Genomic DNA, 56983 nt, shown 5'->3' with positions numbered 1-56983 from the left:
AGCGATCAAGCTGATCATGCAGGCGATCGAGGACGCGGGCTACCAGGCGGGCAGCGACATCGCCATCGGCCTGGACTGCGCCGCCAGCGAGTTCTACAAGGACGGCAAGTACGTGCTGGAAGGCGAGGGCCTGACCTTGTCCAGCACCGACTTCACCAACATGCTGGCCACCTGGTGCGACAAGTACCCGATCATCTCGATCGAGGACGCCATGCATGAGGGCGACTGGGAAGGCTGGGCGACCCTGACCCAAGCCCTGGGCAAGAAGGTGCAGCTGGTGGGCGACGACCTGTTCGTCACCAACACCAAGATCCTGAAAGAAGGCATCCAGAAGGGCATCGCCAACTCGATCCTCATCAAGATCAACCAGATCGGCACCCTGACCGAGACCTTCGCCGCCATCGAGATGGCCAAGCGCGCCGGCTACACCGCCGTGATCTCGCACCGTTCGGGCGAGACCGAGGACTCGACCATCGCCGACATCGCCGTCGGCCTGAACGCCCTGCAGATCAAGACCGGCTCGATGTCGCGTTCGGACCGCATGGCCAAGTACAACCAGCTCCTGCGTATCGAGGAAGACCTGGGCGACGTGGCCAGCTACCCGGGCCGTGACGCCTTCTATAATTTGAAGTAAGCCTGAAGTAAATCAACATCGTTCCACCACCGCCGGCCGATTGCAATGATCGGCCGGCGTATCATTTTCCGCCATGCGCCTGATTTCGCTCGCCCTCGCCGCCTTGCTGTTGCTGATCCAGTACCCGCTGTGGTTGGGAAAGGGCGGCATGCTCGCCGTCGCCGACCTGCGCGACCAGGTCGCGCTGGCCCAGGCGCATACCGATGGGCTGAAGGCGCGCAACGCCAAGCTCGACTCCGAAGTGCGCGACCTGCGCGAAGGCCTGGGCGCCGTCGAGGAACGCGCGCGCCTGGAGCTGGGCATGATCAAGCAGAACGAAATCTTCGTGCAGGTGCTGCGCAAGGACGAGCAGCCGGTCGAATCGATGACCGTGCCGCCGCCTCCGCCGCCGCCGAAAGAGGCCAAGAGCACCGTCCCCGGCCCGACACACTGAATACCATGACTTCCCCGACCATTCCCGGTGGCGCATCGGGCGACGCCGCGTCCCTGGCCACGCTCGAAGCGCTGGCCGCCTGGCTTGCCGCCGCTTTCGAATCCGGCGACACCGCCGTGCTGGTCGAGGCGCTGGCCGTCGCCGCGCGCGCCGAGGGCACGACCCATCTCGCCGCCGCCGCCGGCCTGCCGCAAGCCGCATTGCGCGCCGCCTTCGCCAGCGGCGAGCTGAGCCTGGATGCGACGCTGGCGATCATGAAGGTGATCGACTTGCATCTGCCGGGCGAGGCGCACTAGGCGATCCCATGTCGATCCGATGGTGTGCCGCGATGTTTCAACCGTGCGTTGAACGCGTGGGCGGCGGATACGCCATCGATGTGCACGACGACGGGTATAGCCGCCCACCCTACGGGCGCTATCGTCCGACCCGTAGGGTGGGCGGCTGCACCCGGCACTATGGTTTCCCGCAGCGGTGACGCCGCCCACGCGTTCACCCAGCCCCGTAGGGTGGGCACTCCGTGCCCACGCGTGAACGATGAGCAGACGCAGTCCCGTAGGGTGGGCGCCCCGTGCCCACGCGTGAACGATGAGCAGACGCAGCGTGTTGTAGACGCCAACACGACGCCGGCTTCACGCGTGGGCACGGGGGCGCCCACCCTACGCTTGACGCACGCAAGGCGCCCGCTTTGCCCTAGAATGCTCGCTATCTCTTCACTGGAAAGCGAGCGCATCATGAGCCAGCAACATGCCGCAGGACCGTTCGACGTGACCGTCACCCCGCAAGGCCAGCCCGAGGTCGGCGACGGCGTGACGACCGGACGCATGACGATCGACAAGCGCTATCACGGCGCGCTGGAAGGCAGCGGGGTGGGCGAGATGCTGTCGGCGATGACGGCGACCGAAGGCTCGGCCGGCTACGTGGCGATCGAGCGCGTGAGCGGCAAGCTCGATGGCAGGAGCGGCAGCTTCGTGGTCCAGCACAGCGGCACCATGGCGCGCGGGGCGCAGGCGCTGTCGATCACGGTCGTGCCCGATTCGGGCACCGGGGAGCTGGCGGGGATTGCCGGCACGATGCGCATCCGCATCGAGGAGCGCCAGCATTTCTACGAATTCGACTACGTCCTGCCCGAGGCCTGAGCCGGCAGGAAAGCAGGAAGGGACAGGCGGGCATGTGCTGCCCGCCGCATCATCTTAATCCGACGAGGCTTCGCCCTGCGTCGCGCCGGCGCCTTGCTCCAGGAAGGAGCGCAGCATCCAGGCATTCTTCTCGTGTACGTCCATGCGTGCGGTCAGCATGTCGGCGGTCGGGAAGTCGTCCAGCTCGTCGGCGACCTTCACGCCTTCGCGCATGGTGCGGACGATGATTTCGTTGCCGTCGACCAGTTGGCGGATCATTTCCTTGGCCGAGAGTACTTCCGGTTCTTCCTTGATGCTCGACAGTTCGGCATAGCGTTTCGACGTGGCCGGGGCGAAATGGCCCAGCGAACGAATGCGCTCGGCGATTTCATCGAGCGCATTCCACTGCTCGGTGTACTGCTCCTCGAACATCACGTGCAGGGTCGAGAACATCGGCCCGGTGACGTTCCAGTGGAAGTTATGGGTCTTCAGGTAGAGCATGTAGGCGTCCGCCAGGACGGTCGAGAGCGACTCGACGATCTTCGCGCGGTCCTCGGTGTTGATGCCGGTATCCATGTGCATTGCGATTCTCCTGTGGTCAAGTATCAGTGCTTGGGAAGTTGTAGCACTGTTAACAAATCACAGCTTAGCACCGGCGCGAAAACCATGCGGTACGATAACCCGGTTCAATGCCGGGACATGGCCAGCACATCAGGCCGGGAGCAGCGTTTGCAGGATCGCACGGACGGCATCCGGAATCGGCACCGGCTTGTTGCTGCGCCGGTCGACGTAGACGTGCACGAAATGCCCGGCGGCGGCCGGCAAGGGGTCGTCGTTGCGGTACAGGGCGATCTCGTAGCGCACGCTGGAATTGCCGAGCTTGGCCACGCGCACGCCGACGTGGATGAGGTCGGGGAAGGAAATGGAGCTGAAGTAGGAACAGCCGGTCTCGACGACGAATCCGACGATGTCGTCCTTGTGGATGTCGAGCACGCCGCGGTCGATCAGGTAACGATTGACCGCGGTGTCGAAGAAACTGTAGTAGTTGACGTTGTTGACATGCCCGTAGCTGTCGTTGTCCATCCAGCGGGTCGGCAGGGCGACCATGTGGGGAAAGGCGGAGCGGGGCGTGTCGCGCATCGTCGGGGGTTCCTTCGCTTGGTGCTTCGCTTAGTGCTTCGTGTCTTCGGCCGGCGTCATCGCATCCGCCGCGAGCGGGGCCGCGAACAGCTGGGCGCAGTCGACCTTGTCGAAGGCGTAGTGCTTGCCGCAGAAGTCGCAGTTGATGCCCAGTTCGCCCAGGTCGGCCAGCGCCGACTCGACTTCCTCCTGGCCCAGCATCTTGAGCATGTTGCCGACCTTTTCGCGGGTGCAGCTGCAGTGGAACTGCGGGTGCTGCGGGTCGAACACGCGGATCGTCTCTTCCCAGAACAGGCGGGTCAGCAGGGTCTGGATGTCGGTCGTGAGCAGCTCTTCCTGCTTCAGGGTGCTGCCCAGCATCACGGCGCGGTTCCAGGTTTCCAGGTCTTCCTCTTCGGTCGCCTGCTTCACCTGGTCGTCCTTGCCGGTGTGACGCGGGAGCTTTTGCAGCAGCAGGCCGCGCGAGACCTGGTCGTCGGCCGCCAGCCACAGCTTGGTGTCCATCTGTTCCGAGCGCAGCATGTAGTTCTCGATGACGGTCGCCATGTTCTCGCCGTGCAGCGGCACGATGCCCTGGTAGGGCTGCTGGCCCGGCACCTTGTCGGCCGGATCGAGGGTGATCACGAAACGCCCCTTGCCATTCGCGTTGAGCAGGTCGGTCAGGCTGGCGTCGTCCGCCACTTCGGCGTCCGGCGCCAGTTTTGCCGTGGCGCGGATGCGCAGGCTGGCGTCGCACTCGACCACCAGCAGGCGCACCGGGCCGTCGCCGTGGATCTGCATCACGATCGCGCCGTCGAACTTCAGGTTGGCCGACAGCAGCGCGCTTGCCGCCACCATTTCGCCCAGCATGGCGCGCACGGCCTTGGGGTAGCCGTGACGTGCCTGGATCTCGCGCCAGGTGTCGGAAATCTCGACCAGCTCGCCGCGCACGGCGGCGTTGTCGAAGATAAATTTCTGCAGGGTGTCCTTGGTGTCTACTGTCGTCATTGTCTATCCGATTTGCTTGAGCTGCGCCTTGAACAGCTGGCCGCGCGCGACATAACTGTCGGCATTGGCCTGCAGGCGCAGCAGGTCTTCTTCCGTGAGGGTACGCACCGCTTTCGCCGGCGTACCGATGATGAGCGAGTTGTCGGGAAATTCCTTGCCCTCGGTAACCAGTGCTCCGGCACCGACCAGGCAACCCTTGCCGATCTTTGCGCCGTTCAGGATCACGGCCTGGATGCCGATCAGCGAGCCGTCGCCCACCGTGCACCCGTGCAGCATCGCCTGGTGGCCGACGGTGACGCCTTTGCCGAGCGTGAGCGGGTAGCCCATGTCGGTATGCATCACCGTGCCTTCCTGCACGTTGCTGTTCTCGCCGATCGTGATCCGCTCGTTGTCGCCGCGGATCGTGACGCCGAACCACACCGAGGCATTCGCCTCGATCGTCACTTTGCCGATCAGGTTGGCCGAATCGGCCACGTAGGCCGACGCATCGATCTCGGGCGCATGCTCGCCCAGCTGGTAAATCGCCATGGATTGCCTCGCGGAAGCTTGAAGTACTGCTATTTTACGCCCTCGCGACCGCTTTTCGCCCGATTGGCCCCATATGAAGATGACCGGCAAAAATTCAACGGCTTGCGTATAATTGAACGATCGTTCTTTTTTTAACCGTCGACCCAGCCACCATGAAACCTTCCCGTTCTGAATTCCTCACCGTGCGCGGCCTGCGCACCCACGTGCGCCACTGGGGCCGCGAAGGCGCGCCGAAGATCTTCATGGCCCATGGCTGGATGGACGTGTCGGCCTCGTTCCAGTTCATTGTCGACTGCCTGGAAGGCGACTGGCACGTCATCGCCCACGACTGGCGCGGCTTCGGCCTCTCGGAGCGCAGCCACTCGGACACCTACTGGTTCCCCGACTACGTGGCCGACCTCGACTTCCTGCTCGACCATTACTCGCCAAGCGAACCGGTGAACCTGCTCGGCCACAGCATGGGCGGCAACGTCGTCAGCCTGTACGCGGGCGTGCGGCCGCACCGGGTCAAGAAACTGATCAACCTGGAAGGCATCGGCCTGATGGGCAGCGTGCCCCAGCAGGCGCCCAAGCGCATGGCGAAGTGGCTGGACGAGCTGAAGAATCCGCCTGTCATGAAAGGCTACGCCAGCCTGGAAGAGGTGGCGGCGCGGCTGCAGAAGACCAACCCGCGCCTGCTTGATGAGCGCGCGGCCTTCCTGGCCGGGCACTGGTCGGCGCGCAACGAGGCGGGCGAGTACGAGATCCTGGGCGACCCGGCGCACAAGATGAACGGGCCGCTGCTGTATCACCTGGACGAGATGATCGCGGTCTGGAAGAAGATCGCCGCGCCGGTGCTGTGGATCGAGGCGGCGGAGACGGAGATGTGGCGCTGGATGGGGCCGCAGGAAGAGATGCGGGCGGAAGTGGACCGGCGGCTGGCGCACATGGCGTCGGTCGAAGCCCATATCGTGCCGGAGGCGGGGCATATGGTGCACCATGATCAGCCGGCGGTGCTGGCGACGTTGATCGAGGCGTTTTTGGCGCGTTGATTTGGCGGTGTGCGGCGTTCGGCGTTCGTGGGGCTGTTGCCTGTGCCGTTCGTGGCGTTCCTGATCCGCGTGGGCACGAGTGCCCACCCTACGGGACAGGTCGCGGGTGGACAACCCCACGGCGGCGCCAACGGGACGTAGGGTGGACGGCTCTGCCGTCCACGCGTTCAAGCGGCCTCCAATGACTGCAAACGAAATTTGCATGGAACGGCTGACATGCAAATATTCTTTGCACGCAGCTTATAAATGCCGCACCTCCGCCGGCGGCGTCGTCCAGTTATCGTTGCGCCCATCGAAGTAGCGCACCGGCGCCGCGATTAATTCCTCGACGGGCGCATCGTCCAGGCTCGCCACCGTCACCGCCACGAACGGTCCCATGGCCGGCGATTCGCCGGTCGAGAACACGTTGATGCCGCAGTTGCGGCAAAAATAATGGCCGTCGCGCCGCGTGTGGAAGCGGTATTCGCCCAGCGCCTGCGCGCCTTCCAGCAGGCGAAATTGCGATGGCGGCACCACCGCTGCCCAGAAGCGCATCTTGGTGCAGATCGTGCAGTTGCATTTGATGGTGCCCGCGGCCAGGTCGATGTCCGCTTCGTAGCGCAGCGCGCCGCAGTGGCAGCTGCCGTGGTAGGTCTTCATCTCGGTCGTCATGGATGTGAAAACGGCAACTCTAGCATTGTCGGAGCACCTAAGAAAGAGCGCCTCACAACACCTCCAGGGCAAGGCGCAGCGTCGACGACAGTACGCGGGTACGACGAGACGATGCAACGCAGCAGCCATGGAGGTGTTGTCAGGCGCTCGAAAGGAAGAGGCCGCCCGGCCGCGCCGCACCGCGGGACGATTGCGGCGTACAATGTCCGCTCCGTCCAGTATCCGCAAGCGCGCCGCACCATGCTGAAAGTCGACCTGCACTGCCATTCCAACGTTTCCGACGGCGTCCTCGCGCCCGCCGCCGTGGCGGTCTATGCGCGCAAGGGCGGCGTCGACGCCTGGGCGCTGACCGACCACGACGAGGTCGGCGGCATCAAGGCGGCGCGCGCGGCGGCGAAGGAAGTGGGCATGCGCTTCGTTTCGGGTGTCGAGATTTCCGTCACCTGGGCCAACCAGACCGTACACCTGGTCGGCCTGCACGTGGACGAGGACAACCCCGAACTGCTGGCGGGCCTGGCCGCAACGCGCCAGGGCCGCGACGCGCGCGGGCGCGAGATCGCCGCGCAACTGGAAGCGGCCGGCATCCCCGGCGCCTACGAGGGCGCGCTGAAATACGTCGGCAACCCGGACCTGCTGTCGCGCACGCACTTCGCGCGCTACATCGTCGAGACCGGCCTGTGCGGCACCACCCCCGAGGTGTTCCGCAAATTCCTGACCGAAGGCAAGCCCGGCTATGTGCCGCACCGCTGGGCCACCCTGGAGCATGCGATGGGCTGGATCCGCAGCGCCGGCGGCATTCCCGTGATCGCGCACCCGGGCCGCTACAAGTTCGACGCCACCGCGGAAGGGGCGCTGTTCGACGAATTCCGCCAGCGTGGCGGGAATGCGATCGAAGTCGTGACCGGCAGCCACACGCCGGATCAATACGCAACCTATGCCGAGGTGGCGCGCCGCTACGGCTTCCTGGCTTCGCGCGGGACGGATTTCCATGCGCCGGGCGAGGCGCGGGTCGAGTTCGATGCCTTGCCGCCGCTGCCTGCCAGCGTGACGCCGGTCTGGCACGATTGGTTCTGAGGCCAAGGCCGGGCGAGACGTAGGGTGGGCGGCTCCCACCCGGTGGTGGAAACATGCGCGGCCATTGCGCCGCCCACGCGTTCAACATATGTCGGAACCGACGCGAGGTTTTTCACGACCGGTTGAACGCGTGGGCGGCGTTAGCGTCAACCGGTATTCAACCAACCGGTGCAGCCGCCCACCCTACGGTCTTCCGTTTAAGCCCGCCATAAGCCAGTACCCTTGAATTTTCCCGGGCCCAGCCTTATCTTGGCAGCCTGTTAATGACATTCCGTCGAGGGTTTTTCCATGAAGCGCATCGTCTTGTTCCTCGCCACCAACCTCGCGGTTGTGCTGGTGCTCACCGTTGTCCTGAACCTGCTGGGTGTCGGGCGCGCGGTGTCGGCCGAGGGCATCAACGTCGGCGCCCTGGCGGTCTTCTCCCTCGTGGTCGGCTTCACCGGCTCGATCATTTCGCTCCTGATGAGCAAGCCGATGGCCAAGTGGTCGACCGGCGCGCGCGTCATCGAGCAGCCGCAGAACTCGACCGAACTGTGGCTCGTCAACACGGTCCGTAAACTGGCCGACCGTGCCGGCATCGGCATGCCGGAAGTGGCCGTCTACGATGGCGAACCGAACGCCTTCGCGACCGGCGCCTTCAAGAATTCCGCGCTGGTGGCCGTGTCCACCGGCCTGCTGCAGGGCATGACCGAAGACGAGGTCGAGGCCGTGCTCGGCCACGAGGTCGCCCACATCGCCAACGGCGACATGGTCACGCTGACCCTGATCCAGGGCGTGGTCAACACCTTCGTCGTGTTCCTGGCGCGCGTGGTCGGCTTCTTCGTCGACAAGGTGCTCCTGCGCGGCAACGACGACCGCGGCCCCGGCATCGGCTACATGGTCACCGTCTTCGTCTGCGAAATCCTGTTCGGCCTGGTGGCCTCGATCATCGTGGCCTGGTTCTCGCGCCAGCGCGAATTCCGCGCCGACGCCGGCTCGGCCAAGCTGCTGGGCAGCACCGTGCCGATGCAGCATGCGCTGGCCCGCCTGGGCGGCCTGCAGCCGGGCGCCTTGCCTTCGTCGATGAGCGCGTCGGGCATTTCCGGCAGCGGCGGCGGCTGGGGCGCGCTGTTCTCGACCCACCCGCCGATGGAAGAGCGCATCGCTGCCCTGCAGGCGCTGCGCTGACCCGAAAGGAACCCGATGACCCAATTCTTCCAGATTCATCCAGAAAATCCCCAAGCGCGCCTCATCAAGCAGGCGGCGCAGATCCTCCGCTCCGGCGGGGTGGTCGCGTTGCCGACCGATTCGGCCTATGCGCTGGTGTGCCAGTTGGACGACAAGAACGCGGTCGAAAAGCTGCGCCGGGTGCGCGGCATCGACGACAAGCACCACCTGACGCTGCTGTGCCGCGACCTGTCGGAAATCGCCCAGTACGCGCGCGTCGACAATGCCCAGTACCGGCTGTTGAAGGCGACCACGCCCGGCCCCTACACCGTGATCCTGGAAGCGACCAAGGAGGTGCCGCGCCGCCTGTCCCACCCCTCGCGCAAGACCATCGGCCTGCGCGTACCGGAAAACAAGATCACGCTGGCCCTGCTCGAGGAACTGGGCGAACCGCTGATCGGCACCACGCTGCAATTGCCGGGCGACGACCACATGCTGTCCGACCCGATCGAAGTGCGCGAGCGCCTCGAGAAGCAGATCGAGCTGGTCGTCGACGGCGGCGCCGGCACCCTGGAAGCGACCACCATCGTCGACCTCACCGGCCCCGAACCCGTGCTGCTGCGCGAGGGCAGGGGCGATCCGGCTGCCTTCGGCCTCTGACCGATCGCCGTCCCGGCCACGGGAATCCATCGGCAAGCGGCCCGGCCGGCCGCTTGCCGCCTGCCACGCCAGGCTCTGCTAAAATCGCCCCCCATGGTTGAAAATTTCCGAAACATCCTGGTGTTCGCGCTGCCCGTGCTGTTTGCGATCACCCTCCACGAGGCGGCCCACGCCTACGCCGCCCGCCGCCTGGGCGACAACACGGCCTATGCCCAGGGCCGCATGACCCTCAATCCGCTGGTGCACATCGACCTGTTCGGCACCATCATCATTCCGATCGTGCTGTACCTGACGAGCGGCTTCGTGTTCGGCTATGCGAAGCCGGTGCCGGTGCAGTTCGGTAACCTGCGCAACCCGAAGCGCGACATGGCCTGGGTGGCCCTGGCCGGCCCCGGTGCGAATTTGCTGATGGCGCTGCTGTGGCTGGTGTTCGGGGTACTGCTGACCGCGTTCGGGGTCGACGAGGAGTTCCCGAACAAGATGGCCCAGGCCGGCCTGGTGACGAACCTGCTGATCTTTGCTTTCAACCTGTTCCCGCTGCCGCCGCTGGACGGCGGGCGCGTGCTGACCAGCATGCTGCCGCACCGGCTCGCCTTCAAGTTCGCGCGCATCGAGCCCTACGGCTTCTTCATCCTGCTGGCGCTGCTGTACTTCAACCTGCTCGCGTTCTGGGTGCAGCCGGTGATGTGGCTGGGCGCGCAGGCGGTCAAGCTGATCGCTTCGCCGCTGACTTTCCTGCTGATGTGATGCACGCGCCGACCCTTCCTCCATCGCCCTGGGTACGCCGCTTTGCGCCATTGGTGCCGCACGGGGAGGTCCTGGACCTGGCCTGCGGCAGCGGCCGCCACGCGCGCCTGTTCGCGCAGCTCGGCCACCCGGTGCTGGCGGTCGACCGCGACCCGGCGGCACTGGAGGCCGCCGCCGGCCCCGGCATCGTCACGCTGGCGCATGACCTGGAAGCGGATGGCGCCCGCTGGCCTTTCGCGGCGGGCCGCTTCGCCGTCATCGTCGTCACCAACTACCTGCATCGCCCGCTGATGGCGGACCTGGCCGCGAGCCTGGCGCCGGACGGCGTGCTGATCTACGAAACTTTCGCGCTGGGCAACGAAGCCTACGGCAAGCCCTCGAACCCGGCCTTCCTGCTGCGTCCGGGCGAGCTGCTGGAGCTGGCCGCCGGCGCCGGCTTGCGCGTGCTGGCCTACGAGGACGGTGTAGTGCGGGAGCCCAAGCCGGCGCGGGTGCAGCGCCTGTGCGCGGCCGGCGCCGGCTTCCTCCAAACCGAGGCCCGGCTCGACCATTTATCTGCGGTTAATGAACCATAGCACCGGGCTATCCGCTACAATCAGATTTTTATTTCCCGACACGTACCAGAGATTATGATTAAGGGCAGCATAGTAGCAATCGTCACGCCGATGTTTGAGGATGGCAGTCTCGACAAGGACAGCCTGCGCAAACTGATCGACTGGCACGTGGCCGAAGGCACCGACGGCATCGTCATCGTCGGCACCACCGGCGAGTCGGCGACCGTCAGCCCGGAAGAGCACTGCGAGCTGGTCAAGCTGGCCGTCGACCATGTGGCCGGCCGCATTCCCGTCATCGCCGGCACCGGCGGCAACTCGACCGCCGAAGCGATCGCGCTGACGCGCCATGCCCGGGAAGTCGGCGCCGACGCCTCCCTGCAGGTCGTTCCTTACTACAATCGTCCGACCCAGGAAGGCATGTACCGCCACTTCAAGGCCATCGCCGAAGCGGTGGACCTGCCGGTGATCCTGTACAACGTGCCGGGCCGCACCGTTGCCGACATGAGCAACGAGACCATCGCGCGCCTGGCGCCGATCGACAACATCGTCGGCGTGAAAGATGCAACCGGCAATATCGGCCGCGGCATCGAGCTGCTGAAGATGGTCGACAAGTCCTTCGCCGTCTACTCGGGCGACGATCCGACCGCCATGGCGCTGATGTTCTGCGGCGGCGCCGGCAACATCTCGGTGACCGCCAACGTGGCGCCGCGCGCCATGCACGAACTGTGCGAGGCGGCGATCGCGGGCAATATTGCGCGCGCCATCGAGATCAACAACAGCGTGCTGCAACTGCATGCCAAGTTGTTCGTCGAGCCCAACCCGGTGCCGGTCAAGTGGGCGCTGGCGGAAATGGGCAAGATGCCGGCGGGCCTGCGCCTGCCGCTGGCGCCGCTGTCGGCGCCGTTCCACGACACCGTGCGCGTTGCGCTGCGCGAGGCGGGCCTCCTGCCGCAATCCTGAGTCCCGCAAGGGTGTTGGTTTACAGATCTGAACTCGTAACGATATGACTACTCGCAACAAGAAGACCCTCGCGACCCGCGTTTCCGCCCCGACCGCCGCACGCGTGCTGGTGCTTTCCGCACTGGCCCTGAACATGGCGGCGTGCACCACCGTATTCGAGTCGGACAAGGTGGACTACAAGTCGTCGAAGAAGGCGCCGCCGCTGGACGTGCCGCCCGACCTGACCCAGCTCCAGAAGGACAATCGTTACGCAACGCCGGACAAGAGCGGCGTCGCCACCGCCTCCGGCTTCCAGCAGGCGCAGGCGAATGGAAACCAAGGCGCCCCTGTCGCCGCCGGCGGGCCGGCGGTAAGCGGCTCCATCGGCCCGGTCTCGACCGAGGCCGTGCGCGTCGAACGCGCCGGCGACCAGCGCTGGCTGGTGGTCAAGCAGACGCCCGAGCAACTGTGGCCGCAGGTGCGCCAGTTCTGGGAAGACGCCGGCTTCGGCCTGGCCAGCGAATCGCCGGCAACCGGCGTGATGGAAACCGAGTGGGCCGAGAACCGCTCGAAGATCCCGCAGGACTTCCTGCGCAACACGCTCGGCAAGGTGTTCGACCGCGCCTATTCGACCGGCGAGCGCGACAAGTACCGCACCCGCCTCGAGCGCCTGCCGGACGGCTCGACCGAGATCTACATCAGCCACCGCGGCGCGGAAGAGGTGCTGACCGGCGCCCAGAAGGAAACCACGGTCTGGACCGTGCGTCCGAACGACCCGGCGCTGGAAGCCCAGTTCCTGGGCCGCCTGGTGGCGCGCCTGACCGGCGCCACCGCGCCCGAGCAGGTGCAGGCCGCGCAGGCCAAGGTCGAGAACGCCGCACCGGCGCCGCAGCGCGCCAAGCTGGTGGGCGACCACGTCGAAGTCGACGAAGGTTTCGACCGCGCATGGCGCCGCGTCGGCCTGGCGCTCGACCGCGTCGGCTTCACCGTCGAAGACCGCGACCGCGTGCAGGGCGTGTACTTCGTGCGCTACGTCGACCTCGACGCCAAGAGCAAGGACGGCTTCTTCAAGCGCCTGTTCACCTTCGGCGAAGACGAGAAGGCCAAGGAAGCCCAGCGCTACCGCGTGCTGGTCAAGGGTCTCGAGAGCGGCAACGCCAGCGTCGTCACCGTCCAGGACAACGAGGGCAAGGCGGATGCGTCGCCGACCGCGGCCAAGATCCTGTCGCTGCTGAATGACGAGCTGAAGTAATAGCGCTGCTAGTTCCAGCCAGAGAGCCGGCCCGTGTGGCCGGCTTTTTTATTGGCGTGCACCCGGCGGTTGGCGTGGTCGGTTGTGCGGCATGCATGGGTGCGGCGTCACCGAATCCACAGTATCGTAGGGTGGGTACTCGTACCCACCGATTGCGGCTTTACCGAAGTCGGACACAAACCTTTGGACGAAAAAAAACCGGCCCGCAGGCCGGTCTTGAATCAGAAAAAATCTGATTACTTGGTAGCAGCAGCGTCAGCAGCAGCGTCAGCAGCGGTCGAAGCAGCCGAAGCGGCTTCCGAAGCAGCAGCCGAAGCGGTAGCGGCAGCAGCGGCAGCGTCAGCAGCCGGGGTTGCAGCAGCGTCGGTGGTTGCCGGAGCAGCAGCGTCGGTGGTGGTGGTGGTGGTGGTGTCAGCAGCAGGAGCTTCGACAGCAGCCGGGGTTGCCGGTGCTTCTTCTTTCTTCGAGCAGGCAGCCAGGGCAACAGCCATCAGGGAAACGATCAGCAGGGACTTTTTCATGATTTTCCTTTTAATTCAAAAGTGGAGTACTTCTTGTTGTTACGATGAATAATTACCGGTAATTATCGCTCGCTGGAATTCTCGTGTACTTGCACAAATGTAACAGTGACGCATATACAACGGAACCTTCCTAACCCGATATTATAGCCAAATTTACTCATTCGCAATAGAAAACACATGCCAAAATGTAAGTATTTTGTTACTTGTTAAGGTTCATTTTGTTACAAGATGCAACAGGCGCGAAGACGGCCCTGAACAAGTAAAAATGCGGGACAAAAACTACAGGCCGGTGACCGTGGGCGCGAGGACGGGACGCGATTCTTCCCAGATCGCGGCGAAGCGGTGCGCCGGCAGCTCGACCGCCTCGGGCGCCTCGAAAGCGGCCTCGCCGCGCATGTGGTCGCTGTGAAAACGGCGCAGCAGATGCAGGCCATCGGCGATGCAGAAGGAATCGGTGAGCTGGCGCAGCGAACGCGGGGTCTGGCGGCATTCGACCAGGTGGCCGTAGTCGCGCAGCAGGCGCAGGAAGCGCGGATAGTGGCGCTCGACGTGCGTGCTGTCGTGCATGGCGAGGCGCAGCTGTCCGCCGTCGCCCAGGAAGGCGCGCAGCCGGGCGTCGACATCGAGCGAGCCGAGCGGGAAGACGGCGAAATCCGGGTCGAACATGTCGAGCCGCCGGCGCGCGCGTTCCAGCACCGCGCGCCACTGCGTCTCGCAGTCGCGCCGGGTGTCGAAGCGGATCGCCGGCTCGCTCATCGTCAGCTGGCTTGGCCGAGCTCGATCCAGCCGTCCTGGTACCAGGTGTACAGCGCCTCGAGCACGTCATCCGATGCCTGCTCCAGCGCCGCACCGTCGAGCCGGCGCTCGTTGGCCAGCACGTCCAGCACCACCTTGTCGGCACGGCTCACGGCGAACGACTCGCCGTTGATGAAGACGTGCTTGCCGCGGTAGAGCATCAGGGTCTTGGCGGATAGCTTCAGGCCCTTCTTCGCGGCGGTTTCCATGAAACGGCCGACGGTGAGCGGCTTGGCCGGACCGGTGAAGAACACGTTGTGCTTCGGCTCGGACATGTATTCGCCGAAGAAGATCGTCACGTCCTCCTCGTCCCAGCGCACCTTGTTGAGTTCCTCGGTGATGGTCGAGAGCATCTCGCGCGGGATCTCGGCCGGATTCTTCGCCGGCTGCTGGTCCGGGTCGGCGTAGCGGCCGGGCAGGTCGATCGAGTCGGCCATGAATTGCAGGAAGGCTTCGCCCAGTTCCTGGAACGAAGGCGAGCGGAAACCGATCGAATAAGTCATGCACTCGCCCTCGGCAATGCCGTCGTGGGCATAGTGCGGAGGCAGGTACAGCATGTCGCCCGGCTCGAGCACGAATTCCTCTTCCGGGGTAAAGTTCGACAGGATCTTCAGCGGCAGGCCGTCGACCAGCGACAGGTCCTGCTGCGCGCTGATCTTCCAGCGGCGTTTGCCGTGGGCTTGCAGCAGGAACACGTCGTACGAATCGAAGTGGGGGCCGACGCCGGCGCCGTCGGTGGCGTAGCTGATCATCAGGTCGTCCAGGCGGGCGTCCGGCAGGAAGCGGAACTGGCGCAGCAAATCGTCGGCCTTTTCGTCGTAGAGGTTGACGCCCTGCACCAGCATGGTCCAGTTCGGCTGGGTACGGGGCGGCAGCTCGGTCAGCGGGCCATGCTGCATGTTCCATTCGCCGTCGATCTGCGTGACGAGGCGCGATTCGACGAAGTTCTTGGTGGCCAGGTCGGCCAGGCGCTCGAACTTGAGCAGGGGCTTGAAGCCGGGGATGGCGCCGCGGATCAGGAGCGGTTTCTTGTGCCAGTAATCACGGAGAAACTGGGCGGGAGTAATATTCCCAAGGAGCTGTAATTTTTTCATGCGTCATTATAACCAGCCGCACAAGGGGCGGCAGCGGTCAGCGGGGTATAATCCGCACCTTACACAGAAAGGATGTGCGATGAAGATTGCCAAGAATACGGTCGTGTCGGTCAACTATAAACTGTCGGATGCGCAGAACAACCTGATCGAGGAAGGTGTGCAGCCGATGGTCTACCTGCACGGCGGCTACGAGAACACCCTGCCGAAGATCGAAGAGCATCTCGACGGCAAGGAAGTCGGCTATTCGTCGACCCTGCAGATCGAGCCGGAAGACGCATTCGGTGACTACGACGCCGAGCTGGTCAAGGTCGAAGACCGTTCGCGCCTGCCGGAGCCGCTCGAAGTCGGCATGCAGTTCGAAGGCATGGCCGATGGCGCGCCGGACGACGAGCCGACCATCTTCACCGTCACCGAAATCGCCGACGACAAGGTTGTGCTGGACGGTAACCACCCGCTGGCCGGCATGGCCCTGCGTTTCGAGCTGTCGGTGATCGACGTGCGCGCCGCCACCGAAGAAGAAGTCGCCCACGGCCACGTGCACGGCGCCCACGGTCACCACCACGGTGAAGACGAAGGCGACGACGACAGCGAGCCGGGCGACCAGTTCCGCAGCCAGCCGCTGCACTGATCGTTGCATGTAGACCGGGACGCAATGTCCCGGTTTTTATTTGTGGGTGTCGGGCGATGTGCGCTGCGGGCTCGTCCGGTCGGCGTTTCGGCATGCCGTTGGCGCCCGCCAGCGCAGTCACGGTGCGCGCGTTCGCGTGGGCACAGTGTGCCCACCCTACGGTCACCGCCACCATGCTGCAAATGTCACAGGTACTCAGCGATTGTCGATCGTAGGGTGGGCACCCCGTGCCCACGCGGAACGCGCGGCCGTGTCAGCTCCGTTTCGTTCACGCTGAAGCCGCCGGCTGCCAGCGCGTCCAACCGATCAGCCTGCGGCCTGACTCAATCCGCCGCATCCTTCACCACGAACAGCGACTTCGTCCCTGGCTTCACCTCGACCTCCACCGCCTGCGCATCGACCGACAGGTGCCCCAGGTTGCCATGCCATTCGATCTCCGGCTGTTTGCCCTTGGCCAGGGTCCCGCTGTCGACCAGCAGCACCTTGCCGTCGAACTTTTTCGCCAGGGCCTGCACCTGCCTGCGTGTGAAGCCGAAGCCGTCGAACACGCCGGTATTGCGACGCAGCAGGGTGCGCGCTTCCGGTTCCGCGAAAGGCTTCAGGTCGCCTTCGGAGAACAGGACGATCGCATCGACCTTGTCGCCCTTCGCCAGGGTAAATAGACGGTTCAGCCAGAAGCGATTGGCGACCAGCCGGTCCTCGTATTCGCTGTTGCGGCCGGCCGCGGCCAGGTAGTGGTTGTTATTCGCCGGCAGGTTGACGCTGGCGTAGAGCACCTTGCCCACCGTCCAGTGGGCGTTCTCGGCATAGCTGCGAAAGCGCGGGCTCATCGACAACCGCGTGAGGGGCAGCGTGGCTTTGCCGAGCGAGTGCGGCTCGCCATGGAACAGTTCGCGCAGGCGGTTCAGGCGCTCGATGGCGTTGGTGCGGCCCGCCGAGTTGCGGCAGCCGGTCCAGTCGCTGCCGGCTGGCAGCACGATGATCGGCCGCTTGAAGCGTTCGACCAGGTCGCGCCGCTCCTGGTAGAGGCGGTCGCCGCAAGGCTCGGCCGCGTGCTTGATGCCGGTGACGACGACAAAGGCGTTGGCCTTTTCCGTGGTGTCGGCCAGCGCCTGCCTGAAGCGCTTGTCGTTCTTGGCATCGAAGCTGTGGCCGATGACGCCGAAGCGGTGGGCGTCGCCATCGTCCTTGCGTCCGGCCGCCGCGGCCGGCAGGCACAGGGCCGCGCACAGGGCGGCGGCCAGCAGGGCGGTGGGACGCAGGCGGCGCATCAGGCGGCGAGACGCTTGAGCTCGTACAGACGCTCGAGGGCTTCACGCGGGGTGAGCGCATCCGGGTCGAGCGCATCGAGGGCGTCGAGGAGGGCGGAGGATACGGCAGGAACAGCCATCTCCGGTGCCTGTTCCGCCTGCTCCGGCTCGTCGCAGGGCAGGGCGAACAGGTCGAGCTGGGGCGTGGTGTCGAGGGCCTGCGATTCCAGGCGCGCCAGGTGCTTGCGCGCGGCCTTGATCACGGCCGGCGGCACGCCCGCCAGTTGCGCCACCTGCAAGCCGTAGCTCTGGGAGGCCGGACCGTCCTGCACCGCGTGCAGGAATACGATGCTGTCCTTGTGCTCGACCGCCGACAGGTGCACGTTGGCCGCGCTCGGGTGGGCTTCCGGCAGCTGGGTCAGCTCGAAATAGTGGGTCGCGAACAGGGTGAAGCTGCGGCTGGAGTCGATCAGGTGGCGCGCGATCGCCCAGGCCAGCGCCAGGCCGTCGAATGTGGAAGTGCCGCGCCCGACCTCGTCCATCAGCACCAGCGAGTGCTCGGTCGCGCCGTTCAGGATCGCGGCCGATTCGGTCATCTCGACCATGAAGGTCGAGCGTCCGCCGGCAAGATCGTCGTTGGCGCCGATGCGGGTGAAGATGCGGTCGATCGGGCCGATCGTCGCGCTGGTGGCAGGCACGTAGCTGCCGATGTACGCCAGCAGCACGATCAGCGCGGTCTGGCGCATGAAGGTCGATTTACCGCCCATGTTCGGGCCGGTGATGAGCAACAGGCGCCGTTCGTTGGACAGCTTGCAGTCGTTGGCGATGAAGCGCTCGATCTGCTGCTCGACCACCGGATGGCGGCCCTCGACGATGGTCAGGCAAGGCTCGGCCACCAGTTGCGGTGCGCACCAGTTGTTCTGCAGCGCGTGGCGGGTCAGCGCCACCAGGGTGTCGATCTGGGCCAGGCCTTGCGCCACCGTCTGCAGCTGGCCGATGTGCGGCGCCAGGCAGGCCAGCAGCTCGTCGTACAGCACTTTTTCGCGCGACAGGGCGCGGTCCTGGGCGGACAAGGCCTTGTCTTCGAAGGCCTTCAGTTCCGGCGTGATGTAGCGCTCGCAGTTCTTCAGCGTCTGGCGGCGCCGGTAATCGTCGGGCACCTTGTCGGCCTGACCGTTGGTGACCTCGATGTAGAAGCCGTGCACCCGGTTGTACTCGACGCGCAGGTTGGCGATCCCGGTGCGCTCGCGCTCGCGCGTCTCGAGGTCGACCAGGAACTGGCCGGCGTTCTCGGACAGGGCGCGCAGCTCGTCCAGCTCGGCGTCGAAGCCGCGCGCGAACACGCCGCCGTCGCGCACCATTGCCGCCGGCTCCTCGGCCACCGCCCGCACCAGCAAATCCAGGCAGGCTTCGGGCGGCGCCAGGGCGTCGTGGACCTCGCGCAGCAGGCAGGAGTCGCCCGGGATTAAGCAGCGCGCCACCTGCGCACGCAGGGCCGGGAGTTGTTTCAGGCCGTCGCGCAGGCTGGCCAGGTCGCGCGGACGCGCCGACAGCAGCGCGATGCGCGTGGTGATGCGCTCGATGTCGGGCACCTGGGCCAGGGTCGACGACAGGTCACCGCTCGCGTCGGCCTGGGCCAGCGCCTCGATCGCTTCATGGCGCGAGCGCGCCACCGACTGGTCGCGGCGCGCGTGGTGCAGCCAGTGGCGCAGCAGGCGCGAACCCATCGCGGTGCGGCAGCCGTCGAGCAGCGAAAATAACGTAGGCGACTCCTGGCCGCGGATGGTCTCGGTCAGCTCCAGGTTGCGGCGGGTGGCAGCGTCCAGGCCGATGAATTCGTTTTCGCTCTCGACCGTCAGGCTGTTCACGTGCTGCAGGCCGCGGCCCTGGGTCGAGTGCGCGTAGCGCAGCAGCGCGCCGGCCGCGCCGAAGGCGGCGCCCAGGCCGTCGGCGCCGAAGCCGGTCAGCGTCGCCACCGCCAGCTGGTCGACCAGCGCCTTGTGACCCTTGACCACGTCGAAATGCCACTCGGGCACGCGCTGGGTGTGGGCGACCGGGCTGTCCTCGAACAGGTCGCCGTCGTCGGCGCGCAGGATCTCGGCCGGCGCGATGCGTTCCAGTTCCTGGGCCAGGCGGGTGTTGACGGTGCGCTCGTCGCCGGAGAATTCCATCAGGCGCAGCGCGCCGCTGGCCAGCGACATCCAGGCCAGGCCGACGGTCACATTTTTACGTTGCGCCAGCGTGCAGACCGCCAGCAGCGGCCGCTCGGCCTTTTCGGGCAGCAAGTCGGAATCGGTCAGGGTGCCGGGCGTGACCACGCGCACCACCTTGCGCTCGACCGGGCCTTTCGAGAGGGCCGGGTCGCCGATCTGCTCGCAGATCGCGCAGGATTCGCCGAGTTTCACCAGCTTGGCCAGGTAGGGATCGAGCGAATGGAAGGGCACGCCCGCCATCTTGATCGGATTGCCGCCCGAGGAACCGCGCGCGGTCAGCGTGATGCCGAGGATACGCGCGGCCTTTTCGGCGTCTTCGAAGAAGAGTTCGTAGAAGTCGCCCATGCGGTAGAACACCAGCATGGTGGGGTAGTCGGCCTTGATGCGCAGGTATTGCTGCATCATGGGTGTGACTTTTTCTGCCGGACTGCTCTTGACTGCGGCGGCGTTGATGTCGGATGAAACGGTGGTCATGTCGGTCGTATTCGGTGAGGCAGGGGCATTGACTTGCCAAGACCGTCATTTTAACCGCATCGGCTGGGCTGCGAGGTGTTGGAATGCCGAGCCGGACAGGTGAGTCTACCGACAGATGAGACGTACGTCCGACTCCTTTGGGAATTTTCTTTCTTTATGCGTCAGCTCGCATGCTGTGGTGGTGTCGGCGATGCGGCGGGCAAGCTGCACGTGCCCGTAATGGCAAACAAACCACTTCTCTGGCGGGTCCTGATCGCGGTTGAATCCGAAATTGGTGATGTAGCCGCCTCTGATGCGCCGCTCGCTGCCGCGCAGTTCAGCCCGCCGTACAAGCGGGCCGGTAAACATTCCTCCACCTTCCAGCGGAATGTCCGCCGGTACAAGGCCGGTATCCCAGTCTCCTGTTTCGCGTAGCGGGATGTCTTCCGCGGGATACCGAGCCGGGCACTCGATGCGCTGCTCGGCGGCTTGAGCCGAGAGTACGAGGGAAAAGACTGAGACTGCAAGTGATAGCAGCTTCATTGCTGATGTCATTGGACGTATGACGAAAGCTACCTCATGGCAGCGGCCAGAACCAGACCTCGACAGCATGCGGGTAGCACGACCTCGGGGTGGCGTTGATGCAGGCCATCGTCGTCGGTCTGGTGATGGTCACTGCCCGCATACCGTTTGCCGGCGTGCTCGCCTTGCTGGTCCTGGTGCTGGGCATCGCCCAGGTCCCGGCAGCGCTGGTGACCCTGCCGGTCATCGTCTACCTCTGGGCGAGCGGCGACTACGCCACCACGCCGGCCATCGCCTACACCGTGCTGCTGCTCGTCGCCGGCATGCTCGACAACGTGCTCAAGCCGCTCCTGCTGGGGCGGGGCGTCCATGCGCCCATGCCGGTCATCCTGATCGGCGCGCTGGGCGGCCTGGCGAGCGCCGGCATCATGGGGATGTTCGTGGGCGCGGTCCTGCTCACCGTGGGCTACCAGTTGTTCATGGCATGGGTGGCCGCGAATCCGGACGTGCCGGCGCCGTCGTCCGGATTGCCCGTGCGCGGCTGAGCAGCGTGTCGTGCCCATGCATCGGCCAGGCTAGGGGCATGCGCCCGCGCCGGTTCGTCAACCGGCGCTGTCCGCCTTGTTCATCGCCACCGTCTCCGCATCCAGCAGCAGGTTGTTCACCAGTTCCACCAGCATGCCCGGATCGACCGGCTTGGACAGCACCGGCACGCCCGGAATCCGGATCGACAGTTCGTGGCCATAGGCGGACACGATCAGCGCCGGCAGGGTGGGGCGCCGGGCGCGCAGTTCGAGCAGCAGTTCCTCGCCGTTCATGCCCGGCATGCGGAAATCGGTGACGACGAGGTCGATGGACGCGGATGCGAACAGGCCGAGCGCCTCCTTGCCGCCGCCGGCCGCCAGCACGGCAAAGCCGGCGGCCTCGAGGTAGCGCTGGAGGATGTAGCTGACGGCCGGGTCGTCCTCGACCAGCAGGATGCGTTTCAAGACTTATCCTTCGTGCTGGAAGCCGGATGCCGAGCCCTTGCGGGCATCGACCTTCAGCGAGATGCGGATGCGCTCGGCGAGGTCGGCAAGGCGGTAGGGCTTGGCCATGGTCGTCCAGGTCGGGCCGGCGTTGGCCGTGACCGGCAGTTCGCTCATGTAGCCGGTGGCGAGGATCACCGGCACGTCGGGCTGGCGCTCGCGCACGAGTTCGGCCAGGCGGATGCCGTTCATCCCGCCGGGCATGATGATGTCGCTGAACAGCAGGTCGATGTCGCCGTAGCGTTCGACCAGTTCCATCGCTTCCTCGCCGCTCTGGGCCGCCAGCACCCGGTAGCCGAGGTCGCGCAAGTGGTTTTCCGCCAGTTCGCGCACGTCGTGGCTGTCGTCGACCACCAGGATGGTGCGCCGGCCGAGGATCGCTTCCGGGCTCCAGTTCATGCCCTTGTTCCCCACCCGGTCGGCCATGATCTCCATGCCCGACTGCTGGGCCAGCGGGAAGATCATGCGGATCGTGGTGCCCTGGTGCGGCACGCTGTCGATCTCGAGCCGGCCGTGCGACTGCTGGACGAAGCCGTGCACCATCGCCAGTCCGAGGCCGGTGCCCGGGCCCTTGGTGGTGAAGAAGGGTTCGGTCGCGCGCTGGGCGACTTCCGGCGGCATGCCTTCGCCCTGGTCGATGACGCAGATGACGACGTAGGTGCCCGGCGCCAGCCCGTGGCGTTCCAGCCGTTCGCTGTCGGCCATGGTCGAGGTGGCGATGGTGACGCGCCCGCCTTTCGGCATGGCGTCGCGCGCGTTGATCAGGACGTTCAGCAGCGCCATCTCCATGTGGGTGGCGTCCAGCGTGCACGAGGGCAGGCCGGGCTTCAGGTCCAGGTGCAGGTCGACCTTGTCGCCGAGCGTACGCACCAGCATTTCGCTGAACTCGACCACCAGCGAATTCAGGTTCAGGCGCTTCGGCTCCAGGCGCTGCTTGCGCGCGAAGGTGAGCAGTTGCTGGGTCAGCTTGCTGGCCTTGTCGCTGGCCAGGCGCGCGCGTTCGATCGACTGCAGCGTCGCCACCGGGTCGTGCACCGAGCTGCCGGCCACCTCCAGGTTGCCGGCCACCACCTGCAGCAGGTTGTTGAAGTCGTGCGCGAGGCCGGCGGTGAGCTGGCCGATCGCTTCCATCTTCTGCGCCTGCAGGTAAGACTGCTCGGAAACGCGGCGCCGGGTGATGTCCATCTGCGAGGCGAACCAGTACAGCAGCTTGCCGTCGGCGTCGAACACCGGGCCGCAGAACAGGCCGTTCCAGAACGGCCGGCCGTCGGCCTTGTAGTTCAGGATGTCGACAGCCACCGCGCGCTGCTCCTCCATCGCGGCGCGCAGCTCGGCCACGGTGGCGGGGTCGGTCTGCTCGCCCTGCAGCAGGCGGCAGTTGCGCCCCAGGACCTCTTCTTCCCGGTACAGGGTCAGGTCGAGGAAGGCGCGGTTCACGAAAACGATCGGGTTGTCCGGCTGGTTCGGGTCGGTCAGGACCATCGGCATGCGGGTCATCTCGATGGCGGCGAAGAAGACATTGCCGCGGTCTTCCAGGCCCGGGCGCGACACCTGGCTGGCCTGCCAGTGGCGGATGCCCACGTCGCCCAGCGGATGGTAGCTGTTGCCCTCCAACTGCCCGAGCGCGGGCACGCCCTGGCTCTGGCCGCCGCCTTCCTGCTCGGTGGGCATGTGTTCGCGTTCTTCCTTCGTGCCGCCGGTGGTCATCTGCCTGTCTCCCTTGTCGTCTGATCGATTCAAGGTCAATGACGGTCCGACCCCATCGGAAATTATAACAATTCGACCATGGCGGCGGCGTCCGCCGTGCGGCGCCGGTGCGGAAGTGTTATTGTGCCAACGCTCAAACATTTTTCACACCTCGGAATTCCGTCCAGCTCCCTTGATGAACCACCTGCCAGCCCATTTATCCGACCCGCACGCCGGCGACCTTGCCTTTGCTTCCGACGGCGGCGAGATGGGCGCGGTGCTGCGCGGCCTGGACTGGCGCGCCAGCCCGCTCGGACCGCTCGCCGGCTGGCCGCAGCCGCTGCGCACGGCGGTGGGCATCATGCTGGGATCGAGCCAGCCGATGTACGTCGCCTGGGGACCGCAGCTGTGCCTGCTCTACAACGACGCCTACCGTCAGATCCTCGGCGCGCGCGCCCTGCACCCGGAACGCATCCTCGGCCAGCCCTTCCGCGCGGTCTGGGCCGACATCTGGGAAACCATCGAGCCGATGCTGGCGGCGGCGCGGCGCGGCGAGCCCTTCCAGGTCGAGGACCATCCTTTCGTCCTGATGCGCAACGGCTACCCCGAGCAGATGTACGCCAGCCTGTCCCTGAGCGCGGTGCGCGACGAGCGCGGCGCCATCGCCGGGGTGTTCTGCGCCTGCACCGAGACGACGGCCAAGGTCGCGTCCCAGGCCGAACGCGACGCCGCGCTGGCGGAGCTGGCGGCGAGCAAGGAAAAGCTGGAGATCGCCGCCGATGCCGCCCAGTTGGGCATGTTCGAATTCGGCATGCAGACCGGCGAGGTGGTCTGGAGCCCACGCACCCGCGAGCACTACGGCTTGCCGCCCGACGCCATGCCGACGGTCTACACCCTGAACGAGGCGCTGCATCCGAAGGACCGCGAGCGCGTCGGTACGCGTTTCCGGGCGCTCCTGGCGCCGCCCGGCGCAGCGCTGGAGGGCGTGTATGCCGACGAGTTCCGCACCATCGGCCGGCTCGACGGCCGCGAGCGCTGGATCAGCGTGCGCGGCCGCATGATCCGCGACGCGGCCGGGCGGGCCTTGCGCCTGATCGGCACCACGCTCGACATCACCGAGCGCCGCCGCGTCGAGGAGCGGCTGCGCCTGCTCGACGAGATCGGCGAGGCCACCCGCATCGCCGCCGAACCGGCCGCGATCATGGAGGAGGCCACGCGCCTGCTTGGCGAGCACCTGGGCGTCACCCGCGTCGCCTATGCCGACGTCGAGCCGGACAACGACCGCTTCACCATCCGCCACGACTGGCGCGAAGCAGGCGCGGCGAGCAGCGCCGGCGTGTATTCGCTCGACCTGTTCGGCTCGCGCGCCACCTCCAACCTGCGTGTCGGGCGCACGCTCCTGATCGACGACGTCGATAGCGAGCTGTCCGCCGGCGACGGCTTCGAGATGTTCAACCGGATCGGCATCAAGGCCATCATCTGCTGCCCGCTGGTCAAGCAGGGCCGGCTGGTGGCGATGATGGCGGTGCACCAGCGCCATCCGCGCGCCTGGACCGAGGGCGAAGTGGCGCTGGTCGAGGCCGTGGTCGAGCGCTGCTGGGCCCACATTGAGCGGGTACGCTCGACCGAGGCGCTGCGCGAGGCCGACCGCCGCAAGTCGGAATTCCTGGCGACGCTGGCGCACGAGCTGCGCAACCCGCTGGCGCCGATCCGCAACGGCCTCGAACTGCTGCGCCTGGCGGCGAACAAGCCGGAGACCCAGGCCACCGTGCGCGCCATGATGGAGCGCCAGGTCGGCCACATGGTCCACCTGATCAACGACCTGCTCGACATCGCGCGCGTTTCCAGCGGCAAGCTGGTGCTGAAGACGGAGCCTGTCACGCTCGAGGCGGTGGTGGCAGGCGCGGTCGAGACCAGCCTGCCGCTGGTCGAGGCGGCCGGGCACGCGTTGTCGGTGCGCCTGCCCGAGACGCCGGTGCCGCTCGAGGTCGACCGGATACGCATCAGCCAGGTGCTGAGCAACCTGCTGTCGAACGCGGCCAAGTACACGCCGCGCGGCGGACGCATCGCGGTCGAGGCGCGGGTCGAGGACGGGCAGGCCGTGATCGCCGTGAGCGACACCGGCATCGGCATCGCCGCCGAGTCGCTGCCGGCGGTCTTCGACATGTTCACCCAGGTCGCGCGCAGCATCGACCGGTCGCGCGGCGGCCTGGGCATCGGCCTGGCCCTGGTGCGCCACCTGGTGCAGTTGCACGGCGGTAGCGTCACCGCGGCCAGTCCCGGCCCCGGCCTGGGCAGCAGTTTCACCGTGCGCTTGCCACTGGGCACGGCGCCAGCCGTGGCCAGCGACGCGGCGGCCGCACCAATGCCGGCCGTGCCCATCCGCTCCTTGCGGGTGCTGGTGGCGGACGACAACGTCGACGCCGCGCAATCGCTGCGCGCGCTGCTCGAACTGGGCGGCCACCAGGTCCGCGTGGCGCACGACGGCCAGGGGGCGGTCGAACTGGCCGGCGCCATGCAGCCGGAACTGGTCTTCCTCGACATCGGCATGCCGCGCATGGACGGCTACCAAGCCGCGCGCGCGATCCGCGGCCTGCCGGAGCTGGCGGAGGTGCCCCTGGTCGCCGTGACCGGCTGGGGCGCCGAGGACGACCGGCGGCGCTCGCGCGAGGCCGGCTTCGACGCGCACCTGCTCAAGCCGGCGATGCCGGAACAGGTGGCGGCGATCCTGGCGCGCACGGCGGCGCACCCGGGGGCGCACGTCTGAGCGGCGGCCGTGCCCGCAAACGAACCAGTGTTCCGGGACTGTTCGTTTCCCGGCCCGATCGCGATCCCGACGCCGCCGCCCGGCCCGATGTGATTTCGCACCCCAACCGGTTCGTCCCGGCAGTGACGATAATCTTTACATTGCCGAATGGGATATTTAACAATAATCCCCTAAGTTATTGATTCTGCATAGGCTGACGGCCGTGGTGCGGAACTTGCTTCCTCCTTTCGTTCATATGAAAGGAGCGTCATGAGCAAAGCCAAGCACTATCTCGCCGCCGTCCCGCTGATTGCCTGCCTGTTCTCGGCCAGCGCCGGGGCCACCGTCATCGCCAGCAACACGCGCTACGGCGTGTTCGACGGCAGCGAAGGAACGCGCACGTTCAACGTCAGCCACCACGGCAGCATCCTCGACCTGAACCTCATCGTCACCCTGTCGAAATGCGACGACCCGCCGCTCGGGCCGCAAGGCGGCGCCTGCCGCGGCCAGGGCGCGCCCTACGAGGACGAATTCTCGCTGGCGCTGATGGCGCCGGACGGCACCACGGTCGACCTGGTGCGCGCCTACGACACCTACGCCGCGGGGAACGATGGCGCGGGACGGGTGCGCCTGGTCTTCGACGACGAGGCCGAGCAGGCCGCCGGCCCGCATCTCGCCACGGGCAGCTTCCGCCCGGCCGGCGCGCTGTCCGCCTTCGACGGCATGGACGTGCATGGACGCTGGACCTTGCTGATCCAGGATTTCTTCCCGGGCGACCCGCTGGAATTCTACTCAGCGCGGCTGGATGTCGAGACCGACCCGCCGGCGCCGGTGCCGGAGCCGGCCTCGCTGGCGCTGCTGGGACTGGGCCTGCTGGGAATGCGCGCAGTGCGCAAGGCGTCTTAACGCGCCACGATGAGCTTCACGCCCAACGCGACGAACACGGTGCCGGCGATGCGGTCGAGCCACTTGCCGGCGCCCGGCTTGCGGTTCAGCCAGGCGCCGATCGCCCCGGCGAAGTAGCCGAGCAGGCCGAACAGGATCGCCGCCTGGACCGTGAAGGTCACGCCCAGGGCCAGCATCTGGCCCGGCACCTGGCCGTTGGCCGGGATCACGAACTGCGGCAGCAGCGAGAGGAAGAACAGCACCACCTTCGGGTTGATCGCGTTCGCGACCAGGCCTTTGGCGAACAGGCTGCGCAGCGTCTGCGGCGCCTGCGCGCTGTCGGAGGCCCGGCTGCCGCCCTGGCTGCGCAGCGCGTTCCAGCCCAGCCAGACGAGATACAGGCCGCCGCCCACGCGCAGCGCCGTGAAGGCGACCGGCGAGGCGGCGATCAGCGCGCTCACCCCGAGCACGGCGAGCAGGGTGTGGCTCAGGCAGCCGAGTGCGCAGCCCAGGCCAAACACCATGCCTTGCTTGCGGCCCTTGGACATGCCCAGGCCCAGCACCATCAGGTTGTCGGGGCCGGGAGAGGCGGTGATCAGGACGGCGGCGAGCAGGAAGCCCAGGAATTGTTCGGGTGCGAGCATGGCGGATAAATTGTGTTATGAACCGAAGGGCGTAGGGTGGGGTTGTTGAGGCCGGGGGCCTCAATAACGAACGTGCCCACGCGTGAACGATGAGCAGACGCTGCGCTTCATGAACGCCAACACGACGCAAACGTCACGCGTGGGCACGGGGCGCCCACCCTACGTTGATCGATTATCGTGCGTCAGCGATGCATTTGGCAATCGATGACGCACCCCGCGAATCACGCCTCCGCGACGCGCTTCGCGATATGCGCCAGCGCCTCGTCGACCTGGTCGATCAGGATCAGGCACAGGTCGCCCTCGGACAGGCGCGCCAGGGCGCGGTCGATGGCGACGAATTCGCCCTGGATCTCCTCGACGTGGCCGGTGCGCGCCGCGTTTTCCAGGCCGCGGCGCAGCAGCGCCACCACCTCGCCGTCGGCGCGGCCGCGCTGGCACTGGTCTTCGTACAGCAGGACCTCGTCGAAGGCCGCGCCCAGGATCTGGGTCTGCTGGGTGATGTCCTGGTCGCGGCGGTCGCCGGCGCCGCTGATCACGACCGAACGGCGCTTGGCCGGCATGTTCTCCACCGCCGACACCAGGGCGGAAATCGCGTCCGGGTTGTGGCCGTAGTCGGCGATCAGGGTCGCGCCCTTGTAATCGAAGACGTTGAAGCGGCCCGGCGCATTGTCGCTCTCGCCAACAAACGTCTTCAGGCCGAGCGCGATCTTGTCCCAGGAAACGCCGACGCCCCAGGCCGCGGCGACGGAGGCCATCACGTTCTCGACCTGGAAGCCGACCACGCCGCCGCGGGTGATCGGCACCTCGGCCAGCGGGATGCGGTGCTCGAACTTGCCCTGGGCGCAGACCAGCTGCCCGTCCTCGACGAAGACGGCGCGGCGGCCTTGCGCGCGGTGCATGGCCATCAGCGGCAGGGTGCCGTCCTGGGCGAAGAAGGTGACGTCGCCGCGGGTGAAATCGGCCATGTCGGCGACGATCGGGTCGGCGGCGTTCAGCACCGCCATGCCGCCCTCGGCGACGTTCTGCACGATCACGCGCTTGAGCACCGCCAGGTCTTCCAGGGTGGTGATGTAGTTCAGGCCGAGATGGTCGCCGGCGCCGACGTTGGTCACCACCGCCACCTGGCAGCGGTCGAAGGCCAGCCCTTCGCGCAGCAGGCCGCCGCGCGCGGTCTCGAACACGGCCGCGTCGACGTCCGGGTGCAGCAGCACGTTGCGCGCGCTGCGCGGTCCGCTGCAGTCGCCGCTGTCGATGCGGCGCCCTTCGATGTAGACGCCGTCGGTGTTGGTCATGCCGGTGCGCAGGCCCGAGGTGCCGAGCATGTGGGCGATCAGGCGCACGGTGGTGGTCTTGCCGTTGGTGCCGGTGACGGCGACCACCGGGATGCGGCCGTCGTCGCCTTCCTCGTACAGCATGTCGACGATCGCCTCGCCGATCGCGCGCGGCTTGCCGAAGGAGGGCGCCAGGTGCATGCGCAGGCCCGGCGCGGCGTTCACTTCGACGATGCCGCCGCGCTGCTCCTCGATCGGTTTCAGGACGCTGTCGCAGACCAGGTCGACGCCGCAGATGTCCAGCCCGACCATGTGCGCCGCCGCGATCGCGCGCGCCGCCACTTCCGGGTGCACGTCGTCGGTGACGTCGGTGGCCGAGCCGCCGGTCGAGAGGTTGGCGTTGTTGCGCAGGATGACGCGCTGGCCTTTCGGCGGCACCGAATCGGCGTTCATGCCCTGCTTGGCCAGGCTGGCCAGGGCGATGTCGTCGAAACGGATCCTGGTCAGCGAAGTGGAGTGGCCGCTGCCGCGGCGCGGGTCGAGGTTGACGGTGTCGACCAGCTGGCGCACGGTGTGCACGCCGTCGCCGACCACGCTGGGCGGATCGCGGCGCGCGGCGGCCACCAGCTTGTCGCCGATGACCAGCAGGCGGTAGTCGTGGCCCGGCAGGTAGCGCTCGACCATGATGTCGTCGCGGAATTCGGAAGCGGCGTTGAAGCCGGCCACGATCTGTTCGCGGGTGGTGATGTTGACCGTCACGCCCTTGCCCTGGTTGCCGTCCTTCGGCTTGATCACGACCGGCAGGCCGATCTCCTGGGCCGCGGCCCATGCGTCGTCCGGGTCGCTCACGGTGCGGCCGAGCGGCACCGGCACGCCGGCGGCGTCGAGCAGCTTCTTGGTCAGCTCCTTGTCCTGGGCGATGGTCTCGGCGATCGCGCCGGTGGCGTCGATCTCGGCGGCCTGGATGCGGCGCTGCTTGCTGCCCCAGCCGAACATGACCAGGCTGCCCTCGGTCAGGCGGCGGAAGGGGATGTTGCGGGCCACGGCGGCCTGCACGATGGAACCGGTCGACGGGCCGAGGCGCACGTCCTCGTCGAGGTCGCGCAGCTGGGTCAGCGCGGCCTGCAGGTCGAAGGGCGCGTCGGTGCGCGCGGCCTCGATCAGTTGCCGGGCCAGTTCCAGGGCCAGGCGGCCGACGTCTTCCTCGGAGTACTCGACCACCACCTGGTAGATGCCGGTTTCGACGGTGGCCGTGGTGCGCGAGAAGGTGACCGGGCAGCCGGCCTGGGCCTGCAGTTCGAGCGCGGCGATTTCGAGCACGTGGGCCAGCGGGACGGTGTCGTCGTGGCCGAAGGGCTGCAGCTGGCCGAGCTGGGGGAAGCGGGCGCGCAGGCGCGTCTCGAAGCCGGCCAGGGCGCCGATCGATTCTTCCTCCGGCGTGCAGGCGACGATCGCCTCGACCGAGGTGTGGTGGCTCCAGAGGTTGGGGCCACGCAGGGCCCGTACGCGTGATACTTCCATAAACCTTCAATCCTTGTAGGGACAGCCGGCCCATGCCCGGAGGCGGGCAGCGGCGGCGTCGTGTTCTTCGGCTCCGGCGCACCGGGCCGTGTGTTCAATAAATCGTTTTCTTCGGCGTGGCATCGAAAGCGCGCAGGCCGCCGCAGATCAGGTCGTGCGGCAGGTCCAGCGCCCAGGCGGCGGCGACGGCCGCGAGGATGCTGGCCGGGTGCTTGACGGTGGCCGGCTTGATCTTGCCGAGGTCGAGCAGGGCGGTCTCGACCGCGCCTTCGGCCAGCATGATGTGGTTGTTGCGCGCGAAGACGACGCGCTCGCCGGCGGCGCGGTGGGCCTGCATGGCGTCGCCCTGTTCGTCCATCGCGTAGAAGATCACGCGCCCGTCGGACAGTTCGGCCAGCTTGACCACTTCCGGATCGGCCGCGTTCAGCACGGCCGCGCCTTCGGACAGGATGACGTCGACCTGGCTGCGCACCACGTTGGCCAGCGCTTCCCCGTCGCGGATGTGGTACTCCGCCACGTCGTCGAGCTTGCCCATGTCGGTCACCACGCCCACCGTGCAGCGGTCGTAGGGCAGGCCCTCCGCCAGGATGCTGCGCGCGTTCGATTCGAACACGGCCGCTTCCATGTTGCGGTTGATGAGCAGGCGCTCGCCCGCGGCGAAGCCGGTGCAGTCACCTTTCTGCACTTCGCGGCCGTCCAGGTAGAGGCCCTCGCCGTTGGCCACGCCCGCATGCTTGCCGGCGGCGTTGAGCAGGCAGCCGAGCAGGCGCGCGATCAGGCTGGTCCCGAGCGTGCCGGTGACGCCCACCAGCGGGATGCGGCCGGTCTCGCCGTCCGCGAACAGGTGTTCGACGATGGCTTTGCCGACGTTGCGCGGCTCGCCGCTGGCCGGCTTGATGTGGGCCAGCAGGCCCGGGCTCGAATTGACTTCGATGATGGCGCCGCGCTGCTCCTGCAGCGGACGCGTGATGTCTTCGCAGACCAGGTCGATGCCGGCGATGTCGAGTCCCACCACGCGCGCGGCCAGGGCGGCGGCATGGGCCACGTCCGGATGCACGATATCGGTGACGTCGTCGGCGACGTTGCCGTTCGGCTGGATCAGTACGCGCTGGCCGTCCTGCGGAATCGCGTCGGGCGTCAGGTTCTGGCGCTGCAGGTCGAGCAGGATCACCGGGTCCTTCGGATCGACGCGGCCGAGCGGGAATTCTTCGCTGTCGCCGCGGCGCGGGTCGATGTTGATCTGGCTGTCGCACAGCGCGCTCACGCTGGACTTGCCGTCGCCCGTCACCCACAGCGCTTCGCCGCGCGCGGCGGCCACGACCTTCCTGCCGACCACCAGCAGGCGGTGCTCGTTGCCCGGAATGAAGCGCTCGACCAGCACCGCGCTGCTGTCGCCTTCCTTCGCCGCGATCGCATAGGCGGCGCGCACGTCGGCTTCCAGCATCAGGTTCAGGGTCACGCCGCGGCCATGGTTGCCGTCGACGGGTTTGACCACCACCGGCAGGCCGATGTCCTGGGCTTCTTCCCAGGCCTCGTCCGCGCTGCGTACCAGGGCGCCTTCCGGCACCGGCACACCGCACGAGGCGAGCAGGCTCTTGGTCAGGTCCTTGTCGCTGGCGATGCCTTCGCCGATGGCGCTGGTGCGGTCGGTCTCGGCGGTCCAGATGCGGCGCTGGGCGGCGCCGTGGCCGAGCTGCACCAGGTTGCCTTCGGTCAGGCGGATCGAGGGAATGCGACGATCGGTGGCGGCGTCGACGATGTTGGCGGTCGAGGGGCCCAGGCAGTAGCGGTCCACCAGCTCGGTCAGCTGCTTCACGGTGGCCGGCAGGTCGAAGGCTTCGTCATTGATGGCGGCCATCATCAGGCGATGACCGGCCTCCAGCGCGGCGCGGCCGACAACGGCGTCGCGGGTGCGGAAGGCCATCTTGTAGACGCCGTGTTCGCCGGTCGAGCGGGTCTTGCCGAAGCCGGTCTTCATGCCGGCCATGTTCTGCAGCTCGAGCACGATGTGTTCGAGGATGTGGCCGGCCCAGGTGCCGCCGTGCAGGCGTTCGATGAAGCCGCCGCGCTCGCCGACGCCGCAGCGGTGTTCGACCAGGCCCGGCAGCCAGCTGGTGAGGCGTTCGGTAAAGCCAGGCAGTTTATTCGAGGGGAAGTCTTCCAGCTCGCCGATGTCGAGCCATGCCTCGATCACCGGACGGTAGGTCCAGATGTTCGGGCCGCGCAGGTGAGTCACACGGAGAAACTTGATGTCATTCTTCTTTGTCATGTATCGATGTCTTGCCGCCACGGTCCGCTCGTGCACCATGATGGCGTTGCCTATGTTTTTCTGCCTGTGCGTTACCGCACCCAAACGGGTCGATGCGGGTCGATGCGGTACGCATGCTGTATACTTTTGCCGGCGCGAAGCTTACAGCGGCGCGCCGGATTCTGCCAATTCGCTTTCGTCGCCGGTTTTCCGGCACTCGCAGCGACGTGCCAAGGTGTCAACCCCGGCAAAATAATTCCACCTTTCAAGTAAACCGCCGAGCCGGTCACCGCGTTACCCCTCTATTCAGGACTAGCCCGTCAAGGGCGGCATCACATAATGACAACTCAACAACTTGCTTCTCCGACCGCGCTGGCGCTCGCCGCCAGTTTCCTGCCCGATGCGTGGCAGGATGAGGTGCGGAAACAGCTTGCACCAGGGGAAAACGTTTTAAACAGCGTGGAGGTTGACCTCGACGCGAAATTACGTTTCGTCAAAGGAATAATTGTCGTTACGACAAACCGGTTGCTGGCGCGCGCGCCGGGCGAGACCGCCTGGCGCGACTGGTCTTACCGGCCCGGCCTGGCGCTGCGCCACCACGACCATGCCGGCGTCGGCCACATCGAACTGGTCGACCAGCAGGGCCTGCTGGCGGCCTGGCGTTTCACCCTGGGCCAGAACCTGCACGCGATCCGGGTGGTGGACGGCTTCAACGACCAGGTGAAAAGCGTCGCCACCGGCATTGCCGTGCAGCCGCCGGAACAGCACACCTGCCCGAGCTGCAAGGCGCCGCTGGAACCGGACCAGGAGGATTGCCCGATCTGCACCAAGGTGCTGCACACGCCGCCCTCGACCTGGACCCTGCTGCGTTTGTGGCGTTTCGCCAGGCCCTACAAGGGCCAGCTGATGCTCGGCTTCCTGCTGATGCTCGGCTCGACCGGCGCCCACATGATCCCGCCGTACCTGACCAAGCCGCTGATGGACAATGTCCTGATCCCGTACCAGAACGGCCAGATCATCGACACCTCGCTCGTCTTCTTGTACATGGGCGGCCTGTTCGGGGCGGCGCTGCTGGCCTGGGCGCTGGGCTGGGGCAAGACCTACGTGCTGGCGCTGGCTTCCGAGCGCATCAGCGCCGACCTGCGCTCGACCACCTACGAGCACCTGCTGCGCCTGTCGCTGGAATACTTCGGCGGCAAGCGCACCGGCGACCTGATGTCGCGCATCGGCAGCGGCTCGGACCGGATCAGCGTGTTCCTGTCGCTGCACCTGCTCGACTTCCTGTCGGATGTCCTCCTGATCATCATGACGGGCGTGATCCTGTTCTCCATGAACCCCTGGCTGGCCCTGGTCACGCTGGTGCCGCTGCCTTTCATCGCCTGGATGATCCACGTGGTGCGCGACCGGCTGCGCACCGGCTTCGAGAAGATCGACCGCGTGTGGGGCGAAGTGACCAACGTGCTGGCCGATACCATCCCCGGCATCCGTGTCGTGAAGGCGTTTGCCCAGGAAAAGCGCGAAGCCGCGCGCTTCCGCGAGGCGAACAAGCACAACCTGGCCGTCAACGATAAATTGAACAAGGTGTGGTCGCTGTTCTCGCCGACGGTTTCTTTTCTTACCGAACTCGGCCTGCTGGTGATCTGGTGCTTCGGCATCTGGCAGGTCTCGCGCGGCGACATCACCGTCGGAACCCTGACGGCCTTCATCGCCTACAGTGGCCGCTTCTACGTGAAGCTCGATTCCATGAGCCGCATCGTCTCGGTGACGCAGAAGTCGGCCTCGGCCGCCAAGCGCATCTTCGACATCCTCGACCACGTATCGAGCGTGCCGGACCCGGTGAATCCGATCAAGGTGGACAAGGTGCAGGGCAATATCGCGCTGCGCGAAGTCGGTTTCCGCTACGGCAACCGCGCGGTGAACCGCGGCATCTCGCTCGACATCAAGGCCGGCGAGATGGTCGGCCTGGTGGGCCATTCCGGCTCGGGCAAGAGTACCCTGGTCAATCTGATCTGCCGTTTCTACGACGTGGCCGAGGGCGCGATCCTGCTCGACGGCAAGGACATTCGCTCGTTTGCGGTCGCCGACTACCGCCGCAACATCGGCCTGGTGCTGCAGGAGCCTTTCCTGTTCTTCGGCACGATTGCAGAGAACATCGCCTACGGCAAGCCGAGCGCGACGCGCGAGGAAATCATCGCCGCCGCGCGCGCCGCCCACGCCCACGAATTCATCCTGCGCCTGCCCCAGGGCTACGACTCGATGGTGGGCGAGCGCGGCCAGGGCCTGTCGGGCGGCGAGCGCCAGCGCATCTCGATCGCGCGCGCGCTCTTGATCGACCCGCCGATCCTGATCCTGGACGAGGCGACCTCGTCGGTGGACTCGGAGACCGAGAAGGAAATCCAGAAGGCGCTCGACAACCTGGTGCAGGGCCGCACCACGATCGCCATCGCCCACCGCCTGTCGACCCTGCACCGCGCGGATCGCTTGGTGGTCCTGGATCGCGGCGTGGTGGTGGAAGAGGGCAGCCACGATGAACTGATGGCGCGCGAGGGCGCCTACCACCGACTCTACGAAGCGCAGGCGCGCAACGTGGACCAGGACATGGACGCCAACAAGGACGATTAAGAATGACTACCCCGTTTCAACTGCGCCGCGACAGCTTCGGCAAACTGGTCTTCACCAGCCTTGATGGAGAAGAAGTGGTCGGCATCACGCCGGTGCGCGCCTTCCCGATCCAGGCGCCGACGCGCGGCATCTCGCTGGTGCGCGACGGCGGCAAGGAAGTCGCCTGGATCGACGACCTGGCTGCCGTGCCGGAGGAGATTCGTCGCCTCGTCACCGAGGAACTCGAAGGGCGCGAATTCATTCCCGAGATCCTTACCATCAAGAACGTGTCGAGCTTCGCCACGCCCTGCACCTGGTTCGTGACGACCGACCGCGGCGACACCGAGTTCGTGCTGAAAGTGGACGAGGACATCCGCCGCGTGGGCGAGGCTTCGCTCCTGATCGCGGACAGCCACGGCATCAACTTCCTGGTGCGCGACATGTTTAAAATCGACAAGGGTAGCCGGAAGATCCTGGATCGGTTCCTGTAAGGTTTTTTTTCGGCGCCAACAAGTCGCGCGCTTCCGGTGGGCACGGGGCGCCCACCCTACGAATGCGACAAAGCATGGTTGGCGCCGGACGCCCACCGACATATTCGACAAACGTAGGGTGGGCGCCCCTGTGCCCACCATGCACCCTTGAATGCGCCTGCCGCCTCGCTTATCCTGAACGCCAGCACAGGCGAATGGAGACAGCGATGATCTTGCAAGGCGGATGTTACTGCGGCGCAGTGCGCTACGTGGTCGACGGCGACACCTTCAACAGCACCCTCTGCCATTGCAGCGATTGCCGGCGCATCGCCGGCGCGCCGGCCGTGGCCTGGTTCAGCAGCGCGATGGCGCATTTCCGCTTCTCTCAGGGCAATGCCGCCACCTTCCGTTCGAGCGAGCACATCCTGCGCAGCTTCTGCGGCACTTGCGGCACGCCCCTGACCTTCCAGGACAACCGCTATCCCGACGAGATCGACATCGCCAGCGCCACCCTCGACGATCCGGCCCGCATGCCGCCCGGCGACCATACCTTCGTGCAATACCGGCTGCCCTGGATGTGCATGAGCGACGGCTTGCCGGCGTATCCACGCACGCGTTCGGAGGGCCAGGGCTGAGCTGCGGCCGGGCTTGCGACCGGCTGGGTGAAGCACAGCACATACGCGGCCGGGCGCGGGCGCTAGAGTCGGGGCTCACCCTCACTTGGCCAGGAGGCCCCATGGATTCGATCAACCAGCAACAGCCGGAAACCAACCGCCGCGACCTGAGCGGCGCCGATGCCATCGCGCGCATCCGCGAGACGGCCGATGCGGCCAAGACCTGTTTCTTCTGCACAGGCGGAAACACTGGCCCCAGCCGCGGCGTGCGCCCGATGAGCGTGCTGCAGGCGGACGAGGCCGGCAACCTGTGGTTCATGAGCGCCAGCGACAGCCACAAGAACCAGGAACTGGCCGCCAACCCCGCCGTCATCCTGTTTTTCCAGGAAAGCAAGCACGCGGGCTTCCTCCAGCTCGACGGCGTCGCAACGATTTCCACGGACAAGGCGAAGATCAAGGAACTCTGGGACTTCATGCTGAAAACCTGGTTCACGGAAGGCGAGGACGATCCGCGCATCACCCTCATCAAGGTGACGCCGCGCGAAGGCTATTACTGGGACAACAAGCATGGCCAGGCGGTGGCCGGCGCCAAGATGCTGGTCGGCGCGGCCATCGGCAAGACCCTGGACGATTCGATCGAAGGCCGATTGACGCTCTGACTGAACGTGAGTTATGCGTGCAGGGTAATTTCTCCTTTGATATAGCGTAAAGGTTTGCGCGATGCCATACTCTTGATGATTAGCAATTAACCATCACTGTACGGAGCGTTTGATGACCTTTACCGAATCGATCGAGCAATGCTTCAAGAAATACGCCACCTTCGACGGAACCGCCTCGCGTTCCGAGTACTGGTGGTTCTTTCTGTTTATTATCGTCGGCAACTTCGGGCTCAGCCTGATCAGCGATGGCCTGTCGATGTTGTTCTTGATCGCCACGCTCATCCCGAGCATCGCCGCGGCCACGCGCCGCCTGCACGACACCGACCGCAGCGGCTGGTGGCAGCTGATCTGGTTCGTTCCCATCGTCGGCTGGATCATCCTGATCGTGTTCCTGGCCCAGGAGCCGCGTCCGAACCGCTACGGCGTCGTCAGCCGCGTCACCGCCTGAGGCGAGGTGAGATGGCGGTGCCCACGATGCGACGGCCCGGCCGTTCGCATCGTGGGCACCCGTGCACGCGATTTTCGCCTAACCAGTAGAATGAGCCCACTTTTGAACAGATGGGGGCTTCATGAAACGGACAGCATTGATCGCGGGCGTGACCGGCATCGGCGGTAATCATCTCGCACGCGAACTGCTGGCAAACGGCTGGGAAGTGGTCGGCCTGTCGCGCCGCGCGCCGAAGGATTTGCCGGGCGTGCGCCACGTCGCGGCCGACCTGATGGACCCTGTCACGCTCGGCCGCGCGTTGGCGGACGTCGCCCCGACCCACGTCTTCATCACCACCTGGATGCGCCAGGACACGGAAAGCGAGAACATCCGCGTCAACGCCGCCCTGGTGCGCAACCTGCTGGACGCGCTGTCGCCGCAAAAGAGCGTGCGCCACGTGGCCCTGGTCACCGGCCTGAAGCACTACCTCGGCCCCTTCGAGGCCTATGCCAGCTCGGGCACGCTGCCCGACACGCCGCTGCGCGAAAGCCAGCCGCGCCTGCCGCTGGAGAATTTTTATTATGCCCAGGAAGACGAGGTGTATGCCGCCGCCGAACGCGACCGCTTCACCTGGTCGATCCACCGTCCGCACACCATCATCGGCCTGGCCGTCGGCAACGCCATGAACCTCGGCACCACGCTGGCGGTGTACGCCAGCATCTGCAAGGAGACCGGGCGCCCGTTCCAGTTCCCCGGCTCGGAGGCGCAGTGGAAAGGCCTGTCCGACGTGACCGATGCGCGCATGCTGGCCAGGCAGCTGGCCTGGGCCGCCGATACCGACGCGGCGAAGAACGAAGCCTTCAACATCGTCAACGGCGACGTGTTCCGCTGGAGCTGGCTGTGGCCGAAGCTGGCCGGCTGGTTCGGCGTGCAGGCGGCCGGCTACAACGGGCAGGTCCAGCCGCTGGAGGCGGCGATGGCGAACGACCGCGAGGTCTGGCGCGAGATCGCCACCCGCCACGGCCTGGCCGAGCCGGACCTCGACCGCCTCGCCTCGGCCTGGCACACGGACCTCGACCTCGGCCGTCCGCTCGAAGTCATGACCGACATGGCCAACAGCCGCCGTCTCGGCTTCAGTGCGTACCAAGCCACCGACGACTCCTTCTTCGACCTGTTCGCGCGCCTGCGCGCCGAGCGGCTCATTCCATAAACGGCGTTCGAAGGGAGGCTGGCCATGGACATCGCCCGCACCTCTCTTCACGTCGTGCTGGTGACGATCGGCTCGGCCGGCGACCTGTTTCCCTTCCTGCGCATGGCGCTGGCGCTGCGCGCGGCCGGTCACCGCGTCAGCTTCCTCGGGCCGGAGCAGCACGGGCCCTTCGTCGATGCCGCCGGCCTGCCTTTCCATGGCCTGCCGGCGGACGAGGCCGTGCTCGACCATCCCGACCTGTGGCATCCGACCCGCGGCCTGGGCGTGGTCTGGCGCGCGACGCGTCCGGCCATGGCCCGGGTCCCGGCCTTCATGGAGACACTGCCGCCGGGCGAGAAGTGCGCCATGCTGGTCCATCCGCTGGCCTTGCCCGAGGCCGACCTGTGCCGCGCCGCGCGGCCCGGCCTGCGCATCGCCGCCGCCTACCTCGCGCCGTCGAACCTGCCGACCGTGCACGACCCGCTGATGCTGGGGCCCTGGCGGGTGCCGCGCTGGGTGCCGCACGGCCTGCGGCGCCGGCTCTGGCGCGGCCTCGGCGCGCGCCTGCTGGACCCGGTGGCGCTGCCCGACGTGAACGCCGCGCGCAGCCGGGCCGGCCTGGCGCCGGTCGCCTCCCTGGTCGACTACATTCCGCGGGTGGCCGACCTGTCGGTCGCGCTGTTCCCCGACTGGTTCGCGCCGACCCAGCCGGACTGGCCGCGGCCGCTGGTGCGCAGCAGCTTTCCGCTGTACGACCCGGACCCCGACGCGCCCTTGTCCGAGGAACTGCGTCACTTCCTGCGCCAGGGCGCTCGCCCGCTGGCGTTCACGCCCGGCACCGGCAACCGCCAGGCGCGCAGCTACTTCGCGCATGCGGCCGAGGCGACGCGCCTGCTCGGCGAGCGCGCCGTGTTCCTGACGCCGCACCGCGACCAGCTGCCCGACCCCTTGCCGCGCCACGTCCTGTGGCAGGACTACGTGCCGCTGCGCGCGCTGCTGCCGCAGGTGTCGGCGCTGGTGCACCATGGCGGCATCGGCACCACGGCCGAAGCCCTGCAGGCGGGCACGCCGCAACTGGTGGTGCCGCTCGCGCACGACCAGTTCGACAACGGCGCCCGGGTCGAGGCGCTCGGGGTGGGGCACAGCCTGCCGGCCACCCGCGTCAGCAGCGCCCGACTGCTGCGCTGCCTGGGCAAGCTGCTCGACGACGAGCGCCTGCGCGGGCGCTGCCGGACGGTGGCGCAGCATTTCGGAAGCGATCCGGGCATGGATGCGGTGGTGACCGCGCTCGAAAACCTGGCTGCCGCGTAGGGCGGCGGGTTCCCCGCCCACGCGTCCAATTACCTCGTGAACCGCCGCGACAGCGCAGCCGTGCGTCGAACGCGTGGGCGGCATCGACGCCGTCGATCTACAAGCGTCCGGGTGCAGCCGCCCACCCTACAGGTATGTTGGCCGCGCCCTGGTAGGGTGGGCTCTCGAGCCCACGCGGTCTCACCGGCGGCGCAGCGGCGATCTCGCACGACGCCCTCGGCATGGGCGTATCGATTGCATGCATGCGTCCACGCAGCGCATATGTCGTACCGCGTGGGTTCGAGAACCCACCCTACGACAGCGCTGCGTGTGTCAGCGCACCGTCTTCCCCCGGCCGGGCACGTTTTAATGACGATAACAAAGGTATCTGGAACAACGATGCGCCGAAAAACCGAGGACAACGCCAGCAAGCCCGCCCAGGGTGGCCAAAGCCGCCCCGGCTACGTGCGCGTGCGCGGCGCGCGCGAGCACAACCTGAAGAACGTCGATCTCGAGATCCCGCGCGACGCCCTGGTCGTGTTCACCGGCGTCTCCGGCTCGGGCAAGTCCTCGCTCGCCTTCGGCACCCTGTACGCGGAAGCCCAGCGGCGCTACCTGGAATCGGTCTCGCCCTACGCGCGCCGCCTGTTCCACCAGATGCCGGTGCCGGAGGTCGACGAGATCGACGGCCTGCCGCCGGCGGTCGCGCTGCAGCAGCAGCGCGGCTCGCCGACCACGCGCTCCTCGGTCGGCAGCGTCAGCACGCTGTCGAACTCCCTGCGCATGCTGTATTCGCGCGCCGGCGATTATCCGCCGGGCCAGGAGCTGCTCTACGCCGAATCCTTCTCGCCGAACACGCCGGAAGGCGCCTGTCCCGAGTGCTCGGGCCTGGGCCGGGTGTACGAGGTCACCGAGCAGTCGATGGTGCCGGACGACTCGCTGACCATCCGCGAGCGGGCGGTGGCGGCCTGGCCGCCGGCCTGGCATGGCCAGAACCTGCGCGACATCCTGGTCACCATGGGTTATGACGTCGACACGCCCTGGCGCGACTTGCCGAAGAAGGACCGCGACTGGATCCTGTTCACCGACGAGACGCCCACCGTCCCGGTCTACGCCGGCCTGACGCCCGAGGAAACGAAGCAGGCCCTGAAGCGCAAGGACACGCCGAGCTACCAGGGCACCTTCACGGGCGCCAAGCGCTACGTGCTGCAGACCTTCGCGAACACCGAGAGCGCCTCGATGAAGAAGCGCGTGGCGCGCTACATGGTCAGTGCCGAATGCCCGCTGTGCCGCGGCAAGCGCCTGCGCCAGGAAGCGCTGTCGGTGACCTTCGCCGGCGTCGACATCGCCGACATCTCGCGCATGCCGCTGGCGCGCCTGCACGCGCTGCTGCTGCCCTATGCCGCTGGCGAAGCGCCAAGGAATGCACGCCAGGCGAAGCTGCATCCCGAGCAGCTGATCGTCACGCGCCGCATCGCCGAGGACCTGGTCGCGCGCCTGGACGTGCTCCTCGCCCTGGGCCTGGGCTACCTGGCGCTGGAGCGCAGCACGCCGGCGCTCTCGCCCGGTGAACTGCAGCGCCTGCGCCTGGCGACCCAGGTGCGCTCCAACCTGTTCGGCGTGGTCTACGTGCTCGACGAACCCTCGGCCGGCCTGCACCCGGCCGATACCGAGGCCCTGCTCACGGCGCTGGACCAGTTGAAAGCCTCGGGCAATTCGCTGTTCGTGGTCGAGCATGCGCTGGACGTGATCCGGCGCGCCGACTGGATCGTCGACGTCGGTCCGGCGGCCGGCGAGCGCGGCGGCGAGGTGCTCTATAGCGGCCCGCCGGAAGGATTGAAGAAGGTCGAGGCTTCGCAGACGCGCCGCTATCTGTTCGACACGGCGCGGCTTGAGGCGCGCACCCGGCGCGCGCCCGCCGGCTGGCTGCGCCTGGCGGGCGTGACCCGCAACAACCTGGACCGGCTGGACGTCGACTTCCCGCTCGGCGTCTTGACGGCCGTGACCGGCGTCTCCGGTTCCGGCAAGTCGAGCCTGGTCAGCCAGGTGCTGGTCGAGCTGGTGGCGCAAGAGCTGGGGCAGGGCGCGCCAGCGGCGGAGCTTGAAGAGGGGGACGAGCTGGAACAGGAGGCGGCGCTGCCGCTCGAAGGCCGCATCGTCGCCGGCATGGACGCGGTGCGGCGCATGGTGCGGGTCGACCAGAAGCCGATCGGGCGCACGCCGCGCTCGAACCTGGCGACCTACACCGGCCTGTTCGACCAGGTGCGCAAGCTCTTCGCCGCGACGAAGACGGCGAAGGCGCGGCGCTACGACGCCGGCCGCTTTTCCTTCAACGTCGCCAAGGGGCGCTGCGAGAACTGCGCCGGCGAAGGCTCGGTGATGGTCGAGCTGCTGTTCCTGCCCAGCGTGTATGCGCCTTGCCCGGTCTGCAACGGCGCGCGCTACAACGCGAAGACCCTGGAAGTGACCTGGAAGGAGCGCAACATCGCCGAGGTGCTGGGCATGACGGTGGACGCGGCGGCGCAATTCTTCGCCGGCGAGCCCCTGGTCGAGCGCTCGCTGCAAGTGCTGCGCGAGGTCGGGCTGGGCTACCTGCGCCTGGGCCAGCCGGCCACCGAACTGTCCGGCGGCGAGGCCCAGCGCATCAAGCTGGCCACCGAGCTGCAACGCACCGGCCGCGGCAATACCCTGTATGTGCTGGACGAACCGACCACCGGCCTGCACCCGTCCGACGTCGACCGCCTGATTGTCCAGCTGCAGCGCCTGGTCGATGCCGGCAACACGGTGGTGGTGGTCGAGCACACCATGCGCGTGGTCGCCGCCTGCGACTGGGTGATCGACATCGGGCCCGGCGCCGGCGACGAGGGCGGGACCGTGGTCGCGGCAGGGCCGCCCGAGCTGGTTGCGGCAAAACGCGCCAGCAGGACCGCGCCTTACCTGAGGCCATATTTACAGTTGTAAGTACAAGTGTGAAGCCGGAGCCTGCGCACGGTTGAGCCGACCAATGATTTCACAATTGCGTTAAACTTAGGATATTTTTCTTAAGATAATCGCAACGAATGACCGGCTCTTCCATCGATAATTCCCAGTTTCGCCGCATCTTGACGCGCAACGTCGCGTTGCCGCTTGGCTTGAGCGTGCTCAGCGCCGGCGTGTTCGTTGCGATCATCGCTTACCTGATCAACGTGCTGAGCTGGGTCGAGCATTCGCAGCGCGTGATCGGCAGCGCCACCGAAGTCAGCAAGCTGGTGTCCGAGATGGAAACCGGCATGCGGGGCTACCTGATCGCCGGCGACGAAAGCTTCCTCGGTCCCTACGTGGTCTCCAAGCCCAAGGTCGAGGCCGAACTCGATTCGCTCATCAAGCTGGTCGACGACAATCCGGCCCAGGCCGACCGCCTGACGCGGGTGCGGCGCGCCCACGCCGAATGGGTCAAGTTCACCGAGGAGATGATCGAGCGCCGCCGCACCGGGCAGGACGTGACGGAGTCGGTGCGTAGCGGGCGCGGCAAGATCCTGACCGACGACATGCGCGGCCAGTTCAATGCCTTCATCGCCAACGAGACGGCCATGCTGCAGGCGCGCAACGAGGATGCGCGCTCGGTCACGACCTGGTCGGTCGGGTTCTACCTGTTGTTCACCCTGATCGTGGGCGGCACCCTGGCCGCCTTCGGCCGCCGCGAGCTGGTGCGCCTGTCCGATTCCTATGCCGAGGTGCTGGCGCACGAGGCCGATCACAACGCCGAGCTGCGCCACCAGGGCTGGCTGCGCATCGGCCAGGCCGAGCTGGCCGCGAAGAGCGCCGGCCTGCACACGCTCGAAGGACTGGCCCCGGCCGTGCTCGACCAGGTGGTGAACTACCTCGGCGGCACCGTGGCGGCCATGTATGTGCGCAGCGACGACGGCGTGCTGCGCCGCATCGGCGCCTTCGGCTTCTCGAACGACGAGGAGCGTGCGAAGGTGATTGCGCCGGGCGCTTCCCTGGCCAGCCAGGCGGCCAACGAAAACCGCCTGATCACGGTGAAGGAACTGCCGGAGGACTATCTCAAGATCGCATCGAGCCTGGGCGAAACCGCCCCGCGCGAAGTGGTGATCGCGCCGTTCGCGAACTTCGGCAAGGTCAAGGGCGTGCTCGAGATCGGCTTCCTGCACGGCGTGCGCGAGCGCGACATCGAATTCCTGAAACTGATCAATCCCGCCGTCGGCGCCTCGGTCGCTGCCGTGGTCTATCGCCAGCGCCTGCAGGACGCGCTGTCCGAAACCCAGGCCCTGAACGAGGAACTGCAGGTCCAGCAGGAAGAACTGCGCACCGCCAACGAGGAACTGGAAGAGCAGTCGCGCGCGCTGGAGGAATCGCAGACCAGCCTGGAAAACCAGCAGGCCGAACTGGAGCAGACCAACGACCAGCTGGCCGAGCAGGCCCTGAACCTGGACATGAAGAACGCGGCCCTGACCGAGGCCCAGGAACAGCTGCGCGCGCGCGCCCTGGAGCTGGAGCGCGCCAGCCGCTACAAGTCCGAATTCCTGGCCAACATGTCGCACGAGCTGCGCACGCCGCTGAACAGCTCGCTGATCCTGGCGAAACTGCTGGCCGACAACGTGCCGGGCAACCTGAACGACGAGCAGGTCCGTTTTGCCCAGACCATCTATTCGGCCGGCAACGACCTGCTGCACCTGATCAACGACATCCTCGACATCTCGAAGGTCGAGGCCGGCAAGCTCGAACTGCTGCCGGAAGACCTGCCGCTGCGCCGCACCGTCGAGGGCCTGGGCCGCACCTTCGAGCCGCTGGCCAAGCAGAAGAACCTGTCCTTCAGCGTGACGGTCGAGCCGAACGTGCCCGCCTCGATCCATACCGACCGCCAGCGCCTCGAGCAGGTGCTGAAGAACCTGCTGTCGAACGCGGTCAAGTTCACCGAGCAGGGCGCGGTCAGCCTGCACGTCGGCGCGACCGACGAGGGCTGGGTCCAGTTCAGCGTGAGCGACTCGGGCATCGGCATCGCGCCCGAGCAGCAGGAACGCATCTTCGAGGCCTTCCACCAGGCCGACGGCACCACCAGCCGCCGCTTCGGCGGCACCGGCCTGGGCCTGTCGATCTCGCGCGACCTCACCGGCCTGCTGGGCGGCACCCTGGTGGTGGCCAGCACGCCGGGCGAGGGCAGCACCTTCACCCTGAGCCTGCCGAAGAGCGGCGCGGTCTCGGCCACGCCGCCGGCGCCGCGCCCGCAGGCGGCGCCGCGCGCGCCGCGTCCGCTTGCTCCGGTTCCGGTTGCGGCGCCGGCGCCCGCGCCCGCGCAAGCCGGCGACGAGGCGCAGGCCGCGCGCTTCCCGGACGACCGCGAGCAGAGCGGCGAGGGCGTGCGCACCGTGCTGGTGGTCGAGGACGAACCCGACTTCGCGCGCATCCTGTACGACCTGGCGCACGACCTCGACTACCGCTGCCTGGTGGCGCTGACCGCCGGCGAGGGCCTGGAACTGGCCGCGTCGCAAGGCCCGGACGCGATCCTGCTCGACATCCGCCTGCCGGACGGTTCCGGCCTGTCGGTGCTGCAGCAGCTGAAGGACAACCCGGCCACGCGCCACATCCCGGTGCACGTGGTGTCGAGCATGGACAACGGCGGCGAGGCCCTGCACCTGGGCGCGATCGGCTATGCCCTGAAGCCCACCACGCGCGAGCAGCTCGAGCAGGTATTCCGCAAGCTGCAGGAGAAATCGGCGCAGCAGATCAAGCGCGTGCTGCTGGTCGAGGACGACGAGCGCCAGCGCGACAGCGTGGTGCAGCTGATCGCCGACGAGGACGTGCGGATCGCCGCGGTCGGCTCGGGCGAGGAGGCGCTGGCCCTGCTGCACGACGAGATCTTCGACTGCATGATCATCGACCTGAAGCTGCCCGACATGCAGGGCAACGAGCTGCTGCAACGCATGTCGCAGGAAGAGCTGTGCTCCTTCCCGCCGGTGATCGTCTACACGGGCCGTAACCTGACGCGCGACGAGGAAGCCGAGCTGATGAAGTATTCGCGCTCGATCATCATCAAGGGCGCGCGCTCGCCGGAGCGCCTGCTCGACGAGGTGACCCTGTTCCTGCACAAGGTCGAGTCCCAGCTCTCGACCGAGCGCCAGCACATGCTGAAAGCCGTGCGCGGACGCGACCGTGTGTTCGAAGGGCGTACAATCCTGCTGGTCGACGACGACGTGCGCAACGTGTTCGCGCTGACCTCCGCGCTGGAACAGCGCGGCGCGAATGTCGTGGTCGGACGCAATGGCTTCGAGGCCATCTCGAAGCTGGACGAGGAGCCGGGCATCGACCTGGTGCTGATGGACGTGATGATGCCGGGCATGGACGGCCTGGAAGCGACGCGCCGCATCCGCAAGGACGGCCGCTTCGACCGCCTGCCGATCATCGCCATCACCGCCAAGGCGATGAAGGATGACCAGGAGCAATGCCTGGCCGCCGGCGCCAACGATTATCTGGCCAAGCCGATCGACCTGGCCCGCCTGTACTCGCTGCTGCGGGTCTGGATGCCCACGATGGAGCGCGTTTGAAGAATCGTCCGGACGACATCGACATCGAACTGCGGATGCTGGTTGAGGCGGTCTACCTCAAGTACAACTACGACTTCCGCGACTACACGGGCGCTTCCCAGAAGCGCCGCGTGCTGGTGGCCATGCGCGAAATGGACTGCGCCACCGTGTCGGAACTGCAGGCCAGGGTGCTGCACCAGCCGGAGGCTTTCTCGCGGCTGCTGCAATACCTGACCATTCCCGTCACCGAGATGTTCCGCGACCCGGAGTATTTCGCGGCGATCCGCAGCCAGGTCGTGCCGCACCTGCGCACCTATCCTTCGCTGAAGGTGTGGGTGGCCGGCTGCAGCACCGGCGAGGAGGTGTATTCGCTGGCGATCCTGCTGCACGAGGAAGGCTTGCTCGAACGCACCACGATCTACGCGACCGACATCAACCCGGAGTCGCTGGACGCGGCGCGGCGCGGCGTGTTTCCGCTCGACCGGATGCGTCTGTTCACCGAGAACTACCAGAAATCGGGTGGCCGCCGCGCCTTTTCGGATTACTATACGGCGGCCTATGGCGGCGCGCTGTTCGAGCGCTTCCTGGTCGAGAACGTGACCTTCGCCGACCATTCGCTGTCCACCGACAGCGTGTTCTCGGAAACCCATTTCATCAGCTGCCGCAACGTGATGATCTACTTTAACCGGCGCCTGCAGGACCGCGTGCTGGGCCTGTTCCACGAGTCGCTGTGCCACCGCGGTTTCCTTGGCCTGGGCAGCAAGGAGAGCATCGACTTCTCCACCTACGCGACCCGCTTCGAGCCGCTGGCGCGGCGCGAGCGCCTGTTCCGCAAGGCGGCCGAATGATGGCAACGGCCGACAGGTTCGGTCCGGTGCTGGCCGGGCGGCGGATCGAGGCGCTGGTGATCGGCGCCTCGGCCGGCGGCGTCGACGCGCTGGTCGGGCTGCTGCCAGCGCTGGCGCCCGATTCGAAGCTGGCGACGGTGTGCATCCTGCACGTGCCGAGCGACCGCGACAGCCGCCTGGCCGAGCTGTTCGACGCGCGCCTAGCGCTGCCGGTGCGCGAGGCGATGGACAAGGAGCCGGTGCAACCGGGCACCGTGTATTTCGCCGGCGCCGGCTACCACCTGTCGATCGAGGAAGACCGGGTATTTTCACTCAGCTGCGAGCCGGCGGTGCATTATGCGCGCCCAGCCATCGACGTGCTGATGGAGTCGGCCGCCGACGCCTATGGCCCGGCCCTGGCCGGCATCCTGCTCACCGGCGCCAATGCCGACGGCGCCGAGGGCATGCAAAGGATCAGGCAGCGCGGCGGCCTGACCGTGGTGCAGGACCCGGGCGAAGCGCAGGCAGCCACCATGCCCGAGCAGGCGATCCGCCTGAGCGCGCCGCACCTGGTCCTGCCGCTGGCCGACATCCGGGCCTTGCTGCCCCTGCTGGAGACAACAACATCATGAGCGTCCAAGAGCCAAGCAAACTGTTAATCGTCGACGACCTGCCGGACAACCTGCGCGCCCTCGACGCCCTGATCCGCGACGAGCGCCGCCTCGTGTTCCATGCCCACTCCGGGGAGGAAGCGCTGGCGCTGCTGCTCGAGCACGAGTTCGCGCTGGCCATCCTCGACGTGCAGATGCCGGGCATGGACGGCTTCGAGCTGGCCGAGCTGATGCGCGGCACCGAGCGTACCCGCCACATCCCGATCGTGTTCGTCTCGGCCGCCGGGCGCGAGCTGAACTACGCCTTCAAGGGCTACGAAACGGGCGCCGTCGACTTCCTCTACAAGCCGCTCGATCCGGACGCGGTGCGCGGCAAGGTCAACGTCTTCGTCGCGCTCGACCAGCAGCGCCGCGAGACCCAGCGCCAGGTCGAGGCGCTCGAGCGCAGCCGGCGCGAGCAGGAACTCCTGGTGCAGGAGCTGAACGCGACCCAGCTTGAACTGCAGCGCTCGCTGCGCATGCGCGACGAGTTCATGTCGCTCGTCGCCCACGAGCTGAGGACGCCCCTGAACACGCTGTTCCTGGAAACCCAGATGCGCACCCTGCACCTGAAGCGCGGCAACCTGCAGGCCTTCAACGCCGAACAGATGGGGGCGATGATCAAGCGCGATGAGCGCCAGATCAAGGCCATGATCCGCCTGATCGACGACATGCTCGACGTTAGCCGCATGAAGAACGGCACGCTCTCGGTGCGCCCGGCCCAGGTCGAGCTGATGGGCATGCTCGAGCGGGTGGTGGCCGACCTGTCGCTGCAGGCGGCGGCCAGCGGCTGCGCCATCACGCTCGCGCCGCACGTGCCGGTGTCCGGTCACTGGGACGAATTCCGCATCGAGCAGGTAATCGTCAACCTGCTGACCAATGCTCTGCGCTACGGCGGCGGCTGCAACGTGGAGGTCAGCGTGCACGTCGAGGGCGGCTGCGCGCGCATCGACGTGGCCGACCAGGGCAAGGGCATCTCGCCCGAGGACATCGAGCGCATCTTCCAGCCCTTCGAGCGCGGCACCCGCAACGGCGAGCCGAAGGGCCTGGGCCTGGGCCTGTACATCTCGCGCCAGCTGGCGATGGCCCACGGCGGCGAGCTGACGGTGCGCAGCATCCCCGGCCAGGGCTCGACCTTCAGCCTTTCGCTGCCTTGCAACGAGGTCGTTTCCTGCGCTGAAGTGCCTGCCTAGGCAGCGTCCCGATTCGGGCGGTGGTTGCAAAGACCGCCCGTTTCCCTCACACTGACAGGTCTCTTGCGAGACCGACATCACTGCCCATGCAGGTATTGTCACCTCTGCACGATAGCTAAAATTAATCGACAGCATCCGATCAATTAATTTTACAAAGCATCAGCAAGAGTCTACACTCTCTCTTATCAACTTTTGACCCACCAACAGGAGATTCCATGTCCCTTATCAATACCGAGATCAAACCGTTCAAGGCAACTGCTTACCACAACGGCAAATTCATCGATCTGACCGAAGAGCAGTTCAAAGGCACCTGGTCCGTCCTGATGTTCTACCCGGCCGACTTCACCTTCGTCTGCCCGACCGAACTGGAAGACCTGGCTGACTTCCAGCCGGAATTCGAAAAGATGGGCGTAAAAGTCTACGGCGTGTCGACCGACACCCACTTCGCCCACAAGGCATGGCACGACACCTCGGACGCCATCAAGAAGGTCAACTACCCGCTGATCGGCGACCCGACCGGCACCCTGGCACGTAACTTCGAAGTCATGATCGAAGAAGAAGGCCTGGCGCTGCGCGGCACCTTCGTGATCAATCCGGAAGGCCAGATCAAAGTGATGGAAGTGCACGACAACGGCATCGGCCGCGACGCGTCGGAACTGATGCGCAAAGTCAAGGCAGCCCAGTACGTCGCCGCTCACCCGGGCCAGGTTTGCCCGGCCAAGTGGACCGAAGGCGCCGAGACCCTGACCCCGTCGCTCGATCTCGTCGGCAAGATCTAAGGTGGTAGGACCTCGATAAACCTACTGCGCGTCGGATTCTTGTCCTGCGATGCTCGCCGTACTCCTCGTACGGCTGCGCTTCTCGGACAAGACTCCTTCCGCTCGCTACGGTTTCTCGAGGTCCCGATACGCCAACGAGTAGCACAGTAAGACCCTAGTAATACCCCAGTAATACCTCGTAGTACGGACACTCGCTCTCTGGCGGGTGTCCATCACTGAATAAAAGGAAGAACCATGCTCGAAGCAACCCTCAAGAAGCAGTTACAAGCCTATTTGGAAAAAGTGGTGCAGCCGATTGAGATCGTTGCGTCGCTTGATGACTCGCCGAAAGCGCGAGAAATGGAAGAACTGCTCAAGGAAATCACTTCCCTGAGCGACAAGATTACTTATCGCGATGGCGGCACTGCGGCCCGCAAGCCGTCCTTCGCGATCAACCGCGTCGGCACCGACATCGGCATCGAATTCGCCGCGATTCCGCTGGGGCACGAATTCACCTCGCTGGTGCTGGCCCTGCTGCAAGTCGGCGGACACCCGATCAAGTTCGATGCCCCTGTCATCGAGCAGATCAAGAACCTGAAGGGCGACTTCGTCTTCGAAGCCTTCATCTCGCTGTCCTGCCACAACTGCCCGGAAGTGGTGCAGGCGCTGAACTCGATGTCGATCATCAATCCGCGCATCAAGGTCACCACCATCGACGGCGGCCTGTTCAAGGATGAGGTCGAGTCGCGCCAGATCCTGGCCGTGCCGATGATGTTCCTGAACGGCGAGCACTTTGGCCAGGGCCGCATGAGCGCCGAGGAAATCCTCGCCAAGCTCGACACCGGCGCCGGCGCCGCCAAGGCAGCCGAGCTGAGCCAGAAAGACCCGTTCGACGTGCTGATCGTCGGCGGCGGTCCCGCCGGCGCGGCGGCGGCGATCTACTCGGCCCGCAAAGGCATCCGTACCGGCGTCGTCGCCGACCGCTTCGGCGGCCAGGTGATGGACACCCTGGCGATCGAGAACTTTGTCTCGGTCAAGGAAACCGAAGGACCGAAGTTCGCCGTGGCGCTGGAAGAACACGTCAAGCATTACGAAGTCGACATCATGAACCTGCAGCGCGCCGCCAAGCTCGAACGCAACGAGGACGCCAAGCTGTACGAAGTGACGACCGAGTCCGGCGCCGTGCTGAAGTCGAAGTCGGTGATCATCTCGACCGGCGCCCGCTGGCGCGAAATTAACGTGCCGGGCGAAAAAGAGTACAAGAACCATGGCGTGGCCTACTGCCCGCACTGCGACGGTCCGCTGTTCAAGGGCAAGCGCGTGTCGGTGATCGGCGGCGGCAACTCGGGCGTGGAAGCGGCGATCGACCTGGCCGGCATCGTCGAGCACGTGACCCTGATCGAATACGGCGCGGAACTGCGCGCCGACGCGGTCCTGCAGCGCAAGCTCTACAGCCTGAAGAACGTGAACGTGATCAAGAGCGCCCAAACCACGGAAATCCATGGCGATGGCAAGAAGGTGACGGCCCTGTCGTACAAGGACCGCAACAGCGGCGAGATCCATCGCATCGAACTGGCCGGCGTCTTCGTCCAGATCGGCCTGGTCCCGAACGCCGAATGGCTGAAGGGCACGATCGAGCTGTCGCCGTACGGCGAAATCGAAGTCGACGTGCGCGGCGAAACCTCGCTGCCGGGCGTGTTCGCGGCCGGCGACGTGACCACCGTGCCGTTCAAGCAGATCGTCATCGCCGTGGGCGAGGGCGCCAAGGCATCGCTGGCATCCTTCGACTACCTGATGCGCCTGCCGACGGAAGAGACCGAGGCGCTGGACGCCAAGGCAGCGTAAGACCGTGCGGCCCGCGCGCCGCATGCAGCAAGCAAGAACAGAAACGCCATCCCGACATTGTCGCGATGGCGTTTTTCGTAGGGTGGACACCTGTGTCCACGCGGTACGGCGCTTGCGTTGTATCGACTTTTGAAGAAAAAAGCGGTAGGCGCGGAGATGGGCTTCGCGTTTCGACGCGTCGTATCCACCCGCGAGACCGCGTGGGCACAGGTGCCCACCCTACGACACCCGCGAACAAAAGGCGCTGGACGCCAAGGCGGCGTAAGACCGTGCGGCCCGCAGGCCGCATGCGGTAAGCAAGGACAAAAACGCCATCCCGACATTGTCGCGATGGCGTTTTTTGTAGGGTGGACACCTGTGTCCACGCGGTACGGCGCTTGCTTTGTATCGACTTTTGAAGAAAAAAGCGGTAGGCGCGGAGATGGACTTTGCGTTTCGACGCGTCGTATCCACCCGCGAGACCGCGTGGGCATAGTGCCCACCCTAGACACCGGCCAACAAAAAGCGCCATGCCACGTCAGTGGTACGGCGCTTCCCTTATCGTGCGCGGCGTCAGGCCGCGGCTGCATTAGAATGGGCTATCGAACTTGCCTCGCAGGCAAGTATTCGGCCCGAAATCAGTGGAACATCATCAGGGCCGCGCCCTGCAAAGCATTCGTTTCGTACAGCAGCCAGGCGGCGGCGCTGGCGAGGGCAAGTTGCAGTGCGGTCAGGGTGGTGGGGATTGAGCGCATCATGATCGTTCTCCGGGGCGGTGTGTCGTTCGTTGTTTTTGTTGTGTACAGTGCCATCTTAGACACACTTGCGTTTCCCGGGCATCGGCGCGGACTCCGCCGTTGTGTAGGAAAAAGCCTTGTGCCCCTGTCTCAACGTTGGCGGGCACGGGTGAACGGCGGCGCCGACAGCGGCGCTCCTACATCTTCCAGGGGTTGGCTCCTATAGCCGGGTTCGCGCGCGCGACCTAGAGTAGGGCCATCATGACCCGACACGAACCCAAACTCCTCCATAACGGCCTCCTCGCGGTGCGCCGCAATACCATCCGCAAGCTGCTGCGCTCCGTGTTCGGCATACAACACCTGCGCGAAGGGCAGCAAGGCGTGATCGACAGCGTCCTGGACGGCAAGGACACGCTGGCGATCATGCCCACCGGCGGCGGCAAGTCGCTGTGCTACCAGATCCCGGCCCGCATGCTGGGCGGCACCACGGTCGTGGTCTCGCCCCTGATCTCGCTAATGAAAGACCAGCTCGGCAAGCTCGAGGAGCTCGGCGTGCGCGCCTGCCAGGTCAACAGCAGCCTGTCCAGCGAAGAAGAACACGTTGCGCTGGAGTCGCTCAGCAACGGAACCTGCGAGATCGTGTTCTGCACGCCCGAACGCCTGGCCTCGCCGGAATTCATCGCCATCCTGAAGGGCGCCGACGTGCGCCTGGTCGCCATCGACGAGGCCCACTGCATTTCGCAATGGGGCCACGACTTCCGCCCGGCCTACATCGAGATGGCGGCGGCGATCGCGGCCCTGGGCAGCCCGACCGTGCTGGCGCTGACCGCCACCGCCACCGACGAGGTGATCGAGGACATCGGCCGCCAGTTGAACCGGCCGCGCATGAAGGTCATCAATACCGGCATCTACCGGCCCAACCTGCACTACAGCGTGCTGCAGGTGACGAGCCTGGACGAGAAGTTCGCCGAGGCGCGCCGCCTGGTGGCCGAGACCGGGGGCGTCGGCATCGTCTACGCCGCCACCGTCAAGGCGGCCGAGGAAATGCACCGCATCCTGGAAGAGGCGGGCGAGTCGGTGACGCTCTACCACGGCAAGTTGCCGGCCGCCGAGCGCCGCGCCAACCAGGACCTGTTCATGAACGACGAACGGCGCGTGATGGTGGCGACGAATGCCTTCGGCATGGGCATCGACAAGCCCGACACGCGCTTCGTGGTCCACCTGCAGATCCCGGCCAACCTCGAGTCCTATTACCAGGAGTCGGGCCGGGCCGGGCGCGACGGCCAGGAGGCCAAGTGCACGCTGCTGTTCCTGCAGGACGACAAGCGGGTGCAGCAGTTCTTCCTGGTGAAGCATTACCCCGACGCGGCGGAGATCCGCTCGGTCTACGAGGCCGCGAAGGAACTGGCGCAAGACGGCCCGGTCACCAGCGAGCGCATCGAGGACAAGCTCGGCGACCTGAACGAAGCCAAGGTCAAGGTTTGCCTGAAGCTGCTCAAGGACGGCAAGCTGGCGCGCCAGAACCGCAAGCTCGAATTCGTCCTCACGCACCTTGAACCGAAGGCCGCCACCTTCGAGCAACTGGCCGAGGTCTACGTGCAGAAGCAGGAACACGACCGCGAGGCGCTGGAGAAGATGGTGAGCTATGCGGTGAGCGGCTTCTGCCGCTGGAAGCTGCTGCTCGACTATTTCGGCGATGAGGTCGAGGGTTTCGAGAAGTGCTGCCGCTGCGACAACTGCCTGAACCCGCCGGCGCTGGCGCTCGAAGACATCGAGATCCGCGACGACGAGTTCGACCACGAGCCCGAACCCGCGCCGGACGGTCCGCAGTTCGAGGCGGGAGCGCGCGTCAAGGTGGCGAAGTACGGCGAGGGTGTCGTGACCAGCGTCGCCGGCGACCAGGTCGGCATCGACTTCCCGGACGGCGAGCACCGCAGTTTCATGGCAGACTTTGTCTCACCTGCATAACGAAAAGGGGCGGCATGGGCGATATGGTGGTAGTGCGCAAGGAGGGCCTGTACTGCGTTCCCGGCCAGTTCTACATCGATCCATGGCGGCCGGTGGAGCGGGCCGTGATCACGCACGCGCACGGCGACCACGCGCGCTACGGCCACGGGCGCTACCTGACGGCCGCACCCGGCGTGCACGTGCTGCGCTCGCGCCTGGGCGAGATCACGGTCGACGGGCTGGAGTATGGCGAGCGCATCGTCCACAACGGCGTGACCATCTCGCTGCACCCGGCCGGCCACGTGCTCGGCTCAGCCCAGGTGCGCATGGAATGCGGCGGCGAAGTCTGGGTCGCGTCGGGCGACTACAAGGTCGAGCCCGATAAAACCTGCGCGCCCTTCGAGCCGGTGCCCTGCCACACCTTCATCACCGAATCGACCTTCGGGCTGCCGATCTACCGCTGGGAGCCCGAGCAAAGCATCTTCGACGACATCAACCGCTGGTGGCGCAAGAACGCCGACGAGGGGCGCTGCAGCGTGATCTTCGGCTACTCCTTCGGCAAGGCCCAGCGCATCCTGTCCGGGCTCGATCCGGCGATCGGGCCGATCGTCTGCCACGGCGCGGTCGAACCGCTGAACCGGGTCTACCGCGAGGGCGGCATCGCCCTGCCGCCGACGCTGATGGTCAGCGACGTCAGCAAAACCGACTTGAAGCGCGCCATCGTGGTCGCGCCGCCGTCCGCGTCGGGCTCGCCCTGGATGAAGCGCTTCGGCGACTACAGCGACGCCTTCGCCAGCGGCTGGATGCAGCTGCGCGGCGCGCGCCGGCGGCGCGGCGTCGACCGCGGCTTCGTACTGTCGGACCACGCCGACTGGCCTGGCCTGATGTCGGCGATCGGCGCCACCGGCGCCGGGCGCGTCATCGTCACCCACGGCTCGATCCCCGTGCTGGTGCGCTGGCTCTGCCAGCAGGGGCTGGATGCGGCCGGCTTCGACACGGAATACGGCGACGACGATGACGACGTCGCCATCCCGCCCCAGCCGGCCGAAGCGGCCAATCCGCCGGAGCAGGAGGCGAGCGATGCGTGAATTCGCCCGCCTGTACGCCGAACTCGACGAAACCACCGCCACCAACCGCAAGCTCGAGGCCCTGCAGAACTACTTCGCCAATGCCGCGCCCGAGAACGCCGCCTGGGCCGTGTATTTCCTGGCCGGCGGCAAGCCGCGCCAGGCCGTGCCGACCAAGCTGCTGCGCCAGTACGCCATCGAATACGCGGTGCTCGACGAGTGGCTGTTCGACGAGTCCTATCACGCGGTCGGCGACCTGGCCGAGACCATCGCCCACATCCTGCCGCCCCCGGAAAAACGCAGCGACGTCGGCCTGGCCGTCTGGATGGAGGAGCGTATCGGTCCCTTGCGCGGCGCCGATCCGGGCGCCATCCGCGAAGCCCTGTTCGACTACTGGAACGAGCTCGATTCGCGCGAGCGGTTCCTGTTCTGCAAACTGATCGGCGGCGGCTTTCGCGTCGGCGTCTCGAAGCTCCTGGTAACGCGCGCGCTGGCGAACATCGCGGCGGTGGACAGCAAGCTGATCGCCCAGCGCCTGATGGGCTGGACCGACGGCAGCGTGCGCCCGACGGCCGCCGGCTTCTTGCAGCTGATCGCGGCCCCGTCCGACGAAGAGCACAAGCGGCGCGGCGGCCAGCCTTACCCTTTCTTCCTCGCCCACCAGTTGCAGGGCGATCCGGCGGCGCTGGGCGAGCTGGCCGGCTGGCAGGTCGAGTGGAAGTACGACGGCATCCGCGCCCAGCTGGTGCGGCGCGGCGGCCAGAACTACCTGTGGTCGCGCGGCGAGGACCTGATCTCCGAGCGCTTCCCTGAGCTGTGCAATGCGCACCTGCCGGAAGGGACCGTGCTCGACGGCGAAGTGCTGGTCTGGGACCACCTGCACGACGTGCCGGCCCCGTTCGCCGAGCTGCAGCGCCGCATCGGCCGCAAGACCCTGTCGGCCAAGCTGCTGGCCGAGCTGCCGGCGGTGCTGGTCTGCTACGACCTGCTGGAGCTCGACGGCGTCGATTTGCGCGCGCTGCCCCAGCACGAGCGTCGCGCGCTGCTCGAAACCCAGGTCGCCCGGCTGGACCTGCCGCAGATCAGGCTGTCGCCGCTGGTGCATGCCGATTCCTGGGAAGCGCTGGCCGAGCTGCGCGCCGAGTCGCGTGCACGCGGCGTCGAGGGCATGATGGTCAAGGCGAAGAGCGCCCAGTACGGGGTCGGGCGCACCAAGGACGTCGGCACCTGGTGGAAGTGGAAAATCGACCCGTACACGGTCGACGCGGTGCTGATCTATGCCCAGGCCGGCCATGGCCGCCGCGCTTCGCTCTACACCGACTACACCTTCGCGGTCTGGGACGGCGAGGAGGGCGAGCGCAGGCTGGTGCCGTTCGCGAAAGCCTATTCCGGCCTGACCGACGCCGAGATCGCCCAGGTCGACAACGCGATCCGCAAGACCACGGTCGAGAAGTTCGGCCCGGTGCGCTCGGTAAAGCCGACCATGGTGTTCGAGATCGGCTTCGAGGGCATCGCCTTGTCGAGCCGTCACAAGGCGGGCATCGCGGTGCGCTTCCCGCGCATCCTGCGCCGGCGCGACGACAAGACGGTCGAGGATGCCGATACGCTGGACACGCTCAAGGGATTGCTGGGCGCGGCCGCCGCCTGAGTGGCGGCCTTTATTCTTCCTCGTGCGGTTTTGGCAGCGCCGCGGCAGGCCGGGAGGGCGTCAGCGCTTCGGACACCGCCTGCTGCGGGCTGGGCAGGCGGCGCAGGGCGGGCGCGTCGAGCACGCGCGCGATGACGTGCGGCGGCACCTGCTTGTATTCCATGT

General features: G+C 66.6%; 49 protein-coding genes (1 of these 49 cut by a window edge). 33 read left to right on the top strand and 16 right to left on the bottom strand.

Annotation, left to right across the window (positions count from 1 at the left end):
- The 4 genes from eno to RT688_RS16900 form a co-directional block, all read left to right on the top strand.
- Window positions 1-634 carry the 3' end of a phosphopyruvate hydratase gene (gene eno / locus RT688_RS16915; RefSeq protein WP_313706018.1) on the top strand. It extends 650 nt beyond the left edge of the window, so only the last 634 of its 1284 coding nucleotides appear in the window; its start codon lies off the left edge, out of view; its stop codon occupies window positions 632-634.
- Between the two features lie 73 nt (window positions 635-707).
- Complete coding sequence (ftsB, locus tag RT688_RS16910) at window positions 708-1067, top strand: cell division protein FtsB (RefSeq protein WP_313706017.1); 360 nt, start codon at window positions 708-710, stop codon at window positions 1065-1067.
- Between the two features lie 5 nt (window positions 1068-1072).
- Window positions 1073-1363: a hypothetical protein gene (locus RT688_RS16905; protein WP_313706016.1), complete on the top strand. Its 291-nt coding sequence runs from the start codon at window positions 1073-1075 to the stop codon at window positions 1361-1363.
- A gap of 435 nt (window positions 1364-1798) precedes the next feature.
- Complete coding sequence (locus RT688_RS16900; RefSeq protein WP_313706015.1) at window positions 1799-2203, top strand: DUF3224 domain-containing protein; 405 nt, start codon at window positions 1799-1801, stop codon at window positions 2201-2203.
- 54 nt (window positions 2204-2257) lie between these two features.
- On the opposite strand, the gene RT688_RS16895 is transcribed toward RT688_RS16900, so the two are convergent.
- From RT688_RS16895 to RT688_RS16880, 4 genes are all read right to left on the bottom strand, one after another.
- On the bottom strand, window positions 2258-2764 hold the full coding sequence (locus tag RT688_RS16895) for a Dps family protein (protein WP_313706014.1): 507 nt from the start codon (window positions 2762-2764) through the stop codon (window positions 2258-2260).
- A gap of 129 nt (window positions 2765-2893) precedes the next feature.
- The gene (locus RT688_RS16890) at window positions 2894-3322 is read right to left on the bottom strand and encodes a thioesterase family protein (protein WP_313706013.1); all 429 of its coding nucleotides are present in this window, start codon (window positions 3320-3322) and stop codon (window positions 2894-2896) included.
- Window positions 3323-3352: 30 nt separating this feature from the next.
- Window positions 3353-4309, bottom strand: a complete 957-nt coding sequence (gene hslO, locus RT688_RS16885; protein WP_313706012.1) for an Hsp33 family molecular chaperone HslO — start codon at window positions 4307-4309, stop codon at window positions 3353-3355.
- 3 nt (window positions 4310-4312) lie between these two features.
- Window positions 4313-4837: a gamma carbonic anhydrase family protein gene (locus RT688_RS16880; protein ID WP_313706011.1), complete on the bottom strand. Its 525-nt coding sequence runs from the start codon at window positions 4835-4837 to the stop codon at window positions 4313-4315.
- A 152-nt stretch (window positions 4838-4989) separates the two neighbouring features.
- On the opposite strand from RT688_RS16880, the gene RT688_RS16875 reads away from it, so the two are divergent.
- Window positions 4990-5868 carry an alpha/beta hydrolase gene (locus RT688_RS16875; RefSeq protein ID WP_313706010.1) on the top strand — a complete coding sequence of 293 codons (879 nt, stop codon included), beginning with the start codon at window positions 4990-4992 and terminating at the stop codon, window positions 5866-5868.
- A 240-nt stretch (window positions 5869-6108) separates the two neighbouring features.
- Here RT688_RS16875 and RT688_RS16870 read toward each other — a convergent pair whose 3' ends face one another.
- Window positions 6109-6507 (bottom strand): GFA family protein, encoded by a 399-nt coding sequence (locus RT688_RS16870; protein ID WP_313706009.1) that lies wholly within the window; start codon window positions 6505-6507, stop codon window positions 6109-6111.
- A 252-nt stretch (window positions 6508-6759) separates the two neighbouring features.
- On the opposite strand from RT688_RS16870, the gene RT688_RS16865 reads away from it, so the two are divergent.
- From RT688_RS16865 to bamC, 7 genes are all read left to right on the top strand, one after another.
- Complete coding sequence (locus RT688_RS16865) at window positions 6760-7593, top strand: 3',5'-nucleoside bisphosphate phosphatase (RefSeq protein WP_313706008.1); 834 nt, start codon at window positions 6760-6762, stop codon at window positions 7591-7593.
- A gap of 288 nt (window positions 7594-7881) precedes the next feature.
- Window positions 7882-8760 carry a protease HtpX gene (gene htpX / locus RT688_RS16860; RefSeq protein ID WP_313706007.1) on the top strand — a complete coding sequence of 293 codons (879 nt, stop codon included), beginning with the start codon at window positions 7882-7884 and terminating at the stop codon, window positions 8758-8760.
- A gap of 15 nt (window positions 8761-8775) precedes the next feature.
- Window positions 8776-9399 carry an L-threonylcarbamoyladenylate synthase gene (locus RT688_RS16855; protein ID WP_313706006.1) on the top strand — a complete coding sequence of 208 codons (624 nt, stop codon included), beginning with the start codon at window positions 8776-8778 and terminating at the stop codon, window positions 9397-9399.
- Between the two features lie 93 nt (window positions 9400-9492).
- Window positions 9493-10146 carry a site-2 protease family protein gene (locus RT688_RS16850; protein WP_313706005.1) on the top strand — a complete coding sequence of 218 codons (654 nt, stop codon included), beginning with the start codon at window positions 9493-9495 and terminating at the stop codon, window positions 10144-10146.
- Window positions 10146-10721, top strand: coding sequence for a class I SAM-dependent methyltransferase (locus RT688_RS16845; RefSeq protein WP_313706004.1), 576 nt, complete (start codon window positions 10146-10148; stop codon window positions 10719-10721). The genes RT688_RS16850 and RT688_RS16845 overlap by 1 nt, the downstream gene beginning before the upstream one ends.
- A gap of 54 nt (window positions 10722-10775) precedes the next feature.
- The gene (dapA, locus tag RT688_RS16840) at window positions 10776-11660 is read left to right on the top strand and encodes a 4-hydroxy-tetrahydrodipicolinate synthase (RefSeq protein ID WP_313706003.1); all 885 of its coding nucleotides are present in this window, start codon (window positions 10776-10778) and stop codon (window positions 11658-11660) included.
- A gap of 43 nt (window positions 11661-11703) precedes the next feature.
- A complete protein-coding gene (gene bamC, locus RT688_RS16835; protein WP_313706002.1) occupies window positions 11704-12891 on the top strand; it encodes an outer membrane protein assembly factor BamC in 1188 nt (395 codons plus the stop codon).
- Window positions 12892-13127: 236 nt separating this feature from the next.
- Here bamC and RT688_RS23855 read toward each other — a convergent pair whose 3' ends face one another.
- From RT688_RS23855 to RT688_RS16820, 3 genes are all read right to left on the bottom strand, one after another.
- Entirely contained in the window at window positions 13128-13412 is a 285-nt protein-coding gene (locus tag RT688_RS23855; protein WP_409521930.1) for a hypothetical protein, read from the bottom strand.
- Between the two features lie 279 nt (window positions 13413-13691).
- Window positions 13692-14168, bottom strand: a complete 477-nt coding sequence (locus RT688_RS16825) for a hypothetical protein (protein ID WP_313706000.1) — start codon at window positions 14166-14168, stop codon at window positions 13692-13694.
- 2 nt (window positions 14169-14170) lie between these two features.
- On the bottom strand, window positions 14171-15301 hold the full coding sequence (locus RT688_RS16820) for a cupin domain-containing protein (protein WP_313705999.1): 1131 nt from the start codon (window positions 15299-15301) through the stop codon (window positions 14171-14173).
- Between the two features lie 79 nt (window positions 15302-15380).
- Between RT688_RS16820 and RT688_RS16815 the strand changes: the two genes are divergently transcribed.
- Window positions 15381-15929, top strand: a complete 549-nt coding sequence (locus RT688_RS16815) for a peptidylprolyl isomerase (RefSeq protein ID WP_313705998.1) — start codon at window positions 15381-15383, stop codon at window positions 15927-15929.
- 323 nt (window positions 15930-16252) lie between these two features.
- Here the strand turns inward: RT688_RS16815 and RT688_RS16810 are convergent, their stop codons facing one another.
- The 3 genes from RT688_RS16810 to RT688_RS16800 all read right to left on the bottom strand — a co-directional run bounded on the left by RT688_RS16810 (window position 16253) and on the right by RT688_RS16800 (window position 20388).
- Window positions 16253-17200: a hypothetical protein gene (locus RT688_RS16810; RefSeq protein WP_312548130.1), complete on the bottom strand. Its 948-nt coding sequence runs from the start codon at window positions 17198-17200 to the stop codon at window positions 16253-16255.
- On the bottom strand, window positions 17200-19866 hold the full coding sequence (gene mutS, locus RT688_RS16805; RefSeq protein ID WP_313705997.1) for a DNA mismatch repair protein MutS: 2667 nt from the start codon (window positions 19864-19866) through the stop codon (window positions 17200-17202). Before mutS ends, RT688_RS16810 begins: the two co-directional genes overlap by 1 nt.
- Before the next feature lie 105 nt (window positions 19867-19971).
- Window positions 19972-20388: an STY0301 family protein gene (locus RT688_RS16800; protein ID WP_313705996.1), complete on the bottom strand. Its 417-nt coding sequence runs from the start codon at window positions 20386-20388 to the stop codon at window positions 19972-19974.
- Between the two features lie 98 nt (window positions 20389-20486).
- On the opposite strand from RT688_RS16800, the gene RT688_RS16795 reads away from it, so the two are divergent.
- Window positions 20487-20912, top strand: a complete 426-nt coding sequence (locus tag RT688_RS16795) for a hypothetical protein (RefSeq protein WP_313705995.1) — start codon at window positions 20487-20489, stop codon at window positions 20910-20912.
- Window positions 20913-20969: 57 nt separating this feature from the next.
- Here the strand turns inward: RT688_RS16795 and RT688_RS16790 are convergent, their stop codons facing one another.
- Together RT688_RS16790 and RT688_RS16785 are read right to left on the bottom strand one after the other, a co-directional pair.
- The gene (locus RT688_RS16790; protein ID WP_313705994.1) at window positions 20970-21356 is read right to left on the bottom strand and encodes a response regulator; all 387 of its coding nucleotides are present in this window, start codon (window positions 21354-21356) and stop codon (window positions 20970-20972) included.
- Between the two features lie 3 nt (window positions 21357-21359).
- Window positions 21360-23102 (bottom strand): histidine kinase famiy protein, encoded by a 1743-nt coding sequence (locus tag RT688_RS16785; protein WP_313705993.1) that lies wholly within the window; start codon window positions 23100-23102, stop codon window positions 21360-21362.
- Between the two features lie 175 nt (window positions 23103-23277).
- Here RT688_RS16785 and RT688_RS16780 point away from each other — a divergent pair, with 175 nt between their 5' ends.
- Both RT688_RS16780 and RT688_RS16775 read left to right on the top strand, forming a co-directional pair.
- On the top strand, window positions 23278-25848 hold the full coding sequence (locus tag RT688_RS16780; protein WP_313705992.1) for an ATP-binding protein: 2571 nt from the start codon (window positions 23278-23280) through the stop codon (window positions 25846-25848).
- Window positions 25849-26097: 249 nt separating this feature from the next.
- Window positions 26098-26733, top strand: a complete 636-nt coding sequence (locus RT688_RS16775) for a PEP-CTERM sorting domain-containing protein (RefSeq protein ID WP_313705991.1) — start codon at window positions 26098-26100, stop codon at window positions 26731-26733.
- Here the strand turns inward: RT688_RS16775 and RT688_RS16770 are convergent.
- The 3 genes from RT688_RS16770 to cphA (RT688_RS16760) form a co-directional block, all read right to left on the bottom strand.
- Window positions 26730-27356 (bottom strand): LysE family translocator, encoded by a 627-nt coding sequence (locus RT688_RS16770; RefSeq protein ID WP_313705990.1) that lies wholly within the window; start codon window positions 27354-27356, stop codon window positions 26730-26732. The genes RT688_RS16775 and RT688_RS16770 overlap by 4 nt on opposite strands.
- A gap of 221 nt (window positions 27357-27577) precedes the next feature.
- Window positions 27578-30148, bottom strand: coding sequence for a cyanophycin synthetase (cphA, locus tag RT688_RS16765; protein WP_313705989.1), 2571 nt, complete (start codon window positions 30146-30148; stop codon window positions 27578-27580).
- A 94-nt stretch (window positions 30149-30242) separates the two neighbouring features.
- Window positions 30243-32417: a cyanophycin synthetase gene (cphA, locus tag RT688_RS16760; protein ID WP_313705988.1), complete on the bottom strand. Its 2175-nt coding sequence runs from the start codon at window positions 32415-32417 to the stop codon at window positions 30243-30245.
- A 318-nt stretch (window positions 32418-32735) separates the two neighbouring features.
- On the opposite strand from cphA (RT688_RS16760), the gene RT688_RS16755 reads away from it, so the two are divergent.
- The 17 genes from RT688_RS16755 (at window position 32736) to RT688_RS16675 (ending at window position 56818) form a co-directional block, all read left to right on the top strand.
- Window positions 32736-35018: an ABC transporter ATP-binding protein gene (locus tag RT688_RS16755; protein ID WP_313705987.1), complete on the top strand. Its 2283-nt coding sequence runs from the start codon at window positions 32736-32738 to the stop codon at window positions 35016-35018.
- A 2-nt stretch (window positions 35019-35020) separates the two neighbouring features.
- Complete coding sequence (locus tag RT688_RS16750; RefSeq protein ID WP_313705986.1) at window positions 35021-35488, top strand: DUF1854 domain-containing protein; 468 nt, start codon at window positions 35021-35023, stop codon at window positions 35486-35488.
- A 206-nt stretch (window positions 35489-35694) separates the two neighbouring features.
- A complete protein-coding gene (locus RT688_RS16745) occupies window positions 35695-36102 on the top strand; it encodes a GFA family protein (protein WP_313705985.1) in 408 nt (135 codons plus the stop codon).
- Between the two features lie 101 nt (window positions 36103-36203).
- A complete protein-coding gene (locus tag RT688_RS16740; protein ID WP_313705984.1) occupies window positions 36204-36740 on the top strand; it encodes a pyridoxamine 5'-phosphate oxidase family protein in 537 nt (178 codons plus the stop codon).
- Between the two features lie 112 nt (window positions 36741-36852).
- Entirely contained in the window at window positions 36853-37188 is a 336-nt protein-coding gene (locus RT688_RS16735) for a DUF805 domain-containing protein (RefSeq protein WP_313705983.1), read from the top strand.
- A 121-nt stretch (window positions 37189-37309) separates the two neighbouring features.
- Entirely contained in the window at window positions 37310-38377 is a 1068-nt protein-coding gene (locus tag RT688_RS16730) for an SDR family oxidoreductase (protein ID WP_313705982.1), read from the top strand.
- A 24-nt stretch (window positions 38378-38401) separates the two neighbouring features.
- Window positions 38402-39667, top strand: a complete 1266-nt coding sequence (locus RT688_RS16725) for a glycosyltransferase (RefSeq protein ID WP_313705981.1) — start codon at window positions 38402-38404, stop codon at window positions 39665-39667.
- Window positions 39668-40045: 378 nt separating this feature from the next.
- Window positions 40046-42607: an excinuclease ABC subunit UvrA gene (uvrA, locus tag RT688_RS16720; RefSeq protein WP_313705980.1), complete on the top strand. Its 2562-nt coding sequence runs from the start codon at window positions 40046-40048 to the stop codon at window positions 42605-42607.
- 98 nt (window positions 42608-42705) lie between these two features.
- Entirely contained in the window at window positions 42706-46188 is a 3483-nt protein-coding gene (locus RT688_RS16715) for a response regulator (protein WP_313705979.1), read from the top strand.
- 35 nt (window positions 46189-46223) lie between these two features.
- Window positions 46224-47015, top strand: a complete 792-nt coding sequence (locus tag RT688_RS16710) for a CheR family methyltransferase (protein ID WP_313706025.1) — start codon at window positions 46224-46226, stop codon at window positions 47013-47015.
- The gene (locus RT688_RS16705; protein WP_409521929.1) at window positions 47012-47626 is read left to right on the top strand and encodes a chemotaxis protein CheB; all 615 of its coding nucleotides are present in this window, start codon (window positions 47012-47014) and stop codon (window positions 47624-47626) included. The genes RT688_RS16710 and RT688_RS16705 overlap by 4 nt, the downstream gene beginning before the upstream one ends.
- Entirely contained in the window at window positions 47623-48837 is a 1215-nt protein-coding gene (locus tag RT688_RS16700; protein ID WP_313705978.1) for a hybrid sensor histidine kinase/response regulator, read from the top strand. Before RT688_RS16705 ends, RT688_RS16700 begins: the two co-directional genes overlap by 4 nt.
- Before the next feature lie 215 nt (window positions 48838-49052).
- Window positions 49053-49616 carry an alkyl hydroperoxide reductase subunit C gene (gene ahpC / locus RT688_RS16695; protein ID WP_312549532.1) on the top strand — a complete coding sequence of 188 codons (564 nt, stop codon included), beginning with the start codon at window positions 49053-49055 and terminating at the stop codon, window positions 49614-49616.
- A gap of 234 nt (window positions 49617-49850) precedes the next feature.
- Entirely contained in the window at window positions 49851-51440 is a 1590-nt protein-coding gene (gene ahpF, locus RT688_RS16690; RefSeq protein WP_313705977.1) for an alkyl hydroperoxide reductase subunit F, read from the top strand.
- A gap of 977 nt (window positions 51441-52417) precedes the next feature.
- Window positions 52418-54124 carry an ATP-dependent DNA helicase RecQ gene (locus RT688_RS16685; RefSeq protein WP_313705976.1) on the top strand — a complete coding sequence of 569 codons (1707 nt, stop codon included), beginning with the start codon at window positions 52418-52420 and terminating at the stop codon, window positions 54122-54124.
- Between the two features lie 14 nt (window positions 54125-54138).
- Window positions 54139-55191 (top strand): ligase-associated DNA damage response exonuclease, encoded by a 1053-nt coding sequence (locus RT688_RS16680; protein WP_313705975.1) that lies wholly within the window; start codon window positions 54139-54141, stop codon window positions 55189-55191.
- On the top strand, window positions 55184-56818 hold the full coding sequence (locus tag RT688_RS16675; RefSeq protein ID WP_313705974.1) for an ATP-dependent DNA ligase: 1635 nt from the start codon (window positions 55184-55186) through the stop codon (window positions 56816-56818). The genes RT688_RS16680 and RT688_RS16675 overlap by 8 nt, the downstream gene beginning before the upstream one ends.
- The last annotated feature ends 165 nt before the right edge of the window (window positions 56819-56983 follow it).

The organism is Massilia sp. (assembly GCF_032106685.1).
Taxonomy (GTDB): Bacteria; Pseudomonadota; Gammaproteobacteria; order Burkholderiales; family Burkholderiaceae_D; genus Telluria.
Note: the sequence above shows the minus strand (reverse complement) of the source record. Positions and strands in the feature narration are given on the sequence as shown.

What these genes read in the sequence shown, in the direction of transcription:
- RT688_RS23855 (WP_409521930.1), bottom strand. Translation starts at nt 13,412, where the DNA reads ATGAAAAAGTCCCTGCTGATCGTTTCCCTGATGGCTGTTGCCCTGGCT.
- RT688_RS16820 (WP_313705999.1), bottom strand. Translation starts at nt 15,301, where the DNA reads ATGAAAAAATTACAGCTCCTTGGGAATATTACTCCCGCCCAGTTTCTC.
- RT688_RS16715 (WP_313705979.1), top strand. Translation starts at nt 42,706, where the DNA reads ATGACCGGCTCTTCCATCGATAATTCCCAGTTTCGCCGCATCTTGACG.
- cphA (WP_313705989.1), bottom strand. Translation starts at nt 30,148, where the DNA reads ATGGAAGTATCACGCGTACGGGCCCTGCGTGGCCCCAACCTCTGGAGC.
- mutS (WP_313705997.1), bottom strand. Translation starts at nt 19,866, where the DNA reads ATGACCACCGTTTCATCCGACATCAACGCCGCCGCAGTCAAGAGCAGT.
- RT688_RS16855 (WP_313706006.1), top strand. Translation starts at nt 8,776, where the DNA reads ATGACCCAATTCTTCCAGATTCATCCAGAAAATCCCCAAGCGCGCCTC.
- RT688_RS16755 (WP_313705987.1), top strand. Translation starts at nt 32,736, where the DNA reads ATGACAACTCAACAACTTGCTTCTCCGACCGCGCTGGCGCTCGCCGCC.
- RT688_RS16680 (WP_313705975.1), top strand. Translation starts at nt 54,139, where the DNA reads ATGGGCGATATGGTGGTAGTGCGCAAGGAGGGCCTGTACTGCGTTCCC.
- uvrA (WP_313705980.1), top strand. Translation starts at nt 40,046, where the DNA reads ATGCGCCGAAAAACCGAGGACAACGCCAGCAAGCCCGCCCAGGGTGGC.
- RT688_RS16675 (WP_313705974.1), top strand. Translation starts at nt 55,184, where the DNA reads ATGCGTGAATTCGCCCGCCTGTACGCCGAACTCGACGAAACCACCGCC.
- RT688_RS16780 (WP_313705992.1), top strand. Translation starts at nt 23,278, where the DNA reads ATGAACCACCTGCCAGCCCATTTATCCGACCCGCACGCCGGCGACCTT.
- RT688_RS16815 (WP_313705998.1), top strand. Translation starts at nt 15,381, where the DNA reads ATGAAGATTGCCAAGAATACGGTCGTGTCGGTCAACTATAAACTGTCG.
- RT688_RS16770 (WP_313705990.1), bottom strand. Translation starts at nt 27,356, where the DNA reads ATGCTCGCACCCGAACAATTCCTGGGCTTCCTGCTCGCCGCCGTCCTG.
- RT688_RS16775 (WP_313705991.1), top strand. Translation starts at nt 26,098, where the DNA reads ATGAGCAAAGCCAAGCACTATCTCGCCGCCGTCCCGCTGATTGCCTGC.
- RT688_RS16890 (WP_313706013.1), bottom strand. Translation starts at nt 3,322, where the DNA reads ATGCGCGACACGCCCCGCTCCGCCTTTCCCCACATGGTCGCCCTGCCG.
- RT688_RS16730 (WP_313705982.1), top strand. Translation starts at nt 37,310, where the DNA reads ATGAAACGGACAGCATTGATCGCGGGCGTGACCGGCATCGGCGGTAAT.
- RT688_RS16700 (WP_313705978.1), top strand. Translation starts at nt 47,623, where the DNA reads ATGAGCGTCCAAGAGCCAAGCAAACTGTTAATCGTCGACGACCTGCCG.
- dapA (WP_313706003.1), top strand. Translation starts at nt 10,776, where the DNA reads ATGATTAAGGGCAGCATAGTAGCAATCGTCACGCCGATGTTTGAGGAT.
- ahpC (WP_312549532.1), top strand. Translation starts at nt 49,053, where the DNA reads ATGTCCCTTATCAATACCGAGATCAAACCGTTCAAGGCAACTGCTTAC.
- RT688_RS16725 (WP_313705981.1), top strand. Translation starts at nt 38,402, where the DNA reads ATGGACATCGCCCGCACCTCTCTTCACGTCGTGCTGGTGACGATCGGC.
- RT688_RS16825 (WP_313706000.1), bottom strand. Translation starts at nt 14,168, where the DNA reads ATGAGCGAGCCGGCGATCCGCTTCGACACCCGGCGCGACTGCGAGACG.
- RT688_RS16870 (WP_313706009.1), bottom strand. Translation starts at nt 6,507, where the DNA reads ATGAAGACCTACCACGGCAGCTGCCACTGCGGCGCGCTGCGCTACGAA.
- RT688_RS16710 (WP_313706025.1), top strand. Translation starts at nt 46,224, where the DNA reads ATGCTGGTTGAGGCGGTCTACCTCAAGTACAACTACGACTTCCGCGAC.
- RT688_RS16895 (WP_313706014.1), bottom strand. Translation starts at nt 2,764, where the DNA reads ATGCACATGGATACCGGCATCAACACCGAGGACCGCGCGAAGATCGTC.
- RT688_RS16685 (WP_313705976.1), top strand. Translation starts at nt 52,418, where the DNA reads ATGACCCGACACGAACCCAAACTCCTCCATAACGGCCTCCTCGCGGTG.
- ahpF (WP_313705977.1), top strand. Translation starts at nt 49,851, where the DNA reads ATGCTCGAAGCAACCCTCAAGAAGCAGTTACAAGCCTATTTGGAAAAA.
- RT688_RS16785 (WP_313705993.1), bottom strand. Translation starts at nt 23,102, where the DNA reads ATGACCACCGGCGGCACGAAGGAAGAACGCGAACACATGCCCACCGAG.
- RT688_RS16800 (WP_313705996.1), bottom strand. Translation starts at nt 20,388, where the DNA reads ATGAAGCTGCTATCACTTGCAGTCTCAGTCTTTTCCCTCGTACTCTCG.
- htpX (WP_313706007.1), top strand. Translation starts at nt 7,882, where the DNA reads ATGAAGCGCATCGTCTTGTTCCTCGCCACCAACCTCGCGGTTGTGCTG.
- RT688_RS16745 (WP_313705985.1), top strand. Translation starts at nt 35,695, where the DNA reads ATGATCTTGCAAGGCGGATGTTACTGCGGCGCAGTGCGCTACGTGGTC.
- RT688_RS16900 (WP_313706015.1), top strand. Translation starts at nt 1,799, where the DNA reads ATGAGCCAGCAACATGCCGCAGGACCGTTCGACGTGACCGTCACCCCG.
- RT688_RS16795 (WP_313705995.1), top strand. Translation starts at nt 20,487, where the DNA reads ATGCAGGCCATCGTCGTCGGTCTGGTGATGGTCACTGCCCGCATACCG.
- bamC (WP_313706002.1), top strand. Translation starts at nt 11,704, where the DNA reads ATGACTACTCGCAACAAGAAGACCCTCGCGACCCGCGTTTCCGCCCCG.
- RT688_RS16740 (WP_313705984.1), top strand. Translation starts at nt 36,204, where the DNA reads ATGGATTCGATCAACCAGCAACAGCCGGAAACCAACCGCCGCGACCTG.
- RT688_RS16875 (WP_313706010.1), top strand. Translation starts at nt 4,990, where the DNA reads ATGAAACCTTCCCGTTCTGAATTCCTCACCGTGCGCGGCCTGCGCACC.
- RT688_RS16845 (WP_313706004.1), top strand. Translation starts at nt 10,146, where the DNA reads ATGCACGCGCCGACCCTTCCTCCATCGCCCTGGGTACGCCGCTTTGCG.
- RT688_RS16850 (WP_313706005.1), top strand. Translation starts at nt 9,493, where the DNA reads ATGGTTGAAAATTTCCGAAACATCCTGGTGTTCGCGCTGCCCGTGCTG.
- RT688_RS16705 (WP_409521929.1), top strand. Translation starts at nt 47,012, where the DNA reads ATGATGGCAACGGCCGACAGGTTCGGTCCGGTGCTGGCCGGGCGGCGG.
- cphA (WP_313705988.1), bottom strand. Translation starts at nt 32,417, where the DNA reads ATGACAAAGAAGAATGACATCAAGTTTCTCCGTGTGACTCACCTGCGC.
- hslO (WP_313706012.1), bottom strand. Translation starts at nt 4,309, where the DNA reads ATGACGACAGTAGACACCAAGGACACCCTGCAGAAATTTATCTTCGAC.
- RT688_RS16750 (WP_313705986.1), top strand. Translation starts at nt 35,021, where the DNA reads ATGACTACCCCGTTTCAACTGCGCCGCGACAGCTTCGGCAAACTGGTC.
- RT688_RS16880 (WP_313706011.1), bottom strand. Translation starts at nt 4,837, where the DNA reads ATGGCGATTTACCAGCTGGGCGAGCATGCGCCCGAGATCGATGCGTCG.
- RT688_RS16810 (WP_312548130.1), bottom strand. Translation starts at nt 17,200, where the DNA reads ATGCGCCGCCTGCGTCCCACCGCCCTGCTGGCCGCCGCCCTGTGCGCG.
- RT688_RS16735 (WP_313705983.1), top strand. Translation starts at nt 36,853, where the DNA reads ATGACCTTTACCGAATCGATCGAGCAATGCTTCAAGAAATACGCCACC.
- RT688_RS16905 (WP_313706016.1), top strand. Translation starts at nt 1,073, where the DNA reads ATGACTTCCCCGACCATTCCCGGTGGCGCATCGGGCGACGCCGCGTCC.
- ftsB (WP_313706017.1), top strand. Translation starts at nt 708, where the DNA reads ATGCGCCTGATTTCGCTCGCCCTCGCCGCCTTGCTGTTGCTGATCCAG.
- RT688_RS16865 (WP_313706008.1), top strand. Translation starts at nt 6,760, where the DNA reads ATGCTGAAAGTCGACCTGCACTGCCATTCCAACGTTTCCGACGGCGTC.